Raw genomic sequence first — 57,671 nt, 5'->3', positions numbered from 1 at the left:
AACGCGACGTCTACCAACTCACCCTGGACTGAGTGACGTCGGGGTCGGGACCAGCCGTCGCTGGAGCAGACGTCACTCGGACGTCACTCGGACGTCACTTGAGGTGGTCAAGCGTCGGGGGTCACTGCTCGGGGCATGAGCGACAACTGGCGGGACTGCGCGACGAGCACGCCCCTCGAGTCCCAGATCTCGCCCTCTTCGTCGAGCAGTCCGTCGTGGATGAACCGACAGCGGAACGCCACACGAAGCGGGCCGGGCGCGGGATTCCCACGCACGTGCACGGTCAACTCAACCGTTGGCACCCAGGCCATCGGGATACTTGAGTTGAAGATCGGCGGCGGGAACGCGTCAGCCGCGAGCAGCAATCCAATCGCATCGATCGGTTCCTCTGCGGCCAAGGCAAACCAACCGCGCACCGTTGGGTCACCCGTTGGCTCACCACGCCGAAAACCATCGTCCTCCGGGTGCAGTCGGCACGCAAGCCGATCCATCAAACCCGGCCCACCACTCTCGGCGGCGGGCTGCATCGGCGCGCAGTCCTCGAACGGCGTGACTTCGACCGGCCCCTCACGCTGGTAGCTCGGCCCGTCATCGGGGGCCTGCTCCCCGAACGTCCCCAGCAACTCAAGTGTCGGCTTGCCCTCCACCGTCATCGTCGCCCGAGCAGTCGCCAAACGCCGGCCCGATCGCACGACCTCAACGTCGATCTCGCACGGACCAGCAGGTCCGGGGCGCAGAAAGTGCGCTGTCAGCGACACCGGCGGACGACCAACCGTTTCGGTCATGGCACGCCCAGCAATCGCCATGAGATAACCGCCGTTGGCATTGCCGCCGATGTCCCACCCAGGATGAATCTCCGCCGAGTACCGGCCCGCCCCATCGTCGCCGACCGGCAGCACGGCCGTGGCCTGGGCGAACGCGTTGATAATCCCTGCAGGTCCGCTCATCGCGCTGACGGTATCGTGCAGAGGTGTCCCGGTTCTATGTGACGACTCCCATCTACTACGTCAACGCCGAGCCACACCTCGGCCACGCGTACACGACAATCATCGGTGATGCGCTCGCCCGATGGCACCGACTGCTCGGCGACGACGTCACGTTCCTCACCGGCACCGACGAGCACGGCCTCAAGATCCAGCAGGCCGCCGAGGCATCGGGCATGACCCCCCAGGAATTCACCGACTCGATCGCGCCGAAGTTCTCCAACGCTTGGGAACGCCTCAACATCACCAACGACGACTTCATCCGCACGACCGAGCCCCGCCACAAGGTAGCCGTCGCCGAACTCCTCCAACGCTGCTACGACGCCGGCGACATCGAACTCGACACCTTCGCTGGCAAGTACTGCGTCGCGTGCGAGGAGTACTACCAGGATGAAGAACTGGTCAGTGGGCCCAACGGGGACGACCTCTGCCCGATTCACCAACGGCCGGTCGAGTACTTCGAGGAAGAGAACTACTTCTTCCGCCTCTCAAGATTCGAAGACCGTCTCCTCGACTGGTATGCCAAGCACCCGACGGCGATGAAGCCCGAACATCGCGGCAACGAAGCAATCGGTCTGATCAAGTCCGGCCTGCGCGACTTCTCGATCAGCCGCACCTCGCTCGACTGGGGCATCCCCCTCCCGTGGGACGACAAGCACGTCGCCTACGTCTGGTTCGACGCCCTGACCAACTACCTCGCTGCGGTCGGATTCGGAGACGAGTCACAGGACTACACCGAGCGGTGGCCCGCCGACTACCACCTCATCGGCAAAGACATCGTCCGCCAGCACTGCGTCTACTGGCCGGCGATGCTCCTGTCCGCCGGCGTGGAACCGCCCAAGGGCTGGGCAATCGGCGGCTGGCTCCTCAGCGGCGGCGAGAAGATGAGCAAAACCTCGGGCAACGTGGTCAACCCGCTCGACCTGATCGACGACATCGGGCTCGACGGATTCCGCTACTACGTACTCGCCGACACTGCCTACGGCAACGACGGCGACTTCACCTGGGAAGGCCTCGTCAGCAGATACAACTCCGACCTCGCCAACAATCTCGGCAACCTGGCAGCCCGCGTCGCCACGGTGGTCGCCAAGAAATGCGATGGCCTCGGCACCGCTCCCAACCCTGACAGCCCGCTCGGCGCGGTTGCCGCAACCGCCTTCGAGCAGACTGCCGCGCAGTGGGATGAAGTGCAGCCAAGCAAGGCCCTCGACGCCACCTGGTCACTCATCCGCGCCACCAACGGGCACCTCGAGACGAACGAGCCGTGGAAGGCCGAGCCCGGCCCCGAGGTCGACCTGGTGATGGGCGACGCGCTCGAAGCCCTGCGCATCGTGGCCATCTTGTGCTCACCCGCGATTCCCGACACCGCCCAGGCCGTCTGGGAACGCATCGGCATGCCCGGCAAGGTCATCGACCAACGCCTCCCTGACGCCGCCACCTGGGGCCAATACGCCCCCGGCGCCACCGTCACCAAGGGCGACGCCCTGTTCCCCCGCATCAAAACATGAGCGCGAACCAACTGGATTGGATCGACTCGCACTGCCACATCCACGACGAAGGCATCCCCGACGGACCCGACGGCGCGGTCGCAGCGGCTGTCGAGATGGGCGTCGGCACATTGGTCACCGTTGGGTGTGATCGCGAGACGTCGCTTGCTGCGATCGAGGTGGCCAGCCGTCACGCCAACGTGTTCGCCACGGTCGGTCTTCATCCGCACGACGCGGTGAACGGTGTCGACACGATTGTCGACCTCCTCGACACACCGGGCATCGTCGCCGTCGGTGAAGCCGGGCTCGACTACTACTACGAACACTCCGAGCGCGACATCCAAAAGATCGCGTTCGCGGCACAGATTCAGCTCGCGCACGAACGCAAGCTGCCGCTCGTCATTCACACTCGCGATGCCTGGGACGACACGTTCGAAATTCTTGACGCCGAGGGCATCCCCGAGCACACGATCTTCCACTGCTTCACCGGTGGAGCGGACGAAGCCCGCCAGTGCCTCAATCGCGGCGCCGTGCTGTCGTTCTCCGGCATCGTCACGTTCCCGAGCGCCGCCGACGTGCAAGAGGCTGCTCAGCTGTGCCCGCTCGACTCGATGCTCGTTGAGACCGACAGCCCATACCTCGCTCCGGTTCCCCAACGCGGCAAGAAGAATCGGCCCGCGTGGGTGCCCCATGTCGGCCAGTTCATCGCCGACCTGCGCGATGTCCCCGTCAGCAGCATCGCCACGCACACTGCGGCCAATACGCGCCGAGTGCTGCCCGACATCACCTGACCGCACCACCCAGATACGCTCGGCAACGACGTAGCGGGGTGGTAGGTCACCGACCGGTGGCCTCCGACTGCCGAACGATTGACGACTGACCTGTGGCCCTCGACGACACCGACCGACGACGCTTCCTCCTCGTAGTGGTCGCGAGCTTGCTGGTCCTCCCCGCGCTGTGGTGGTTCAATCGCGACGACCCCTCAACGGCCCCCAACTCGACGTCGGGCGACGCCGTCGCTCTCGATTCGGGGACTGGGCAATCAAACCTTCCGAGCGAGCCGACGGTGATCGAACAGACACCGATCTTTCTTGACGGCCCGATGTCTGCAGTCGGCGGCATCTCCGAAATCGCGATCCCCAACGCGGATCCGCTGGAGACGATCATCACTCGCGCCACCTTCGGCAACCTCTCCGGAGCCAACGTCTGCTTCGCTCAGAACATCACGACCGGGCAAGAGGTCACCGTGACCAACCTCGACAACAATCGGTCAATCACCTGCCGCGTCACGCTCGCGCCAGCAACGCAGATCGCCGGCATCATTCTCCAGACCGCACAATTCGAGACGCTCGCTGACCTCACCGATGCGCCCATCCCCGTCCAGATTCGTCTGTAGCGCGTTGTGACACACTCACGCCCGAGAATCAACGATCTCCTCGCGGAGCATTCGCTCGCACCGAGACGCGATCTGGGGCAGAACTTCGTTGCCGACCCGAACACCGTGCGCCGGATCGCCGACCTTGCCCGCGTCGGGCCCGGCGACCGGGTCGTCGAGATCGGCGCCGGGCTCGGCTCACTCACACTGGCCCTGGCCGACACCGGTGCCGCGGTGACCGCGCTTGAGGTCGATCGAGGGGTCGTGCCCGTCTTGCGCGAGATCGTCGCAGACCGACCAAACGTCGAGGTGATCGAAGGCGACGCCATGCGCCTCGACTGGAACTCCACGCTCGATCCGAATCATCGGTGGGTCCTCGTGGCCAACCTCCCGTACAACGTGGCAACGCCACTCGTGTGCGATCTCCTCGACGAGGTCCCTCAGGTGCAACGGATTCTGGTCATGGTGCAGCGCGAGGTTGCAGAACGCTTCGCCGCACCGGTTCGGACAAAGGGCTACGGCGCGGTCAGCGTCAAGGCCGCCTACTGGGGGTCGGCCCGAATCGTCGGCCTCGTGCCCGCAACGGTGTTTGTTCCCCGCCCCAACGTCGAGTCCGCACTCGTCGAGATCACCCGTCACGATCCGATGCCGGATCATCTCGCGGCAGCTGACCCCGAGCAGCTCTTCACGCTGGTGAAGACCGCATTCGGCCAACGGCGCAAGATGTTGCGCAAGTCGCTGAGCGGCGTGGTCCAGGCCGAACAATTCGAGGCTGCCGACGTGGTCGGCACCGCCCGACCCGAAGAACTCGACGTCGATGCGTGGGTTCGTTTGGCAGCGATTGTGCATGGCTGACATCGGCGCCCCCGGCTCATGGCGCGCACACGCCAAACTGACCTTGACACTGAAGATGACCGGACTCCGCGACGACGGTTTCCACCTCATCGACGCTGAGATGGTCAGCCTCGATCTGCACGATGTCCTCACGTTTGATCCATCTCGATCGGGACTCTCGGCGACAGGACCGTTCTCCAACGGCGTGCCGACCGATGACTCGAACCTCGTCGCTCGCGCGCTCGCCCTCGGCAACACCTCCGCACACGTCAACATCGACAAACACATTCCACACGGCGGCGGGCTCGGTGGCGGCTCCACCGACGCCGCCACTGCGCTCCATTGGGCCGGTTACCCCGTCGACGCTGAGTCGCTCGCACAAGCCGCAGATCTCGGAGCCGACATCAGCTTCTGCCTCATTGGGGGCCGAGCCCGAGTGACTGGCATCGGCGAAGTGATCGAACCACTCCCGCATATCGATCAGGCTGTGACGCTCATCATTCCCCCGCTGGCGGTCAGCACGCCAGCCGCGTACCGAGCATGGGACGACCTCGGCGGCCCAACCGTCGACGGACCCAACGACCTCGAACCCGCAGCCCTTGCGGTCGAACCACAGCTGACATGGTGGCGCGACGCGATCACTGATCGGACCGGCACAGCGCCGACACTCGCAGGGAGCGGTGCCACCTGGTTCACCGAGGGCAAACACAGCAACGCCCTCATCGACTTGGTCGACAAGGGCGCAACGGTTGTAGTGGCACACGTGGTGCCGTCAGATGTGGCCACGAATCAGGCGCACTGAGCGCCCGACCGCGGGATGAAACGAACTATTTACGACGCTGGTGGCGCGTGCGGCGCAGCATCTTCTTGTGCTTCTTCTTCCGCATACGCTTGCGACGCTTCTTAATCAACGAACCCATAAGGCAGACCACGCTACCGGTCCCATCTCGCAAGCGGTCACTCTGTGCTGGGCATCGAGCAACTCACATCTCAACGCACCCAATCGGTTGTGCGGACCGCCCACTCCGGTAGCTTGTCGGCTGATCCACTCCGGGGTCGTCTAACGGCAAGACAGCGGTTTTTGGTGCCGAGAATGGGGGTTCGATTCCTCCCCCCGGAACCATGAGTGTTTCCGCAATTGTCCTCGCTGCTGGGGAAGGCTCTCGCATGCGATCGAGTCGCCCGAAGCCCCTCCACCTCATTTGCGGGCGGGCGATGGTGGTTCATGTGATCCACGCGCTTGAGAAACTCCAGCCGACTCGCACCGCCGTCGTGGTCGGTCACCAGGCTGAGGCCGTCACGAAGAAGGTCACCGAGCGCGCTCCGGCCTGGGCCAACGTGGCGTTCGTCGAGCAGCTCGAACAAAACGGTACGGGCGATGCAGCAGCCATCGGCATGACGGCATTCGACGGCGACGATTACGACGACGACGCCACCATCGTCATCCTGCCCGGCGACACTCCCCTGCTCGAGGCTGACACGCTCGACGAGCTGGTCGCCACCCATGTCGCCAACCAAAACGCGTGCACTCTGCTGACCAGCGTGCTCGACGACCCGACCGGATATGGCCGGATCGTCCGCAAGAAAGACGGCCAGGTCGCTCGCATCGTCGAACAGCGCGATGCCTCGCCCGACGAACTCGACATCAAAGAGTGGAACACCGGCATCCTGTGTTTCCGCCGCGACTTGCTCGGGCCGGCGCTGCGCAATCTCACCACCGACAACGCCCAGGGCGAGTACTACCTCACCGATGTCGTCGCTGCTCTGGCCGGCATGGGCCATCGTGTCGGCGCGGTGCAGGCCGATGCTGCCGAGACGCAAGGCGTCAATGACCGGTGGCAGCTTGCGCTCGCCGAACGTGAGCTGCGCAACCGCACCAACCGCCACTGGCTCCTCAACGGCGTCACGATGCTCGACCCCCGCCAGACGTTCATCGATGTGAACGTCACGATCGGTCGTGACGTCACGCTGTACCCCGGCACGATGTTGCAAGGATCGACCGTCATTGGTGACGGCTGCGAGCTGGGCCCCGACACACGTCTCTCCGACTGCACAGTCGGCACCGGCGCCGTCGTTGAACACAGCGTCGGCCACAGCGCCGAGATCGGCAACGACGCCGTCGTTGGTCCGTATGTGCATCTGCCTGCGGGTTCCGCGGTCCTTTCGAACGCGACGACCGGCGCGTTCTACACTGCCCCCGTCGGGTAGTTCCCGACGCCACCCGACCACACAATCACCTGGGACTTCCACATGGAAAAGGTCACCACCAAGCGCCTCGCTCTCTACACGGGTCGTACCCATCCTGCACTCGCTCAGGAGGTGGCCCAGCATCTCGACATCGAAGTCGGCAGCGACAATCTCGTCGAGTTCGCCAACGGCGAAGTGCGTTGCAGCTTCGGTGAGTCCGTGCGCGGCACCGACGTGTTCATCATGCAGACCCACTACGGCGTCGACAATCGATCGGTCAACGACTCGATCATGGAACACCTGATCATGATCGATGCTGCCTCACGTGCATCGGCCAAGCGCATCACGGCGGTCGTCCCGTTCTACGGCTACGCCCGCCAGGACCGAAAGGCCGCCGGGCGAGAGCCGATCACCGCACGCCTCGTCGCTGACATGTTCAAGGCCGCTGGTGCCAAGCGAATGATCTCGATCGATCTTCACTCCGGTCAGATCCAGGGCTTCTTCGACGGTCCGGTCGACCACCTCACCGCCATGCCCGTGCTCGAGGCGTACGTCCGGGAGAACTCGACCGCACCGGTGATCGTGTCGCCCGATGCCGGCCGCATCAAAGTGGCCGAACGAATGGCACAGCACCTCGGCGACATCGGTGCTGACCTGGCCTTTATCTACAAGCGCCGCCCAAAGGGCACGACCAACGTGGCTGAGGCCGCCGAGGTGATGGGCGACGTCGAAGGGCGCACATGCGTGCTGACCGACGACATGATCGACACCGGCGGCACCATCGTGGCTGCCGCCGAGCTGCTGATGAAGCGCGGCGCCAAGAACGTGTGGGCCATGGCGACTCACGGTGTCTTGTCAGGTCCGGCGATCGATCGGCTCAAGAACAGCCCCCTCGAAAAGGTCGTCCTGACCAACACGCTGCCGCTCCCTCCCGAGAAGCAGCTCCCGAACATCGAAATCCTCTCGGTTGCGCCGCTGATCGCAGAAGCGCTCGGCGCGGTGTTCGACGACACCAGTGTCAGCGACATCTTCGACGGCGAAAACCTCTCGTAGCAGCCTCCCTGCCCCTGTCGCCCCAGGTGCCCCCGGCCCCAGCCGCCAGGTCTCGAGCGCCAGCCCCAGCGGACCGCACCCGTGTCCCGAAAAATGACAGTTGAGCGTCGCTGACCGACGCTGAGCCCACACATTTCGTGTCAATCGGCCGCTTCGCCAGAAATGTGCGGGAATAATGTGCGGCGAGCGACGCTGCGGCCACATTTTTCGAGCGGGGGTGGGGTGTGGAGCGGAGTGGGTGAGCGCGCGAGGGGATGGGAGAAGCGGGCGATAGCGTTGCTGCCTGCTGTACCGACGCGCACTCTGGGCGTCACCTGAGATCTCCACCTGAATCAAGGACCGAAAACCATGTCTGAGACTGTTCTTCTCGCCGAATCTGGCCGCACAACTGGGAGCGCCACGGCGCGCCGTCTGCGTGCCGATGATCGCATCCCCGGCGTCGTCTACGGACACGGCATGGACCCGGTCAGCGTGACCGTCGTTCGTCGCGACCTCCGTGTTGCACTGTCGGGCGCCGCTGGCCTCAACACCATCCTCGACCTCACCGTCGACGGCGAGGTGTACCCGACCCTCGTGAAGGACATCCAGCGCCACCCGGTGAAGCGCAACGTCCAGCACATCGACTTCATTCAGGTCAACCTGAACGAAGAAGTCACCGTTGCTGTGCCAGTGCGCCTCGAGGGCGAAGCCAAGGCCGTCGAGGCCGATGGCGGACTCGTCGACCTCACGATGACTGAACTCGAAGTGGTCACGACACCGCGCAATATTCCCGACGAAGTGGTCATCGATGTCTCCGACATGGACATGGACACCACCATCCGCGTCTCTGACATCCCGCTGCCCGCAGGCGTCACCGCCGCAGCTGACCCGGAGTTCCCGGTCGTCACCGTCCTCACGATGCGTACCCCGGTGCTCGACGCCGAGGAAGCCGCAGCCGAAGCCGCAGCCGAAGAGGGCGAAGAGGGCGACGCAGCCGGCGACTCCGCTGGCGACGACTCCGATTGAGCGAGCGAGCCACTCGGCTCGGCTCACCGCTCGTCCTCATCCGGATTGCACTGACGGATCACACTGACATGGGCCTCTTTGGACGCGTCGGTAAGGGTGATCCGTTTGACTGGCTCGTCGTCGGTCTCGGCAACCCTGGCCCGAAATATGTTGGCACGCGCCACAACGTCGGCGAAGATGCCATCAAGGTGCTCGCCGAACGCACGGGTTCGACACTCAAAGGCGGTCGCGACAACGCGCTGCTCGCCGAAACACGTCTCCGCGGGCCCGACGGTGACGAACGCGTCGTCCTCGCGTTTCCCATCACGTACATGAACCAGTCTGGCCAGGCAGTCGGGGCACTTGTCCGCCGATTCCGCATCGCCACCGCTGAGCAAATCATCGTGGTGCACGACGAACTCGACCTCTCGCCCGGCGAACTGAAGGTCAAGGTCGGTGGCGGACTTGCCGGGCACAACGGACTGCGCTCGATGAAGCAGCACCTGCACACGCAGGACTTCATCCGCGTCCGCATCGGCGTCGGCAAACCTCCATCGGGTGCCGGCAAGAACTACGTACTGTCGAAGGTTCCCAAACGCGAGCGAGAACTCCTCGACGTCACGATCGCCGATGCCGCCGACGCGGTGGAAATGATCGTGTCCGACGGGGTCGATGCCGCAATGCAGCGATACAACGTCAAGCGATGACGACGCCGCTTCCCGGTACACCTGGCACGGCTCCCACCGAGCACAGCCACGCCCCACTCGAATCACTGCCCGGACTGCTCCGCGACGAACCCGGCCTGACCCGTGCCCTCGGCGACCCCAGCGCACGGCTCGCGGTCGTTGAGGTCGCCCGTCCGATCTCCATCGCAGCGCTCGCTCACCTGTCGAGTCGGCGGCCCCTGGTCGTGGCATGCCCCACCGGGACAATGGCGGGCCAGCTCGTCGATGACCTTGCTCAGTTCGTACCTGCCGGCGACGTCGTCATGTTCCCCGGCTGGGAGACCCTCCCGTTCGAGCGAGTGAGCCCAAGCGTCGAGACCATGGGACAACGACTCGAGGTCTTGTGGCGGCTGCATCGTGGGGACCGAGCGCCGAAGATCATCGTCGCCGGAGTTCGCTCATTGCTCCAGAAGCTGGGACCGGGGGCGACCACGGTCGAGCCGATCGCGGTCCGGCCCGGTATCGAGATCGACCCGGAGGCACTGGCCAGACAACTCGTCGAGTTCGGCTACCGGCGTGAGGAACTGGTCGAACATCGCGGCGAGTTCGCGCGGCGGGGCGCCATCTTCGATGTGTACCCGTCAACGGCCAATGCACCGATCCGAATCGACCTGTGGGGGGACGAAGTCGACCGACTCACACGCTTCGGGGTCAACGACCAACGTTCGACCGACGACCTCGCCGAGGCGACGATCTTTCCAGCCCGCGAGCTCATGCCAACTGACGATGTGCGCGAACGAGCTGCCGGTCTGGTGGCCAGCGAGCCGTGGGGTCGCGAACAGTGGGAACGGTTGGCCGAAGGAGCCCACTTCGATGGCATGGAGAGCTGGCTGCCATGGCTGATCGACAGCGACCGTCTCCTCACCGACGTCTTGCCGGCCGACGCGAAGGTGCTCCTCGTTGAGCCCCGGCGCATGCTCGATCGAGCCAAAGACCTCATCGCCGAAGAAGACGACCTCGCTCGCACGCTCGCCGGAACCTGGGCACGCGACCCGGACAAGTCGTTCCCGCGGCTGCACGCCGATCCTGAAACGTTGCTGTCCAGCGACACAGCGAGCTTCTGGTCACTCGACTCCACGCCAGACTCTCCCGACACACCGGTCGTCGAAGCGTCGGGCTGGGGCCCTGTGGGCGGCGACGGGTCGGGTCTCACGGATCGTCTGACCCAGCTGATCAGCAACGGCTACCGCGTCGTGGTCGCTGCCGACGGCTCCGGTTCGGCCGACCGGCTTCACTCGCTCCTGCTCGACCAGGGTCTTGACTTCCCCGTCCGCAAGCAGCCAGCGGACCCTGACGACGTCCTGCGCCTCGGTCCCGGCGGACACATTGTCGTGGCGCCCCTGCACCGAGGCGCGACGTTGCCCAACGCGAAGATCTCGATCGTTGCCGAAAGCGACCTGACCGGCCGCCGGCGGGCCCACCGTAAGGCGCGCCGCCAACCCAAGCGCGATGCGGCATCAACGTTCGAAGACCTCAAGACCGGCAGCTACGTCGTGCACCACCAGCACGGCGTGGGCAAGTACGAAGGCATGGTCAAACGGGCCATCGGCGGTGTCGAACGCGACTATCTGCTCATTGGGTACAAGGGCGGCGACAAGCTGTATGTCCCGTCAGATCAGATCGACTCATTGCGCCAATACGTCGGCGGTGAGGCACCTGCCCTCCACAAACTCGGTGGGTCGGAATTCGCGAAGGCCAAGAGTCGCGTCAAGTCCGAGGTCCGCCAGATCGCGCAGGAACTGGTGCTGCTCTACCAGCAGCGTGTCACCGCTCAGGGTCACTCCTTCGCGCAAGACACGCCGTGGCAGGCCGAGATGGAAGATGCCTTCCCGTTCGTCGAGACACCGGATCAACGCAAGGCGATCGATGACATCAAAGGCGACATGGAACGCGAGTTCCCCATGGACCGCCTCGTCTGCGGCGACGTCGGCTTCGGCAAGACCGAAATCTCGATCCGCGCTGCGTTCAAAGCCATCCAAGATGGCAAACAGGTCGCCGTCCTCGCACCGACCACGCTGCTCGCAACCCAGCACGGCAACACCTTCGCCGACCGGTTCGCGGGCTATCCCATTCGAGTCGAGGTGCTGTCCCGATTCCTCACCGCCAGCCAGGCCAAGAAAGTCATCACCGAGGTCAAGTCGGGTGAGATCGACTGCGTCATCGGAACCCATCGCCTGCTCGCCGCGGACATCAACTTCAAGGACCTCGGTCTGCTCGTCGTCGATGAAGAGCAGCGGTTCGGAGTGCAGCACAAAGAGAAAATGAAGAAGATGAAGACAAACGTCGACGTCCTCACCCTCACCGCCACCCCGATTCCACGCACCCTCGAAATGAGCCTCGTCGGCATCCGCGACCTGTCGCTGCTCCAGACACCACCGGCGGAACGCCAACCGATTCTGACGTTCGTCGGCGAGTACGACGAACGCGTGGCGATCGAGGCGATTCGCCGCGAACTCTTGCGGGAGGGGCAGGTCTTCTGGGTCCACAACCGGGTCCGTTCCATCGACACTGCCGCGGCGCGGCTCCGCCAGCTCGTCCCCGAGGCCCGCATCGCCGTCGCGCACGGGCAGATGGACGAAGCAACACTCGAGACCGTCGTCCAAGACTTCTGGGACGGCCAATACGACGTGCTCGTCTGCACGACAATTATCGAGTCGGGCATCGACATGCCCTCGGTCAACACGCTCGTCGTCGAACGCTCGGACCTGCTTGGCCTTGGCCAGATGCACCAGCTGCGCGGCCGGGTCGGCCGATCAGGACAGCGTGCATACGCCTACCTGTTCCATCCGCGCGACAAGGTGCTGACCGAGGAGGCCTACGAGCGCCTCCGGACCATCGGCGAGTCGACCGAACTCGGGTCCGGCTTCAAGATCGCGATGCGCGACCTCGAGATCCGCGGAGCGGGCAGCCTGCTCGGCGAGTCGCAGTCCGGGCACATCGCGGCGGTCGGCTACGACCTCTATTGCCAAATGGTCACCGAAGCGGTCAGTGAAATGAAAGGCGAGCCGCCCAAGAACGCCCCCGCCGAGATCAAACTCGACGTGCCGACCGACTCGTTCCTCCCGCCGGACTACGTCACCAAGGAAGAGCTGCGGCTCGAGGCCTACCGCCGGCTGGCCGGCGTCGAGACCGACGCACAGGTCGACGACATTCGCACCGAATGGGAAGATCGCTACGGCCCACTCCCCGAGCCAGCCGAAGCCCTGCTGCAGGTCGGCTACCTGCGCGCCGAGTGTCACCGGCTCGGTCTGCGCGACATTCAGATCTCGGCGACTGATGCCAAGCTCAGCCCGCTCGAACTCAAGATGAGCGAGTCAATGCGGCTGCGACGCCTGTCGAAGGGCGCCAAGTTCAAAGAAGACCTTGGCCAACTGGTCGTGCCGATCCCCCGCCGGAATCCCGACGGCACGAAGGCTGATGCCGCCACCTTCCTCGTGAAGTTCTTGCGCGATCTCGTCGAAGCCCCCGATCAGGACGACTTGGTGCCAGGCACCAAGTCGTCCTGATCGACGGCATCATCGCTGAAAGAGGACGACTTGGTGCCTGGCACCAAGTCGTCCTTGTATCGTTCGGGTGGTGAAGCGCCGCTCTCCGATCACCCTGCTTGTTCTTGCTGCTACCACCCTCACCGCTGGCTGCACCACGTTCTCCGACAACGATCTTGCGGCGCGAGTCGACGACGCGGAGTACAGCCGCGACGAACTCATCACCGAGTTACAAGAACTCGGCGCGACCGATGAACAGCTTGCCAGCGCCGATATCGCCCGTAGCCAAGTCAGCGGCTGGATCGCCGAACGCGTGAGTGAGGCATCGGATCCCACTCTCGCCGCTGCCGCCTATGCCAACGGAGTCTTCGAAAGCGGGAGTATCTGTGTCGAGGCCGTCGGGATGTCCACCCCCGCCGATGCAGAGGCAGTCATCGCCGAGCTTAAGAGTGGCGCTGACTTTGCCGACCTCTTCGCCTCATTCAATGTGAATGACCAGCTCGCTCAGTCAGACGGTCGAATTGGGTGCTTAACCATCACCCAACTGCCGCTCGGCGTCGACGACCCACTCGCCGACTCCATCACCATGCTCAATGCGAATGAGCCGTATGCCACCGCCATCATTCCCGACGCCGCGCCGGACGGAGACCTCTACGTGGTCAGCCGGTTCATTCCATACAACGAACTCGGCCCCGACGACACGCCCATCGTTGCCGGAGCACTCGGCGCCGACTCCCTCGGCCTCGACGTCTACGTCGATCCGCAAATCGGCACCTACGACAACGCCACCGCCACAGTCATTCCGCTCGTCTGAGCCGGACATCGCTGATGCCCTCACCCCACACCGCGGCCCGCATCGTTGTTGTCGGTCTCGGTCCGGGCAGCACACAGCACATCACCGATGAGGCACGCGTCGCCATCGACCGCATCCCCCACAGGCATCTGCGCACCTCGGTGCATCCCTCGGCTCATCTTGTTCCCGACGCCACCGCACACGACGACCTCTACGAGACCGCTGATTCCTTCGACGACGTCTACGTCGAGATCACCAATCGCTTGATCGAGGCCGCGCGCGAACACGGCGAGATCCTCTACGCCGTCCCCGGTTCACCGCTGATACTTGAACGCACAGTGCGCTACCTACAGGAACGCGCATCGGACGATGAGGGCATCGAAGTCGACATCCTTCCGGCGATGTCGTTTCTCGATGTCGCGTGGGCCCGGCTTGGCATCGATCCGGTCGAGGCAAGCGTCCGGCTCGTCGACGGCCACGAGTTCGCAACCGCTGCGGCCGGCGAACGCGGCCCCCTCCTCGTCGCCCACACTCATGCCAACTGGGTACTGAGCGACATCAAGCTGGCGGTCGAAGGTGCCGACGGCGCCGACCCGGTCGTGATCTTGCACGCGCTTGGGACCGACGACGAACAGATCGTCCACACGACGTGGGCCGAACTCGACCAGACCATCGAGGCCAATCACCTCACCTCGATCTACATCCCGCAGCTCGCAGCGCCCGTCGGGCAGGAATACGTGCGCTTCCACGAACTGACCCGGACGCTGCGCGAGCAGTGTCCGTGGGACATCGAACAGACCCACGAGACCCTGATCCCCTTCTTGCTCGAAGAGACCTACGAGGTCGTCGACGCACTCCATGCTCTCGACCCCGACAACCCTGCAACCGACGACGACCTCATCGAGGAACTCGGCGACCTGCTGTTTCAGATCGAGTTCCACGCAACGATTGCTGAACAACAAGGTCGATTCACGATCGCCGACGTCACGCAGGGCGTGCACGACAAGCTCGTTCGCCGCCACCCGCACGTCTTCGGGCCCAAGGACGGCGACATGGCCAATGCGGGCGACACCGACACCGTGCTCAGCAACTGGGACGAGATCAAACGCGTCGAGAAGAACCGCACGTCGGTGTTCGACGGAATCCCACGATCACTGCCGTCGCTGGCGTATGCCCAAAAAGTTGGACGCAAGGCCTCAAAGGTCGGCTTCGACTGGCCCAACGTCGACGGAGCATTTCCGAAGATCGTCGAAGAGACCGGTGAACTGAGCGAAGCAGTCGGGCAGGGCGACAACGATGCTGCAACCGATGAGCTCGGTGACTTGTTGTTCGCCGTTGTCAACGTGGCGCGACACCTCGGCATTGACGCTGAGCTGGCACTCCGCGCAGCCAGCGACAAGTTCCGGTCACGTTTCGAATCGGTCGAGCAGTTGGCTGCGCAACGGTCGATTGACTTGCGCACGAGCAATCTCGAGATCCTCGATGGGCTCTGGGACGAAGCGAAACTCATCGTGAGCAACCCGCCGAACTGACCACGCTGGCCGTGTTCAACCCGAGCGCAACAGACCGGTTCGTATCGAAAACCTAGGCGTCGTGGACGTTGTCGATTTCGGGGGAATCCTCTGGACCCGGGACGGGCAGTGCAGCCAGGTCACCGAGCGTTTGCTCCCACTCGGCCCGCCAGCGACGCCACCGCAGGTCGATCACCTCATCGAAGACGGTGATCGCTCGCCAGGTCGAGAACACAAACACCGACATCGGCACGGCATACACGACACCGGTTTGCAGGAGTCGCTCAGACGTCTCGAGTCCATCCTCGGCGAGCAGACCACCGAGCCAGACCGACACCACGACGAGACCGCCGATACCGGACAGCAAGGGGGCGAAGAACCATCGGAGCATGACCCGGTGGGGCGCACCAACACGAGATGCCTGCCGCGAGTGGTATCCGAACGGCAGCCAGAGCAGCCCAAGACCAGCGAACACCGTCGCGACCAAGATCGTCACCGCAGCAAGGTCCTCGGAGTCGTTCAGCCGTTCATCGAGCCAACGCGCCACAGCGATCGCTCCGAACGGAGCGGCCGCAGCCAACAGCCACAGCGCAACCGCCATCGAGCCACTCGAGCGCCTTTGGTACCGCGATGCGGGAACGATTCGCCCCGCATTCCCCATCGCCAAGAAACTCCACAGGAGAAGCGGCACACCGGCGAGGCCATGGGCAGCCGATACCGCCGTTGAGAGTGCGCCATCACCCAGCGCACCCTGGTACTCAGTCCAGAGCGTGGCGCCCATTGCGACGCAGAGCGAGACAACCACAGCCGAGCGGAGCCACCAGGTGGGGACCAGCGCGGGCGGCGGGTCCGACCGGAGCGGCAAGAAGTCCGACGGATCGCCGCTCGTCTGCGATGCGGCCGACAACGTCAACGGGGCAATGGCTGCAGCAGTGGCAGCGGGGCGAGGTGCAGCATCAACGAAGTCGATCGGCGACGTCGTCTGAAGTGGCGGAATGAGGGGCGGTCCGGGCGAGACGGCGACGTTTGCGCCACCACTCAGGCGCGGCGGGAGCGGCTGCTGATCGACAGGCAACTGGTCAAACGGAGGCGTGAACGCCGACGGCTCTGCTTCAGACATGTTCGGATCATTCATGAGGCACCCGCTCCTCAGATCTCAGGTGAGCCCATCTGAGGCGCTGACGACATCGCAGATCGCGACGCCTCGGTCTGGCGACCCTCAGCGACAAGCGAATTGTGGCGCATCGCCACGTGAGTGGTCGCGTCGGTCAGTGCACGCATGGCACCGGCGGCGGCGAACATCGCGAGGAGCTGCAACATGGCGCCGATTGCCAGGTATCCGGCGAGCCGAGCGACCTGGGTTGACTCCACTGATGCATCAGCAGTTGACAGACCGCCGAGACCCTGCACCTGGACCAGCAGCACCACACCGATCGCCCACAAGATACGAAGCAGTTGGCGTCGCGCCCCGATCGAGCCGGCACCGCGGTAGAGCAGGAAGACGGGGATGGCCAAGAAGAACGCCTGGATTGCGAACCCCAAGATCACCTCGCCAACCGAACCGTCGGCAACCAAGCTGGCCCCGGCGATCGACACACCGACCGCAGCGATCGGCCACGCCGCGGCGGCCAGGATGGGATTGCGTCGGCGCATCGAGGCAAGACGGATATTGGTGATGGCCAGGAACGACCAGATCATCGCGAGCACGAGCAAGCCGAACGCAACGTTGCGCTCGAACATATGGAGCAGCGATACGACGTCCCATGCCCGGTCACTTTGTGCTGGCAGGAGAACCCCGTCCTGTGTCTCTTGCCAGAACAAGAACACTACGAACGCACCGATGAGACTGAGCAGGCTGAGGCCCGCGAGAACGGCAGTGATCGCGACACCGAGGACATGCGTGCCGGGCAGTTGATTGATGTAGCCGTGCTGACGCAGTGCCTTATGGTTCGGTCCGCCGCCGGCGGTCAGCGAGAGGGAACGGCTCCTCCGCTTCGACACCGCCGTCGGCACACCAAGCCGACGATCGAAGGCACGCTCGACATCTGCTTCGACAGCGGCAGCTGCGCGCCAGCCGAGCGCCACGACCACGACGGCCGGCACGATTGCTGCCACACCGATCACCCAGGCCGGGGCGAGCCCCTCAACATCGTCACCAAACGCTCCACCGACACGGAGGCCGGCAATCATCGCGACGCCAACGGCCGAGAGCACGACAGGCACCGAAATCCATTCGGCGAATCGAATTCCTCGGCCTCCGACCTTGCGCACGACCCCGCTCATGTAGGTGACCGGGGAGTACATCAGCGGAAGCGTCAGCACGATGGCGCCGAGAGCAAGCATCAACGGCAAGGACGACTCAGTTCCTTCGGACGGCGTGTTGAGCCGATCGGAGAGGTACGTCACCGCAGCGGCTGCGCCTGCAACGAAAGCCAGTGGAACCAACCAGGTCATGGCCGCGTAGCTCGGATCAGGGAGTTCCTGAGTGCGCGCTGGGTCAACGAGGCGTCGAGCATTCTCGGTCACCACCCATGTCCACACAACCACGCTTGCTGCGGCGATCGTCGCGAGGAGCATCGCCAGCATCGACAAAGATGCGAGGCGATCCTGCGCGGTCATCACGCGTGCTGACTGCCAGGCAAACAGCAGCATCGCGCCGGCTGTGCCACCGACTGCGAGCATGCGCAACGGCAGCATCGGCAAACGAGTGGGGAGTTCCGTTCCGACCGGAGCAGCCGAGACTGACGTCGTGCCTCGCTCGCCAGCTGGTCGTGGCTGCCCGGGAAGGCTCAGAGCAGCATCGGCCGGCAGATTGACGCGAATCTGAGGCTGCGCTGGCTGCGCCATCGTCGGAGTAACCCCGGCCGTGGGAGCAACCCTGGCCATCGGCGCGGGCAACGGATCAATGGTCGGCACCGCGATCGGAATGCTCGCGAATGGAGTGATGGGACTCGGCGGCGCGAGCGGGCGAACAGGCAGCGCGGCGGGTGCTGCAGCAGGCGTGGGTGCCGCGGCTGGAGCGACCGGAGCAGCAGCGGGGGGAGCCTGCACTGTCCGTGCAGCAGCATTGCCGAGTGCTGCTTCGAGCTGGGAGACCGGGCCGACCGACGGGTGAACAGCGGGCGATGTCAACGGCAACCCCGCCGACGGCTCGACGACGGGAACAACATCGAGGGGGAGCCCGCTCGGTGACGGCTGGGTCAGAACGTCGCTTCCTTCGAGGGGAACCATGTCGAAGACGACAGACTCTCCATTGTTCTGAGGCTCTGATTCCTGCAGGCGCGAATCAGTCGGTTCCATGACCGATCATCGGCACCGCACCCGATGACCTTGAGAATTTCTTTCCAGACTCTGATTCGAGACACGCGGCATGGCCACCCAGCGGGCAGACTCGACAGGTGCGGCTCCAACTCGCCAGTCCGTCAGACCACCCATTGATCAGCGGCCTGCCCTTCACCGAACGACTCACCGACTGGTCATTGCCGCGCATGCACGGCGTGCTCGGACTCCATCGCCATGTCGTGCGCTTGATCGAACTCGGCGATGTCAGCTACGTCATCAAAGAGCTTCCCAACCATCTGGTCGAGCGGGAATACCGACTCCTGCATCAGCTGGAAGACGACGGCCTCCCCACCGCCGAAGTCGTCGCTGCCGTCACCGGCAAGGCCGACAACGTCGACGGCATGCTGATCACTCGCCACCTCGACTACTCCATTCCGTACCGCACGCTGCTGTCCGGTCGAGGCCTCACCATCCCGTACCTCGGCGAACGCGTCCTCGATGCCATGGCCGGCCTGCTCGTACGCCTCCACCTCGCTGGCTACTTCTGGGGAGATTGCTCGCTCTCCAACACACTGTTTCGACGCGACGCTGGAGCCCTGTCGGCCTACGTGATCGATATCGAAACGGGCGAACACTACGACACGCTGAGCGACGGTCAACGCACGTTCGACCTCCAGATCGCCACCGAAAACTTCGCCGGCGGACTGCTCGACCTCCAGGCCGGTGGCCGCCTCGCTGCCGACATCGACCCGTGGGAAACGACACAGCTCCTTGAGGAGCGCTACTCAAATCTCTGGAACGAACTCACCGCCCCCGCCAACTTCGCGATCGGTGAGACATTCCGGATCGAGCAGCGACTCGAGCGCTTGCACGACCTGGGGTTCGATGTCGAAGAGATGGACATCGTCGGCAACCCGACCGAGGGTCAGATGCGTTACATTCCGCGTGTCGTCGAACACGGCTACCACAGCCAACGCCTCAAGAATCTGACTGGGCTTGAGACGACCGAAAACCAGGCTCGCCGCCTCCTCGGCGACATCCGCGCGTTTGGAGCGGAACTCCATCATCGCCGCGCAGTCGAAATGGCCAGCACCGGTGTTGCGCTGCGATCACTTCCGGAGAACGTCGTGGCCGTGCGCTGGCTCGACCAGCAGTTCGAGCCACTGATCGCCAGCGTTCCCCCATCCATGTTCGCCAAGCTCGAGCCAGCCGAGTTGTATCACCAGCTCCTCGAGCACCGCTGGTTCCTGTCAGAGCAGCGCGGCGCCGACGTGTCACTCCAAGCTGCACTCGACTCCTACATCCCCGACGTCCTCGTCGACGCGCCCGACGAAATCGTGAGCGTCACCGACGTTGAGGCCAGCGCAGAGCAGCAGAGCATCAGCCTGCTCGACGACGCCTGAACCCCAAACCGCCTCTCCTCTCCCCCGGGCACCAGCGATCGAACACTTCCCAACAGGGCCAGCACCACTCGTCCCAGCGCTCTACGCTTGGCAGAAGTATGAGTGAAATTCAGAACATCGTCGGCCGCGAGATCCTTGATTCACGGGGCAACCCGACAGTCGAAGTCGAAGTCGAACTCGACTCGGGTGCAATCGGTCGCGCTGCGGTCCCGTCCGGCGCCTCGACCGGCGAACACGAAGCCGTCGAGCTGCGCGACGGAGGAGACCGCTACATGGGCAAGGGTGTCTCCAACGCGGTCGGCTTCGTCAACACCGAAATCGCTGATGCACTCGACGGATTCGACGCGCTCGACCAACGGATCATCGACCAGGTCATGCTCGACCTCGATGGGACCGACAACAAAGCCCGATTCGGCGCCAACGCCATTCTCGGCACCAGCCTCGCCGTGGCCAAGGCCGCAGCAATCGAGCTCAACATGCCGCTCTACGCCTACGTCGGCGGCCCGAACGCACACGTCCTGCCGGTGCCCATGATGAACGTCATCAACGGTGGCAGCCACGCCGACAACTCGATCGACTTCCAGGAATTCATGGTGATGCCCGTCGGCGCGCCGAGCTTCTCCGAAGCCCTGCGGTGGGGCACCGAGACATATCACGTGCTCAAGCAGGTGCTCCACGATCGCGGTCTGTCGACCGCAGTCGGCGACGAAGGCGGGTTCGCCCCCAACCTGTCGTCCAACGAAGAAGCGATCACCACCCTGCTGGAAGCCATCGAGAAGGCTGGCTTCACGCCCGGCGAGGACATCTCGATCGCACTCGATCCGGCCGTGTCGGAGATCTTCGAAGACGGCGCCTACCACCTCACCCACGAGGGCAAGGTCCTCTCCCCCGACGAGATGGCCGGCTACTGGACCGAAATGGTCGACAAGTACCCGATCGTCTCGCTCGAAGACGCCATGGACGAAAACGATTGGGACGGTTGGGCCAAGCTCACCGCCTCGGTCGGTCACAAGACCCAACTCGTCGGCGACGACCTCTTCGTCACCAACTCGATTCGCTTGCAACGCGGCATCGACTCCGACGTGGCCAACTCGATCCTGATCAAGGTCAACCAGATCGGTTCGCTCACCGAGACGCTCAATACCGTCGGCCTTGCCACTCGCCACGGCTACACCTCGGTGATGAGCCACCGGTCGGGCGAAACCGAAGACGCAACAATCGCCGACCTCGCCGTCGCCACCAACTGCGGCCAGATCAAGACCGGCGCACCCTGCCGCTCGGATCGAGTCGCGAAGTACAACCAGCTGCTCCGCATCGAAGCACAACTCGGCGAAGCTGCCGCGTACCGCGGCAAGAGCGCCCTGGCGCCTCTGCGCTGAACCGCCACGTTGTGCCATGCACAGCGTGACCGCATACCCTCACTCGCCATGGCAAGGTTCGAAGACATCGGTGAGCAAGACAGTTGGCGCTGCTGGATCTGCGATGAACCTGTCGATGCCACGATGTCGGTCAACGACGATCGCGGCCCCAGCGTCGACGCCCGAATGACCGACCGAAAAGCCAAGAAAAAGGGCAAGGGGAAGTCGAGCGGCTCGGCCGACCTGCCCGAACGGCTTGCGCACCGTGGATGCAACACCGGCAAGGGCAACGTCGAGGCCGTCGTCCCCTGGAACGCTGATCTGTTTGTGATCGACCCGGTCCCGATCGTTCAAACCGTCGATCGGCTTGCGAACAAGGGTGGACGCGAAATTTTCTGCCGCTGCCCGAGTCCACAGGACGCCGACGACACAGCGGCCTGGCTGATCGACCGAATCAGCCGCCTCGAACCGGGGCTCACACTGTCGAGTGACATTCAAGAAGGCGGCGGGCAATACCTCGTCGCCCTGCGCACCTGAGCCTGCTGGCAGTTCGCCCCGCACTTCGACCTAAGTTCGGGTGATGGACTACGCCGACGCCGTTGCTTCGTTCGCACACCCGCTGCCTACACCGCTCCCCGTACCGGCGCCGACCGTCGACGCATCTGCTGCGCGCCGTCTGCGCGACGCGATCGAACCGATTGCGATGCACTCGATCTGGTCGAAAAGAACAAACGAACGGCTCGCCGGACTGGGCCTGGACTTCATCACGAGCTACGTCTGGGGTCGCGCTGCGTCGCTCGGCGAACCCGCAGCCGGCGTCGTGGTCGCTTCGTTCGCCGTGTTCCAGCCCGACATGATTACCGGCGCGTACGAACGTGGCCGCTCCACGGTCGCCCGCGATGTCATGTTGGCCGCGCGGGCCGAAAGCACCATCGAGAGCTTGACCGAAACGTTGGGAGACGCCGATGTTTCGGGCGTCGCGGCCATGCTCCAGACCGCCGTCGGCTCAATCAGCGGCATGGGCCGTCCACTCTTCTCCGGCCTGCGCGATCAGCCCTGGCCGAGCAGTCCGATCGGTGTCCTGTGGCGGAGCTGCGAACTCGCCCGCGAGCATCGGGGCGACGGTCACATCGCGGTGTGCCTGTCGGAAGGACTCGACCCGATCAAGATGAACGTGCTCACCGAACTCTTCGTCGGCATGCCGCTCGGTTCGTACAGCGCAAGCCGTGCCTGGTCAGCCGAACAGATCGCCGATGCCGCCGACGACCTCCGCACCGCCGGATTGATCCATGCTGCTGATCAGGACCATGCATTGACCGATGTCGGCCTCGACTACCGCCGCGAGATCGAGGCGCGCACCGATGCACTCGATCAGCCACTCATCGACGCCATCGGTGACCTCGATGCCATCATCGACCCGCTGCAGACATGGTCCACCAGCTGCGTCGAGGCCGGATCGTTCCCGCCCGACCCATTCAAGCGCGCCGCCGGCTGACCCTCGCCCGCCGCACAACAGCAACATGGCGCATCGCCGTCGCTGCGAAACTTTCTCGCGCTCCACCCCTGATGACGGAACAGAACGGTTGGGGATCGTTACCGTGGAAACTCATGCGGACGCAACGACTCACGATCGCGCTGGTATGCCTCGCACTTGCCGGCAGCGCGTGCAGCGCATCCGTCGACAGCGGCACCGAAGTCGCCCGCGAACGCCAGACCGATGGAGCAGCTGACACGACCGCAACCCCGGACACGGGCCCGCCGTCGACGCATCCTGCGGTCTCAGAAATCACAACGACCATCGCCACGACAACGACCACCCTGGCACCGACCACCACCACCACCGAGCCGCCACCCGAGTACTACGACCCGGCGTGTGTCGTCGAGGTCGAACCATTTGACTCGTTGCGTCTGATCGCCGACCAGTTCGATGACGAGACCGTCAACGTGGTCGCGCTCCGCGCCGAAAACGACCTGCCAACAGCCGACCTCGATGCCGGCCAGGCACTCGACGTGTGCGTCGGCAACGGACTCAATGACCTCACCGGCGAGCAGCGCACCGATCCGGATGCCGAGATCGTCAGCGCCGCGGTCAGGCAGAACGTCGAACTGCAGCAGCTCAAGCTGAACAAGCTCTTCGAAGGGTTCGGCACACCAGCTCTGCTCATCGACGGCGTGTCCGGACCCGTCACACGACAGCGACTCTGCGCCCTCCGACTCTCGCTCGGGCTTCCCGCAAGTACGGCTGACATGGCAGCGGGCAGCGCTGAAGAGAAGATGCTGCTCGAGGCAACCGAGCTGCTCGTGCCACAGACCTCGGCCACCGCATCAACTCGCTGGATCCTCATCGACCGAACTTGCCAGATCATGTTCGCTGGCTCCGGCGGTGGAGAGCTTGCCTACGTGTTCCCGACCTCCACCGGTTCCGAAGGGTACGAAACTCGGCTGCAAGAGCGTTCGAGCGCGTTCCGGTTCGACCCGGCGGTCGCAAGCGGCGGGTGGCACAACAGCACCGACTTCCCGGTTGCCATCGACAACCCGCTGAACGGCAACATGTACCGGCCGCTCTACTTCGACGGCGGGCAGGCCATTCACGGAGCCAACAACGTACCGACATCGCCCCAGAGCAAAGGCTGCGCCCGTCTCCGCGTTGAACACCAGGATGCACTCGTCAATTGGCTGAACCTCGGCGAGGCCCAGGTACCGATCTGGAGCGAGAAGCAGATTGCCGTCACGGTCAACGTTCAAGGCGAATACCAGGGCTGACTCCCAATGCACCAAGCCACCAGACACCTCGTCGATGGAATCGCGGATCGCGCCACCAACTACGTCCTCAACCCACCACGTGACGCCGACCCAGTCATCAGTTTCGCGTCACCCTCGGAGCTGATCGACACATTCGAATCGGCGGTCGGCCTGGCATTCGCTGACGATGCTCCTGCGGAAGACAACGCCGACGTCCTGGCGGCGATCGATCTGGTGATCACCCACTCGATGCACACCAGTCACCCGCGATTCGTCAATCAGAATTTTGCCGGACCCGACCCCATCGCGGTCGCCGGCGACTGGCTCGGCGCTGCGCTCAATACAACGGGCGCGACCTTTGAAGTCGCACCGGTCTTCACGCTGATGGAGAGCGCCGTGCTCCACAAACTCGGTCGACTTGCGGGATACGTCGACGCCGACTCGAACCCCATGCCATCCCTGCCACCCGGCATGTTTTGCCCCGGCGGAAGTATCGGCACCCTGTTCGCGCTGCAGCTCGCTCGGCACCGACATCAGCCCGACATCGCCCAACGCGGGAGCAATGGCGACCGTCTGGCCATCTTTGTCTCCGCGTCCGGGCACTATGCCGCCACGAAGTCGGCCGCGTTGCTCGGCATCGGCAGCGACCAGGTCACGAAGGTGGCGACCGACCACGAGGGCCGCATTGACCCCACGGCGCTCTCCGTTGCCGTTGAGACCGCCCGTCGTCACGGCGCCGTTCCGCTCGCTGTCATCGGCACAGCGGGCACGACGGTGACGTCGGCATTCGATGACTTGCATGCCATCGCCGACATCTGCGAGGCACATGGCATGTGGTTCCACGTCGACGGCTGCTACGGCGGCTCCGCCCTCTTTTCCAGCGGCCAGGCACACCGACTCGCAGGCGTCGAGCGATCTGACTCCTTCGTGTGGAACCTCCACAAGATGATGGGCATGACCCAGCAGTGCACCGCACTCCTGATCAAGCGACCCGAGCAACTCGCGGCGTGCTTCGCCGGCGGAGCCGACTATCTCTTCCAGCCAGACAAACAGTTCGCTGAATTCGACTCAGGTGACCGAACGTTCCAGTGTGCACGGCGCATCGACGTGCTCAAGCTGTGGGTGGCGTGGAAGGCTCACGGTGACGCCGGGTTCGCCGCACGCATCGACCACGCAATGGCAATCGCCGACTACACCCGCCAACGAATCGCGGCCAGCGACGGCGCATTCGTTTCGATCGTGTCCGGCTCGTTCACCAACGTCGTGTTTGCCTGGGTCCCACCTGAACTGCGGCCACTCGCCGCTCTTCACCCAGCAGATCTCGATGACCAAGTCCGCACACAGCTGCACCACCTGCCGCCACAGATCAAAGCCCGAATGCAAGCCGAAGGCACCGGCATGATCGGCTTTCAACCCGTCCATGGCATGAACACGTTCCGCATGATCTGCATGTCGACGACGCTGCAGACCACCGACATCGATGCCCTCCTGGATGCGATCGATCAGTACGGCAACGAAATCTGATCGAGCTCAGACTCCACCGCTGCAGCCACGCACATCAGCGACGGATCGACGAGGCCAGCCCACTCAGGCGACGAGCGAAGGCCCGAGGCGTGATGTCGCTCGTGACGACGAGACCCTTATAGAGCGCTCCGGGCACGACAATCGTCTTGTTCTTGGCAACGCCGTCGAGCCCCGCCGCTGCCACGGACTCCGCTGAGGTCCAGGCAAAATCAGGAAACGTTGCTTCGTACTCGGTCGTGTTGCTGTGTTCCTGGAATTCGGTCTTCGTCAAGCCCGGGCACAATGCGGTGACGTGGACACCGGTCCCGCGCAGTTCCTCGTGCAACGCCTCGGTGAGGCTCGTGACATAGGCCTTCGTCGCGGCATACACCGCCAGGCCAGGCGCAGCCTGAAAGCTCGCCACGCTCGACACGTTCAACAGGTATCCCGAACCCCTGGCCGCCATTGCCCGAGCAGCTGCGTTGCTGATTCGAGTCAGCGCCTTCACGTTGAGTTCGACCTCATCGCCAAGCCGGTCCGCGTCAAGCTCGGCAAACTGACCACTGGTTCCGAATCCGGCGTTGTTCACGACCAGGTCGATCGGGTCCTCAGTGTTGCCGACCGCCTCCATCACGGCGTCTTGGCCAGCTGCCGTTCCCAGATCAGCTTCCAGCACGCTGAACCCGTCGAACTGCTCGGCGATCTCCCGGAGCTTGTCGCCCCGTCGAGCCACGAGCACCGTCGGTACCCCGGCCCGCCCGAGTTGCCGCGCCATCTCGGCGCCAATGCCAGAAGACGCGCCGGTGACGAGTGCGGTCGTGAACGGGAAGGAAGGCATCCGTTCACCGTACCGACGCGGACCCGCCTTGTCGGCATGGTCCGCGTCGATGGCGCTGTAGCGCAGCCGATTCTGCGCTCAGGCTGCCGACGGGTCGTGTCCGATGACGACGTCTTCGTTGTCGCCGAGCACGTAGCGGTGCAGTCCCGCGCCGATGGCCGCACCGATGAGCGGCGCCACCCAGAACAGCCACAGTTGTCCGAGCTGGTCACTGCCGGCAAAAAGCGCCTGCGACGTCGACCGAGCAGGGTTGACACTGGTGTTCGTGACCGGGATGGAGATGAGGTGAATCAGGGTGAGCGCGAGGCCAATGGCCAGACCACCCATTGCTGGGGCCGCCTTCTTCGCAGTTGCGCCAAGGATGACCACCAGGAAGACCGCGGTCAACACGATCTCCGCGATCAAAGCTGCGGCGAGGCTGTACCCGCCAGGCGAGAACTCGCCGTACCCGTTCGAGGCGAAAACACCAGCGCCCTCTCCGATCTCGAAGCCTGCTTGACCGTTGGCAATGCCCAACAGGACAGCGGCACCGATGATGCCCCCGATGACCTGTGCGCCGACGTACCCGGCTGCGTGCTTCGGATCAAAACGCCCGGCAACGACCATGCCCAACGTCACGGCCGGATTGAAGTGCCCACCCGAGATGTGCCCAAGCGCGTATGCCCCGGTCAGCACGGTGAGACCGAACGCGAGGCTGACGCCGACGAAGCCAATACCGAGGCTGGTTCCGTTTCCGCCGACTCCGAAGTCGGCGGCGAGTACTGCAGCGCCGCAGCCACCGAGTACCAGCCAGAAGGTTCCCACGAGTTCCGCAACCAGCGGCTTGACCTTGAATTCCATTGTTCTGCTCCTTCGACGCAATCGAGGCTCGACTGCCGCCGACGACGATAAAGCATCAAGGAAGTGCGAACGCTGATCGGAGCCGCCTCAGGGCGTCAGCATCCGGGAAGAATCCACTGACTCGCGCTCGTGAACCAGCTCACGCGACGAGGTTCCCCTCAACCGCCTGCTGGCGAAGTGCGGCTACGCCGTGAAGCCGGTGGCGGTGAGGCGCGCCTGGGCGCGGGCCTTACCGGCAACAGCGTCGGCGATCGCGTCGGCGACGGTCTCGGCGCGCAGCGTTTGCTGGTGGCGCTCGAGTGAAGCCTTGGCGCGGTCGACGTCGATATCGCCCGCCAGTTCCGCGGTGTCAGACAGCAGCGAGATCTTCGTGGGGTTGCCACTGACTTCGACGAAGCCACGGTGAACGGCAATGTCTTGCACCTTGCCGTCGGTCTGAAAGACCCGCGTGTGGTTCTCGACGAGAACACCGAGGAACGCAGCGTGGCCTGCCTGGAAAGCGATCTCGCCTCCGCCCGCAGTACGCGTGATGACCATGTCGGCTTCGCCCGAGTAGAGCACCTTCTCCGGTGAAACGACTTCGACGATGATGGGATCAGCCATGATCAGGCTCCTTCCACAGGGTGGTTCGACAACAGGTTGCTGCCGGCGTGCTCGAACAACATGTGTTTGATCAGCTCTCCGAGAGCTGCTTGGCCTTGGCCTGCACCTGGTCGATGTTGCCGACGTTGAGGAACGCTTGCTCGGGCAGATCGTCGAGGCCACCATCGATGATGGCTTCAAAGGACTCAACCGTTTCGGCGACCGGCACGTACTCGCCTTCAAGGCCGGTGAAGACCTTCGCGACGAAGAACGGCTGGGACAGGAAGCGCTCGACCTTGCGGGCACGAGACACTGTGAGTCGGTCCTCTTCGGACAGCTCATCCAGACCAAGGATGGCGATGATGTCCTGCAGTTCCTTGTAGCGCTGGAGAGTCTCCTGCACACGCCGGGCCACTCCGTAGTGGTGGTCACCGACGACCTCGGGGCTCAGGATGGTCGACGTCGACGACAGCGGATCCACTGCCGGGTAGATGCCGAGCGAGGCAACGGTACGGCTGAGCTCGGTCGTGGCATCAAGGTGGGTGAAGGTGGTGAACGGCGCCGGGTCCGTGTAGTCATCGGCAGGCACGTACACGGCCTGCAGCGACGTGATCGAGCGACCCTTTGTGGAGGTGATGCGTTCCTGCAGCTGGCCCATCTCGTCGGCCAGTGTGGGCTGGTAACCCACTGCCGAGGGCATACGACCGAGGAGGGTCGACACTTCTGAACCGGCCTGCACAAAGCGGAAGATGTTGTCAACGAACAACAGCACGTCCTGGCCAGCGACGTCGCGGAAGTACTCCGCCATCGTCAGCGCCGACAGGGCGACACGCAGGCGCACGCCCGGCGGCTCGTCCATCTGACCGAAGACCAGGGCGGCCTTCTCATAGACACCCGACTCCATCATCTCAAGGCGGAGGTCGGTTCCTTCACGGGTCCGCTCGCCCACACCGGCGAACACAGACACACCACCGTGCTGCGAGGCCACACGGTTGATCATCTCGGTGATGAGCACGGTCTTGCCCACGCCAGCGCCGCCGAACAGGCCGATCTTGCCGCCGGCGACGTACGGGGTGAGCAGGTCGACGACCTTGATGCCCGTTTCGAACATACGAGCGGACGGCTCGAGCGAATCGAAGGTCGGAGCGGGACGGTGAATGTCCCAGCGCTCGACTTCGTCGATGCCCTCGGGCTGTGTGTCGAGTGCTTCGCCCCACACGTTCCAGACGTTGCCGAGCACCTTGTCACCGACCGGCACCTGAATACCGTGGCCGGTGTTGCGCACCGGGGCGCCACGCACCAGACCGTCAGTCGGCTTCATGCAGATCGCACGCACGCGACCGTCACCGAGCTGCTGTGCAACCTCGGCAAGGACCGTGGTCTCTTCACCTTCAAGGGTGATCGTGAACTCGATGGCCGAGTTCAGCTCGGGCAACGCGCCGCGCGGGAACTCGACGTCGATGACGGGGCCAGCGATGGCGACGACCCGGCCGTCTTGCAGTTCATTCTCTGTCATGGTCATGACTTTGGTTTCTCCTGGTGTGTGGTCTTCACAGCGATCCAATGAATGGATCGATCAGATCTGGTCGTCGGAATTTTCGTGAGGGAAGGACCTAGGCGGTCGAACCGCTCGAGGCTTTTTCGGCTTCGTCAAGTCGCCGACCGAAGTAGTCGTCGCCCATGTCGACGTAGCCCTGGGTGGCATCGCCGCCGTCAAGCGCTGCTGCGCCGCCGACGATCTCCATGATCTCGGAGGTGATCGAGGCCTGACGTGCACGGTTCATCACGATGCTGAGGCTGCCGATCAGTTCTTCGGCGTTGTCGGTCGCGGACTTCATCGCCCGCTGACGGAAGGCATGCTCGGATGCCGCAGCGTTGAGCAGCGCGGCATAGATGCGAGCTTCGACATAGCGCGGCAGCAACGAATCGAGAATCTCAGTCGGGTCGGGTTCGAATTCGTAGTCGCCGCCCGAACCGTCAGAGCTGCCGGCCTTGCCATCGCCGCCGGCGACCGTATCGGCCGACAGCGGAACGAGTGGACGCAACACGACTTCCTGGTTACCAGCGGTGATGAAGCGGGTGTAGACAAGCTCGACCTTGTCGACCTTGCCTGTGACAAACAGGTCCACAACGTATTCGCCAATACGGCGGGCATCTTCGTAGCTCGGCTGATCGCTGAAGCCCATGAAGGACTGGCTCAGCTGGTAGTCCCGGAAGCGGAAGTAGCCCTCGGCCTTTTTACCGACTGGGACAATGGTGTAGTCCTTGCCGGCGAGCACATCGGCCTTGACTTCACCTTCGGTTGCACGTTGCACGCCGGCGTTGTACCCGCCGCACAGACCACGATCGGCGGTGATCGCCACGTAGCAGGTGGTCTTGACCTCGTCACGACCAGCAAGCATCGGCACATCGTTCGATGCTCCGGCAGCTGCGAGATCCTTGACCACCTCGGTGATCTGCTCGGAATACGGGACGGCGGCCTGCACTCGCTGCTGAGCCTTCACGATGCGCGAGCCAGCAATCAGCTCCATGGCGCGCGTGATCTTCTTCGTGGACTGCATTGCCTTAATGCGGCCACGCAAGATCCGTTCTGTTCCACCTGCCATTATGAATTCCTCCGGCTCAGACCACGCTGCTGCGACCAAATCTGGTCGCCAAAGGTGGCAGCTTCATCGCTGGCTCTTCCCTCAGCGCCCAGTGCGCAAATCGTGTACATGGTCATCTTTCGATCGTCGTCGGTGTGGATAGGGCTGCGGAGTTATTCCGTGGCCAGCGTCTTGTTCGACTCGGCGGCACCCAGTTCATCGGCATCCACCGATGTCGGGTCGATCGGGTTGCCCGAAGCATCGCCAGAGACGGCGAACTGTGCCTTGAAGGCGTCGACGGCAGGAGCGAGCGAGTCAGGAATCTTTTGAGTCTTGAGCTCGTCCATCAGGCCGCCGTGGTTGGACCGCATGAAGTCGAGCAGCTCGGACTCGAAGCGCTGCACGTCGGAAACGGGCAGATCGTCGAGGTAGCCCTTGGTGCCGGCAAACAGCGAGACAACTTGGTCTTGGACAGCCATCGGGCTGTTCAACGGCTGCTTGAGCAGCTCAACGAGGCGGTACCCGCGCTCGAGCTGGGCCTTGGAGATCGCGTCAAGTTCGGAACCGAACGTGGCGAATGCTTCGAGCTCACGGAACTGCGCGAGGTCGAGCTTCAGCGTTCCGGCAACGCCCTTCATCGCCTTGGTCTGAGCAGCCGAGCCGACACGCGACACCGAGATGCCCACGTCGACTGCGGGGCGCACACCCGACTTGAAGAGGTTGTCCTGCAAGAAGACCTGGCCGTCGGTGATCGAAATCACGTTGGTCGGAATGAAGGCTGACACGTCGCCGGCCTTGGTCTCGATGATCGGCAGCGCAGTCAGCGAACCGGCACCGTTCTCGTCGGAGAGCTTGGCGGCACGTTCGAGCAGACGGCTGTGCAAGTAGAACACGTCGCCCGGGTACGCCTCACGGCCCGGCGGGCGGCGCAGCAGCAGTGAGATCTGACGGTAAGCGTCAGCCTGCTTCGAGAGGTCGTCATAGACGATGAGGGCATGCTCGCCGTTGTCCATCCAGTGCTGGCCAATGGCTGCTCCGGCATATGGGGCGAGGTACTTGAAGGGAGCCGGGTCGCCCGCAGGTGCGGTGACAACGACGGTGTACTCCATGGCGCCGGCCTGGCGGAGGGTGTCGACCGTCTGCGCGACGGTCGAGCCCTTCTGACCGATGGCCACGTAGATGCACTTCACGCCAAGACCCTTTTGATTCAGGATCGTGTCGATGGCAACAGCGGTCTTGCCGGTCTTGCGGTCACCGATGATCAGCTCGCGCTGGCCGCGACCGATCGGGGTCATGGCATCAATCGACTTGATGCCAGTCTGCAGCGGCTCGTGCACGGGCTGGCGGCCGAGGATGCCCGGTGCCTGGATTTCCATGCGGCGCTGCTGTGTGCCAGTGAGTTCACCGGCACCGTCGACGGGTTCGCCGAGGGCATTGACGACACGACCGAGGACGCCGTCGCCGACCGGCATCGACAGGATGCTGCCGGTGGCCTTGACGGTCTGGCCTTCTTCGATCTTGTCGACGTCGCCGAGCACAACGGCGCCGATCGACGATTCGTCAAGGTTGAGGGCGAGGCCGACAGAGCCGTCTTCGAACTCGAGGAGCTCGTTGACGGCGGCGTCGGGAAGACCGGACACGCGGGCGATGCCGTCGCCGACTTCGGCGACGCGTCCGACGGTGCGGGCCTCGAGTGAGGGCTCGAAGCCTTCGAGGTTCTTCTTGAGCGCCGATGCGATGTCGGCGGCGGAGATAGTGAGTTCAGCCATTCTGATAATCCCTAACAGTCAGCAAATGAGTAGTCGTGCGGCATCCGGGTCGGCTCTTAGAGCCGGCTCTTCAGCTGGTCGATGCGAGTACGAACGGTGTCATCGATGACGGTGTCACCGATGGTGGCCACGACACCCCCGATGACGGAGGGGTCAACGACGGCCTTGAGGCTGATGCTCATGCCCGAGGCGTTTTCGAGCGCCGCTTTGAGTCGGGCCTGCTGGTCGTCGGAAAGCGCGACAGCAGTACGGACTTCGGCGACAGTGAGAAACTTCGAGCCAGCAGCGCGCTCGACGAGCTGATCGACGATGGCCGGAAGCTCACGGCCACGACCGGAGCCGACCACCATCGACACCAGCTGTGTCGTGGTGCTGGTGGCCTTACCGCCGAGCAGATCTTCGACGATGGCCTGGCGCTTCTCAGCGGGCACCTGATCGTCGGTCAGTGCGTTGCGGAGTTCGTCGCTCGACTCATATGAGCGAGCGAAACGGAACAACTCGTCTTCGACTTCGTCGAGAGTGCCCTCAGCGCGGGCGATCTCGAACAGTGCTCGGGCGTAACCCTGAATACGTGCGTCGCTCATGATGAAGCCCCCACTCGTGCGATGAATCCTTCGATCAGATCCTGCTGTGCGGCGTCGTCGAGGGTGCCGTTGACGACACTGTCGATGGCGCTCGATGAATACCGTGCGATCTCGGCACGGAGCTCGTCACCACTGCGACCAGCTGCAGAAACCAGTTCGGCCTCGGCACGAGCCTCGATATCGGCCATTTCGGCTCCGAGCCGTTCCCGGCCGTCAGCGAGGAGCGCTTCAGCCTGGGCGTCGGCGTCGGCATAGAGCCGGCTGCGCTCGGCATCAATATCGCCCTTTGCGGAGCGGATGCGCACCGCTTCGGCCTCAGCGGCAGCCGCTGCAGCAGCGGAGTCGTCGAGTTCTTTCTGGATTCTCGCGGTGCGGTCCGAGAAACTCTTCTTGATCGTCGGTCCGGCGAACTTGAAGAGCGCACTGAACACGATGATCGACGCCAGCGAACCGATGATCATTTCGCCCGTGGGCGGCAGAATCGGATGCAGTGACGTTGAGCCAACACCGTCGTTCGGGACGGACTCGGCTGCGATGAATGCGTTGACTGCGGCGATCAGGCTCATGCGTTTGCTCCCATTGCCGCGTCGACTGCGGCGGTCACGACGTCAGCACTGGGTGCTTTGCCTGCAGCGAGTTCTCCCGCTCGGGCAGCAACGTCAGAGACCGCTGAGGCGACCTGCGAACTCGCTGCCTGGCGAGCAGCTTCGACCTCGGCCGCTGCTGCTGCACGCTTCTCGGCGATGCGGGCATTGACGGCTGTGAGCTGTTCGTTGCGCTCACCTTCGAGCGTGGCCCGAGCAGCGTCCACACGACCCTGGGCGTCGGCGCGAACCGAAGCAACCTGTGCGTCGTACTCAGCAACTTCGGCCCGGGCGGACGCGGTGAGCGTCTCGGCCTTCTCGAAGTCGCCTTGGATGCTGTCGTAGCGCGCGGTCATGCCGGCCCGAACCTTCGGGAACAGGACGTAGCGCAACACGATGGCGAGCACGACGAACGAACCGAATCCCCAGACGATCTCTTTGACCTCGGGGGCGATCGGGATGAGTTCGGGACACCCAGCCGACGAAGTATCGCTCGTCGGAAACTCGGGGTTGCCCTCGAGATCGGTGCGCTCACACGTGTCGGCTTCGATCAGATTGACCTGAACGACGCTTCCAGTGTGCGAAGTTGTGACGACTGCTGTCAGCACGTCGACTCCTTGCGTTGATGAATGAATTGGACCAAGTGTCTGGGGAGTTCGCTCAGGCGAACTTCACCAGGATGAAGACCACGAACCCGATGAGGGCGAGGGCTTCGGTGAAGGCGATGCCGAGGAACATGGTGGTACGCACCATGCCCGCTGCTTCGGGCTGACGGGCCATTGCCTCGACGGACTTGCCGACGAGGTAGCCGATGCCGATGCCAGGACCGATGGCGGCGAGGCCGTAGGCCAGACCGGCATTGGTTGCTGCCGCGATGTTCTTTGCCTCGGGGTCAAATGCGCCGGCTTCTTCGGCTGCGACGAGTGCGCTGAGTGCTTCCATGATGGTGATTTCTCCTGTGTGCTTTCTGAGATGAGTGGGAGATCGGTTGATCCGGACGGATCAGTGTTCTTCGCCGTGACCGGCAGTTGAGTTGCTGAAGTAGACGGCGGCGAGGATCGTGAAGATGTAGGCCTGCAGGAATGCAACGAGAATCTCGAAGCCCGTCAGGAAGATCAACATGAAGAACGGCAGGATGCTCGTCGGGACCAGCAGGAGCTGCTGGGTTTCCGCGGTCACCAGGGCTTCGGTCAACAGACCGAAGGTGACCAGCAGAATATGGCCGGCCATCATGTTCGCCATCAATCGGACGGTGAGGCTGAACGGCGTGATGAAGATCGTCGACACGAACTCGATGCCACCAACAAGCGGCTTGAGCGGCGTGGGAACCCCGGGAGGCCACAAAAGGTGGCCGAAGTACTTGGCGCCCTGATGCTTCAGGCCAGTGCCGATGAACAGCACCCAGACCAGCAGCGACAGCGCCAGCGGGATCGCCATACGAGCAGTGGCGGGCATCTGCAGAATCGGGATCACGCCCGGGATGTTGCAGAGGAAGATGAAGATGAAGAGGCTGAGCAAGAACGGCGTCCAGCCGAGACCCTGCTTGCCGAGGGTCTGCATCACGATGCCCTCTTCGATGAATTCGACCGTGGTCTCAGCGAGGTTGCGAGCGCCGGTCGGCGCCTTCTTGGCGTCAGCTCGCGCTGCGAGCGTGAACAATGCCATGCCAATCAATGCCGAGGCAACGGCAATGAGGGCAACTTTGTTGAAGGACGGGAAGATGTCCTGCCATCGAAGAATTTCGTTGATGGGAGGGAAGACGAGGCCACGTTCAGCGAGCACGTTGATTTCCGTTTCAGTCGTGGGGGTTCAGCGGATGGGTGATCAGCGGGAGGGAGGATAGGTCAGATTGTGTGGTCGCGACTCACTTGCGGGACATCTGATTTCAGACCCGGTTGTGAAAGCGAGAGTGCGACGTACTTCATCTCCCAGAAGAGGAGACCAAGGTGCGTCACGATGATGGTCGATCCGAGTGCCGGAAGTGAAATCCAAGACGCGTCTTTCACGATCCACACGGCGAGAAAGATCAAGGCGAGACGAATCAGGTACCCGAACATCGTCGCGCCCATCATCAATCCGACCGAGATTCGGGCAGCGCCGGCAATCAACGCGGCGGCGAGAGCGAAGTTCACCAACACGATGGCGACGCCGTACGCACTCGAGAAGGCCCCGTTGACACCCCAGATGACACCGCAGATCGCAATGATGATCGGCGCAACGATGAGCCCACGCTTGATCATGTCGTTCGACACGGCCACTTCGGGGGCGGGCCCCTCGAATCGTGTCGTGAATGCGTCGCCCGCGGTGGCGCTCATCCGGCAGCCTCCGGATCGACAGCCGCTGCTTGCGCAGCAGCATTTCGTGCCGCAGGTCCGCGACGCTGCTCGTCAAGTTCGTCCATGCGCGCTTCGTAGCGGTACTTGAACTTCAAGAAGAGGCCGACCGAGCCGATCACGGTCATCACGATCATGAAGAGCGGCATGGTGCCAAAGAGGCGATCGAGTCCAAAGCCGGCGAGCAAGAAAAGCACCAACATGATCACGGCGTCCATGCCATGGCCGAGGGAATCCTCGGTGTTCACGCGCTTCTGCGTGTTGATGGGGAGCAGCTTCATGGGTCTGTGCGAGTCGAAGAATGTGGTTCAGGGCAGAGCAACGAATTCAGTACGAATCGGAGCTTGTGAACGCATGCACAACCTAGTGGTCGCGCTCCCCCGACGGCAACTGTGTGCGAAAGTTCTCGCCTGACACGTCGAGTTGAAGCTGCTCGTGCTCGACCGTCTGCTGAATGTCCGGCCGATCGAGACCGTCTGGCGGCGTGCCGTTCTCTCGGCGTCGAGCTCGCACACTGGGGTGCAGCACCGTGTAGAGGACAATCCCAATCACCGCGATACCGAACGGCAAGTACGTCGGGTTCTGATCGGTCAGCGTCGGGTACAGAACAAAGGCACTGAGCAGGGCGGTCCACGTCCAGAGAATGACGACGCTCCGTCGGTGGCCGTGGCCCATCTCCATGAGGCGATGATGCAGGTGACCCTTGTCAGCCGAAGCAAGACCCTGTCCGCTCGTGGCCCGGCGGACGATCGCGAAGAGCGTGTCGAAGATCGGCACGCCCAGGATCAGGAGCGGGATCGCCAGCGGCGCGAGGAAGAAGTACGTCGTGCCGACCGACTCCTCGCCCACCTCGACACGGCCACCGACCACGCTGGTCGATACCGCCATCAGGAGCCCGAGCAGCAGCGCCCCTCCGTCGCCCATGAAGATGCGTGCCGGATTGAAGTTGTGCGGCAGAAATCCGAAGCAGATACCGGCGGCAACGACGGCGAACAGCGGTCCAACGTTGGCGGTGTCGAGCAATTCGAGCGTTGCGAGGCGCTCGCTGTAGAGGAAGAACGCAACCGCTCCGATGCCGACAATGCCCGCCGCGAGTCCATCGAGACCGTCAACCAGATTGATTGCCTGACTCATGCCGACCAGCCACAGCACGGTGACCAGCGGGCTGAGCGACTCATCGAGGAAGATCGCGCCTTCGTAGAACGGCAGGCGGAACGCAAACATCTCGACACCGAAATAGACGAGCACGACACCGGCGAGCACCGTGCCGAACACCTTGGCAGGTGCCGAGATATCCCGGACGTCGTCGATCAGTCCGACGACGAAGATGATCGTCGCTGCGATGAGCACACCCCACGGTTCGGAGTTGCTCTCGAACAACACGTCGAGAGATCCGGTGAACCAAGCCGTCACGAAGGCGGCGACGAAGCCGACATACATTGCCAGGCCGCCGATGTCGGGCAGCGCCGTGTCATGCACCGTGCGATCGTTCGGGAGGTACACCCAGCCAAGCCGTCGGGCCAGCATTCCGACGAGTGGTGTGACACAGAAAGTCGCAACCGCCGCCACCGCTCCCACCAGGAGGTAAGACCCAAGCGTCGGCACGAGCCCCGATACTACGCGCCCCTCCCCCCACACTCCCCCGTTTGCGTACCCGGGGGGGTCGGATACGACACCGGATGGGTACGCAAACGGTTTTGTTTGCCGGACCGGGCGTCGCCGAGCCCACTGCAGAGGTGTGCGGAACGATCTCGCCCAGCTGGCGGAACAGCAGGACGGCGTCGTCAGCCGTCGCAACATGTTCGACCTTGGGCTGACGAAGGACATGATCAGCGGGTTGGTCCGGCGCGGCGTGCTGCGGCGCGTCGCGCCGCAGGTCTTTGTCATCTGCGGCGCTCCGACGACACGCCGCCAGCAGCTTCGGATCGGCCTCCTTGCGCTCGGTGACGAAAGCTGGATCAGCTTCGAGGCGGCCGCCGTCCTGCGCGGCTTCGACCGCTCGCCCGATCACGCGGTCGAATTCTCCGTGCTGCGATCAAATCGATCCCGACACATCCACGACTCGGTCCACACAACAAAGTGGATGCCGATGGGCGACCGCGTGCGCGTGGATGGGTTGCGAGTCACATCGGCCACCCGCACCATTCTCGATCTGGCCCTCGCCAGGTCGCCCCGAAGCCGCCTCGAGGCAGCCATCGACTCAGCCGTTCGCCTGCAACTCTCCGCTCCGACTGTCATTGCTCGCCGACTTGAGACGCTGCGTGGTTCGGGACGATGGGGCGTTCGGACGATTGATGCGCTGCTTCCCGACTCGGGTGGACACTCAATGCTCGAACGGCGATTCCTCGAACTTGTCCGCGAGGCCGGGCTTCCACGCCCGCGGACCCAGGTCGTTCACCGCAAGGGCAACCGACACATCGCTCGTGTCGACTTCCTGTTCGAGGACCACGGCATCGTCATCGAAGTCAACGGCCGCCGCGGTCACGCCTCAGACGCCGAGCGAGAGCGCGATGGGCAGCGGCGAGGGGAACTCACCGACCTCGGTCTCCTCGTCTATGAGTACACCTGGAATGAGATCACCAAGGATCCATACGGAGTCGCGCGCACCCTCCGCGAACGGCTCGCCGCCCATGACCGTTTGCGTACCCAAGGTGTGTCGCCGGCGCCACATACCGGGTACGCAAACGGGTAGGAGAGTTAGTAGGCGGGGAACTTGGCGCAGAGAGCAGCGACGTCGAACTTGACCTCGGCGAGCGCGGCCGCGTCATCGACGTTGCGGAGCGCACGCGCAATCAACGCGGCGATCAGCGGCATCTCCGCTTCAGTCATCCCCTGCGTGGTGACCGACGGCGTACCGATACGCACGCCACTGGTGACGAACGGGCTGCGCGGGTCGTCGGGGATGGTGTTCTTGTTGAGCGTGATTCCGGCCTCGTCGAGGGTGGCTTGCGCAACCTTGCCGGTCAATTCCGCATCGAACGGCGTGAGGTCGACCACCATCAAGTGATTGTCGGTGCCGCCAGAGACGAGTCGAAAACCCTCGCTCGCCAATGCCGCAGCAAGCGTCGAGGCGTTCTTGACCACCTGGTGTGCGTACTCCGTGAACGACGGGTCAGCTGCCTCGCGGAAGGCAATTGCTTTGCCGGCGATGGCGTGTTCGAGCGGGCCGCCCTGCCAGCCAGGGAACACGGCCTTGTCAATCGCCTTGGCGTGCTCGGCCTTGCTCAGGATGCAACCACCACGCGGTCCACGCAGGGTCTTGTGGGTGGTGAACGTGACCACGTCGGCGAACGGCACTGGGTTCGGGTGCGATCCCCCGGCGACAAGCCCGGCGAGGTGCGCGATGTCGAACATCAGCAGCGCACCAACCTCGTCGGCAATCGCCTTGAACGGCTCGGGGTCGAGGCGACGCGGGTACGACGTCGTACCGGCCACGATCATCTTCGGACGATGTTCGAGCGCAAGTTCGCGGACATTGTCCATGTCAATGCGGTCCTCGGCACCGGTGCCGTACGCGACGAAGTTGTACAGCAGCCCGGATGCGTTGACCGGAGATCCGTGCGTGAGGTGGCCACCGTGGTCGAGACTGAGGCCAAGAACGGTGTCACCAGGTGTGAGCAGTGCTTGGTACACACACATGTTGGCATTGGCACCCGAGTGCGGTTGCACGTTCGCATGCTCCGCGCCGAACAGTTCCTTGACCCGATCGATGGCGAGCTGTTCGATGTCGTCGACGATCGCGTTGCCGCCGTAGTACCTCTTGCCGGGGTACCCCTCGGAATATTTGTTTGTGAGCACCGAGCCCGTGGCAGCCATCACTGCGGGCGACGTGAAGTTCTCGCTGGCGATCAACTGCAGGCCGGTGGTCTGGCGCTCGACTTCACGCGCGAGGAGCGACTGCACCTCGGTATCGGGATCGGTATCAGAAGGGAAGGGCATCGGAGATCCTTGTTTGAGAAACGTCGCAAGCGGGGCCTGACCCCATGTGTGACTCTATTTGCGACTCTTTAAAAGTTGGCTTCGAGTTCGGTGATCTGATCGACGCGGCGCTGGTGGCGGCCGCCTTCGAACGCTTGGGTCAAAAAGATCTGCACAACCTCTTCAGCGACGCCGGTGCCGACAACACGCGCACCCATCGACAGCACATTGGCATCGTTGTGTTCACGCGCCATGCGCGCCGTGTAGAGACAGTTGCAGAGTGCTGCTCGAACACCTCGCACCTTGTTTGCCGCCAATTGCTCGCCCTGGCCACTGCCCCCGAGGACGATGCCAAAGTCGGCGTCGCCGTCGCGAACAGTTCGTCCGACGCCAGCGCAGATTTCGGGGTAGTCGACCGACTCAGTCGAGTGGGTCCCTTGGTCGTCGACGGAATGCCCGGCGGCCTCCATGAAGCCGATGAGGTGCTGTTTGAGTTCGTAGCCCGCGTGGTCGGAGCCGATTGCGATTCGTGCCATCGGTGGCGAGTGTAGGAGTCGTGCGCAGAGCGGCGCGCACCTCTTGACGAAACGTCCGGCTTGCAGCCGGAGGCGACGTGATTCATAGAGTCACGATGTGACTCTCGACCCCCGTACCCCCGTCATCATCGGCGTCGGCCAATACAACCAACGCTCCGCCGGCATCGAGGACGCGCTCAACCCCATCGAGTTGATGGAACAAGCCGTCTTGGCCGCATCCGATGATGCCGGCCTCGACGGCCCGCCGGCCGCCGACTCGGTGCGCGTTGTCAACATCATCGGGTGGCGGTTCCGGAACGCCCCGCGGTTCCTGGCGCAGCGGCTCGGGCTTGGCGGACCGGATCAGTCGGGTATTGAACTCGCCGAGTCGACGGCGGGCGGCAACAGCCCCCAGTCGCTGGTCAACGCGACCGCTGCTGAGATGCTCGCCGGCAAGGTCGATGTTGCAATCCTCGCTGGCGCTGAAGCGTTCAAGACCTTCATGCGGGCCCGCAAGCAAGACATCACGCTCGATTGGCCGAAGGCGGCCGACGACGACCTGCCGCGATACATCGGCAAGGAACTCAACATGAACCTGCCGGAGGAGCGCGACCGCGGCATCTTCATGCCGGTTCAGATCTACCCCATGTTCGAAACGGCGCTGCGGGCGCAGTCTGGGCGGACCGTTGCGGAACATCAGCAATTCCTCGGCGCGCTCTACGCCGGATTGAGCGACGTGGCCGCCGCGAATCCGAACGCCTGGATCCAACAGTCCAAGACCGCCGACGAGATCACCACGGTCACCGACACCAACCGGATGATCGGCTTCCCGTACCCGAAGCTCATGAACTCGAACAACGACGTCGACATGGGCGCGGCCATCATCATGTGCACGGTCGAAGCCGCCGAACGGATGGGCGTCAGTCGCGACAAGTGGGTGTTTCCCCACGCCGGTACCGACTCCCACGAGCATCCGTTCGTCTCGCATCGCGACACCTTCGCTCGGACACCTGCGGTCGAACTCGGAGGCGCAATGGCCCTCGATCTCGCAGGCATCGACATCGACGACGTGTCGGTGCTCGATTTGTATTCGTGCTTCCCGTCGGCGGTGCAACTCGGGGCCCAGTCCCTTGGCGTCGACATCACGCCTGGCAGCGGTCGTCAATGGTCGCGGACGGGTGGACTGACCTTCTGCGGAGGCCCCTGGAACAACTACGTGATGCATGCCATCGCGAGCGTCGTCGAAGACCTTCGGGAGCGACCCGGCGAGTACGGCCTCACGTGGGCCAACGGCGGGTACGCCACCAAGCACGCCTTCGGCATCTACAGCACCACTCCCCCCACCAACGCGTTCCGGCACGGCTCACCGCAGGCCGAGGTCGATGCGCTCCCGAAACGCGAGCTGGCATCCCCTGCCGACGCTGCGGGCGAGGCGACCATCGAGGCCTACTCCGTGATGTTCTCTCGCGACGGCGCACCTGAGACAGCCTTGGCGTCATGCCTCCTCGCAGACGGACGTCGCGCCTGGGGTACGTCCTCAGATTCGTCAATCGCCTCCGCGATGTGCGACGGCGAATGGGTCGGCGTCGGCTGCCATCTCGACCCTGACGGAGCGCTCTTGATCTAGACGACGAGTCAGTCGCCAATGTCGTCGTTGCCCGAAAGAATCCCTCCGTCAGGGCAGACGTTGGCCAGGTAGGCCTCGGTCAATGGGATCCTGGCGTCGGTGATCAAGGCCGGATCCTCGACGATCCCCAGTTGCGCATTCGAGAACGACGCGACCGCTGCGTCGAGCGCGGTTCCATCGATCGATGCAGGCACGACAACCTGCAGTTCCGGATCATCGACGCCCGCCTCAGTCAGCGCAGCGAGCCACACAGCGCGGAGCACCGTCGGTTCGATACCAGCGCCGATCAGGTCGGCTTCGGCCAATGTCGCACGGCCGAAGAACGGCCCGGCGAGGTCAGTCACCAGCGCAACGCGCTCTGGCTCGAGTTCAGGCGGGAGGTTCGCCTCCATCGTGTCCACCGCGGCCGTCACGGTGCTCGCGGCAATCACTTCAAATCGATACGCCTCATCGCGGTCACCAATCGCCGACACCAGGCCGAGCGCCTGGAAGCTGCCGGCAAACTCGCTCCACGCTCGACAGAACACATCGCCGCTGTCGATGCCGGGCACCCCCGTCTCGGGAACCGGTTCGATCGCGGGTGTACTCGGCTGCGCCGACAAATCGAACTCGGTGGTCGACGGGGCGGTCTCGGCGTCACCGCCGGTCTGACCGTCACCTTCCTCACCAGCGTCGGGCGTCGGGACGAGGGCCTCGCTGCTGTCACTGGTCACCGACTCGCCACTCACCGGTGCAATGGGCTCGCCGGCGTCATCGTCGCCCCCGCTGCACGCCGCAAGCACGAGTACTGCGACGAGGGCACCAGCACGCAGCCGAGTGGCCTGTCGATCGGTGACCAACGCGACCGAGCGCGAGCGTTTCTCCATGCCGACAGTGTGGCCCGTCAGCTGGCATGCTCGGCGTCATGTCGGCTGCAACTGATCCATCACTCCGCCCCAGAGTGCTCCTCGACTGCGACCCAGGCCATGACGACGCAATCGCCATCGTGGTGGCCGCCCGCAACACGGACTTGGTCGGCATCACCACCGTCGCAGGGAATGCCCCTCTCACCAGCACGACCCACAACGCGCTGGTCATGCGCGACCTGCTGGGCATCGACGTCGAGGTGCACTCGGGTTCCAGTCGACCGCTCGTGGGCGAACCCAAACATGCCGGACATGTGCACGGCGAGAGTGGCCTCGATGGCGCTGACCTCCCCGAATCAACCACTCCCCTCGACGGAACCGATGCCGTGCAGTTCATCGTCGATGCCTGCCATCAACACGACAACCTGTGGCTTGTCCCGGTTGGCCCCCAGACCAACATTGCCCTCGCCTTGCAGAAGGACCCGACCATCGCGCAACGCATCGCCGGGATCTCACTGATGGGCGGCGGCTCATTCGGCAACCGCAGCACGATGGGTGAGTTCAATATTTGGGCCGACCCCGAAGCAGCACAGATCGTGTTCGCCAGTGGTGCGCCCATGATCATGGCGGGCCTCGACGTCACGCACCAGTTCCAGGCAACGCCGACCCGTATCGAACGGCTCCGCGCAATCGACGGGACGCTGGCAACCACACTCGCCGACCTGCTCGTGTTCTTCTCGATGATGTACCAGCGCAACCACGACGAGGGCCACCTGCAGGGCGGAGCGATGCACGACCCACTCGCCGTGCTCGCGCTCACGCACCCCACGCTGTTCGAACGAGTCAATCGACACGTGGTGGTCGAAACCCAGGGCGAATACACCCGCGGCATGACCGTCATCGACGAGCGTCGTCTGATCGAACGCAAGGCGGCCAATGTCGCCGTGCTGACCCATGTCGACGCTGACGCTGCCTTTGACCTCGTTGCCGAGGCGGTTGCTCACTTCACTCCCTGATCGAAGGTCAGAGGCCGGAGGCGCCCACTCCGTAGTGTGGGCGCCGTGACCACGACGCTTCCCGACGGCACGATCGACGCCGACGACACCTTCCCTCGCCAACACGCCAGGACGCAGCGATTCACGCTCGGCGCTCCTCGCGACATCACCGTGTCAGCCGATGGTGAACGCGTGATCTTTCTGCGCAGCGCCAGTGGTTCGGACTCGGTGAATGCGCTGTGGGTACTCGATGTTGCATCGGGGATGGAACGATTGGTCGGCGATCCGCGGATGCTGCTGGCAACCGACGACGGCGGTGACCTTCCCCCTGAGGAACGTGCCCGGCGAGAGCGAACGCGAGAGAGCGGCGGCGGCATCACCGCGTACGCGACTGACCATGCCGGCAAGGTCGCTGCATTCGCACTGAGTGGACGATTGTTCGCGGCCGGCCTGCTGAGCGGGTTTGCTCGCCCGATCGACGTCGCCGGGCCGGTGTTCGACCCTCGACCCGATCCGACCGCCCGGAGAATCGCCTATTCGAGCGGACGGCTGTTGTGTCTTGCCGAACTCGACGGAACATGGCGCGTCCTCGCCGGAGGCGACCCAAAGGAAGCCGACACCGTGACATGGGGCAGCGCCGATTTCATCGCTGCCGAAGAGATGCACCGCTTCCGCGGTTATTGGTGGAGTCCCGACGGCAACACGATCGCCACCTGCCGCGTCGACACCGCGCCTGTCTCGGAGTGGAACATTGCCGACCCGGCCAACCCGGCCACACCCTCCCGCACCGTGCGATATCCCGCAGCGGGTACGGACAACGCCACCGTCTCGCTCCACCTCCTCGGCTTGAACGGATCGCGCACCGACGTCGACTGGGATCACGAGTTCTTCCCGTACATCGCTTCGGTCAACTGGACCACGGCGGGTCTCGTCATGCACGTCCAGTCGCGTGACCAGCGCGGCACCATGACCTTGCAGGTGGACGAGATCACCGGCGAAACCGAGGTCCTCGACCACGACTACGACGACGCGTGGGTCGAATTGGTGCCAGGGACGCCACGCCTCCTCAACGACGGAACGCTCGTCGCCGCAGCGGATCGCGACGGAGCGCGACGGTTGTTGGTCTCCGGCGAACCGGTGACTCCAACAGACCTCCAAGTGCGGTCGGTGCTCTCGGCGACACCGAACGCGATCACGTTCACGGCCAACGCCATCGGTGACGCCACGTCACTCCACGTTTGGCGTCGCCACGCTGACGGGCGGCTTGTGGCACTCACCGATGAACCCGGGGTGCACTGGATGACCGAGGGCGGCTCGACGACCGTGGTGCGATCGGCATCGATGGATGAACCCGGAGCCACCGTCACGGTCAGCAGCGCCAACGACACCACGCCGGCGCACACCATCGAATCGTTCGCCGAATCCCCACTCGTTGCACCCAACATCCAGTTCTTCCGGACGGACGAGACCGGACTCAGCGTTGCACTCCTGCTCCCTCACGATCATGCGACGACGTATGGCGGCGGCCGGTTGCCAGTTCTTCTCGATCCGTACGGCGGCCCTCACGCGTTGCGCGTCCAGTGCGCCAACAATGCCTTCGTCGCCTCGCAGTGGTTTGCCGACCAAGGCTTCGCCGTGGTGGTGACGGACGGGCGCGGCACACCGGGCCGGGGTTCGGAGTGGGAACGCGCAGTGAGCGGCGACCTGGCGACTGTGCCCCTCAATGACCAGATCGAGGCGTTGCAGTTCGTCGCGAGAGAGACATCTCACCTCGATCTCCGGCGCGTGGCGATCCGCGGCTGGAGTTTCGGCGGCTATCTCGCGGCCCTCGCCGTGCTCCGCCGACCGGACGTGTTCCACACAGCAATCGCTGGCGCGCCGGTCACCGAATGGCGGCTGTATGACACGCACTACACCGAGCGGTATCTCGGAGACCCCAACACGCAGAGCGAGCAGTACGACGCAAGTTCGTTACTTCCGCTCGCCAGCGATCTCCAACGTCCACTCCTACTGATCCACGGACTGGCCGACGACAACGTTGTCGCTGCGCACACATTGCAGCTCTCGTCAGCGCTCCTCGCCGCCGGACGGACCCATGAGGTGTTGCCGCTCGTCGGCGTCACCCACATGACGCCCCAGGAACAGGTGGCAGAAAACCTGCTGCTCCATCAGCTCGACTTCCTGCGTAGATCACTTCCATCTCCGACGTGACTGTGCACACCTCAGCCGAAGCCGTCACCATCCCAAGATGAATCCAAGATGAAATCGAGGATGAAACGGCGGATGAAGGATGAAAGCGAAACGGACGGCGACGGGCGTGTGGTCTAACGTCGCCCCGGTATGAATGATCGCCTCCTCGAGCTGTACCGCGGCGTCGCCGTCCACGCCACCGCCAACCTGGAGCACCAGGCCGCCCTGGAACTGCTGGTGCTGGTGATGCTTGCCGATCAGGACATCGCCGACGAGGAGGTCGAACTCGTCCGCGAGATCAGCACCGAGTGGCGAGACGACGAATTTGCGTTCGAGGAGTACCTCCGGCCTGCGATCGAAGAGGCACGTCAAGCCATTGAGCACGATCGAGTCGAAGAATTCCTCGACTCGATCGACGGGCGGATCAGTAGCCGCGTATTGCGATCTGCCCTCTTCTCAGCGGCTCGCGAGGTCGCGGGCGTCGATGACGAGGTGAGCCCGGAAGAAGGTTCCCTGCTCTCCCAAATTGCCGTCCGCTTCGTCTGACCGGAACGGGAAACTAATGGCCTGGGCTCAGGGTCGTTGAGCGAGCGCGATTCGATCAAGACCACTGAGATCCTTTCGGATCTCCGCCTCTGCATAACCATGCGCGGCAAGCAGCTGCTGAACGGCAGGGCCCTGGTCGTGGCCGATCTCGAGGATGAGCCATCCGCCTGAACGGAGTCGGCTGAACGCACCGTCGATGATGATCCGGATGTCGTCGAGCCCATCGGGTCCTGCGAACAGCGCCGAAGCAGGTTCCCACTCCCCCACGATCCGCTCGAGGTCTGGCGACGCGTCGGCGACGTAGGGAGGATTCGACACGATCACATCGGCAACCACGTCGAGAGGGAGCGCGTCGAACCATGAGCCGTGCGCGATCTGCACGTTCGGTGCGGCCCGACCGATGCCGGCAAGGTTTGCGCGAGCCACGTCGAGCGCATCGCTGCTCGTATCCGTCAGCCAGACGGTGGTGCCGTTCAATGGCAGCTCATCGGCCAGCGCGAGACCGATCGCGCCTGACCCGGTTCCCAGGTCGATGATCGTCCGTTCGGCATCGAAGCCACGGGCAATCACCAGCGCTACTTCGGCAACGATTTCGGTTTCGGGCCGCGGGATGAGCACTCGCTGATCGACTGCAAGGTCGAGTCGACGGAACGCCCAACGCCCCAGCACGTACTGCAATGGTTCGCCCGTGCGGTAGCGAGCGATCATGGCATCGAGGTGACTGACCATGCGCACCGTCGGCGCTTCGTCGAGCGATTGGAGGAACTCGTCCGGCTCGGTCGACGAGGCGACTTCGCAGATCCACCGCGCGTGCTGGCGGTCGTCGATCGCCTCGCTGGTCTCGGCCCAGAGCGCCCGCCATGTCGTGGCCAGGTCCTCGTCGCCGACCGTGCTCGTCGGGTCGGTCGGGCCCGTCGGGTCGGATTGAGGCGACTCTGTCACTGCCCGCTCTCGCCACCCTCGGCCAGGAGCCGGGACCGCTCATCGGCCGCGAGCGCATCGACGACGGGTTGCAGGTCGCCTGCCAGGGTGTCGGCCAGTCGGTAAATCGTGAACCCGATGCGATGATCGGTGACCCGATTCTCCTTGAAGTTGTAGGTGCGAATCTTCTCGCTGCGCCCACCTCCGCCGGTCTGGGACCGACGTGCATCCGACTGCTCTTCACGTCGTTCAAGCTCAGCCAGTTCGAAGAGCCGGGTCCGCAGCACCGTCATCGCGCGCAGCCTGTTCTGCAACTGCGATCGTTCGTCTTGCATCGACACGACCAACCCGGTGGGACGGTGCGTGATGCGGACGGCCGAGTCGGTGGTGTTGACGCTCTGACCGCCCGGACCACTCGCCCGGAACACGTCGATGTCAAGGTCGCGTTCGTCGACCGACACGTCGACCTCATCAGCTTCGGGAAGCGCAGTGACCGTGGCCGAGGAGGTATGGATCCGCCCCTGCGATTCTGTCACCGGCACACGCTGCACCCGGTGCGGACCACCTTCGAACTTCAGATTGCGCCAGGCGGTTGCGCCCTTCACGACGAAGGTGATCTCGTTGAACCCACCCATGTCGCTGAGCGTCGACGACAGGAGCTCGGTTTTCCACCCACTGCTGGCTGCGTAGGCGTCATACATCTCGTAGAGATCTCGAGCAAAGAGGTTGGCTTCCTCGCCGCCCTCAGCGCCACGGATCTCCATCACCACGTTCTTGCCGTCGTACGGATCCTTCGGCAGCATCATCTCGCGGAGCTCGTCTTCAAGCCCGGGGAGCTGGGCCTCGGCCTCATCGATTTCGGCCTGCATCAGCTCGCGCTCGTCGCCGGTCGCCTCGGGCAACATCTCCCGAGCCGCGTCTCGATCAGACGAGCGCAATTGGTGGAGCCGGAACTTCTCGATGACCGGTCCGAGGTCGTTGTAGCGCTTGGACAGTGTGCGGAGTTGGGTTGGGTCGGCGAGCACCTCGGGGTCGGACAACTGGTGTTCCAGCGTCTCGTACTCATCCGCGACCTGACGGAGACGGTCGAACATGTCGAGGTGAGCCATGGTGATCTGAGGCTACTGGCCGGCCAGCACTCCCAGCCCGGAGCGCGGGCGCGTCGTGATCAGGCGGAGGCCGATGTCAGTCCGACGACCGTGACGGGACGTTCGAGCAAGCCGGCGACCTCAGACACGATCGGAAGCAGGTCGCGCGCGGGCAGCACCAGGACGACAGGCTCGTCACCCATTGCCTGCACATCGGCCACGTAGGGCAACGCGTCGAGGTCGACACCGCTGGAGAAGACAACCCTTGCGGGCGAGCCATCGGGGCGCACCCCGCGGGCAACGCACGGAACCGGATCCTTCAGGTTCGGACGGGGCACCGGGGGTTCCGCCGGGGTCAGTTCCGTGCATCCGACGAGGACAGGTGTTTCCTCGGCCTGCCAGCGCAGGAACCGTTCAATGCCCAGTCGGTTCAGTGGGTGCTGCGGCGAACCGGTGGATCGGTGCGCCTGCACGGTTGAGACAATGTCGGCCAACGCTGCGACGGTGGGGATCTCGCCATGGAGCATCTGAAATGCTTCGCGGTCCGCGGCGCCCACGCCGACTTCGAGACGCACCCCGTCGTCGTCCGCTCTGGCCAACTCGCTCACCTCACCCAAGAAACCGGTGGTCGGGCTTGCAACGACCCGACACACTTCGAGGCCCCGAACTTCCCCGAACAAAACGCCATGTTCGGCATTCGGAGTCGCTCCAGCTTCCACGATCATGCTCCGGAGCGCTTCGTGTTCCTCGGGCACCGCGCGACGCGTCGGCAGCGGCTCAGCGATGGCGGGGAGCAGTGCCCGGCCGTCGGCAAACCACACCGTGATCGGCAAGGAAAAAGCGGTGGCGCGCCGGGCAAGCAGGCCCGTGTCGTGCTCGGCGATGACATGCAGGTGGGTTGCCGATCGCCGAACAGCCCAGACCAGTGCCGCACCCAGCGACCGATCCGCGCGCCCGTCGATGAGCACCCATGCCGCGCCGTCGCGTAGCAGCGCAGCACCGGTCGCAAAGGTCTCAGCGTCAGCACCAGTCGCGCCACTCTGGCGAGGCCCAAAATGCTCGTCGACGAGGGCCCCGAGCTTGATCGCAAGCAGCTGCGAACGCCGGGAAGTGTCGGCGGGGATCCTCGAAGCGTCAGTCACGACGCCGACGCTATCGAAGGCCGGTGTTCAGCGGTGAGACAGCGACGAGACCAACCAGCCGTCTGATTCGGCTACGACTCGGCACGCAGACGAACAGCCGGTCGGTACCCATTCGAGCCGGCCACCAAGGAAACACCGGGCGGGCGAGTCGGCCCATTCGGAGCGGTGCCTCCCGGTGCCGACGCGAAGAGGCCGAGATCCTCGATCGATCGGTTCAGAACCTCGGACGATCCGCCACCGAGCCAGCCGTCGATCACACTGCCGTAGTAGTCACGGAAGTCGACGTGATGGGCCATGCGACCCCACCGGCCGAGGCCAGCGAGCGTCGGTCGTTCGCCGTAGAGGCCACCCTGAACATTCGAACCGAAGACGAAGTGCGGTGCCGTCGTGCCGTGGTCAGTACCAGCACCATCGTTGGCTTGGCTTGTGCGACCGAACTCAGAAAACGTCATGAATGTGACGCGAGTTGCCCATGCCGGATCGAGTACTTCGTAGAACCGACGAATCGCTGCGTTCAATTCCTGCATTCGCAGTGGATGTTGGTCCGGTTGGCCCGCATGGCTGTCGAAGTCACCCCATCCAGCGCTCAGCACACGAAAACCGAGGTTCGCGTTGATCAGCCGGGCCTGGACCTCAAGTCGAGCGACCAGGTCGACGCTGGGGAGTTCCTCGGGGATCGCCGGAGCAATCTCACTTGCGACCTCGAGTTGGTCGACGAACGCCTGGCCGATCTGACGGTTCCAGAAGTCGGTGCTGGACGCGCTGAGGTTGCGAACCGTTTGGTACTGCCGCTGATAGCGCTCCTCCGAACGGGCCCCAAACGACGGTCGGCTGGCAGGAATCGCCGTTGCCCGGCTCGATTCACCCAGCATGTGCAACGGCAGCGAGTGTCCGACTTCGGCCGCGGCGAAAAGGTCCTTCGACCCGCTCAGGTAGCCGTCAAGCCACCGGCCGAGCCACCCGGATGTGGGGATCCCGGACGTCTGGCCTGCCATCCACTTGGCCATCGAGTTGAAGTGGCTGAGATCCGGATCCGGATATCCAATGCCTTCGACAATCGCAAGTTGGTCGTTGTCCCAGAACTCTTTGAGCACGGTGAGCTCGGGGTGCAGACCCGTACTGCGGTTGATCGGCAAGGTCTGTCCCGCGGGAATCGCCAGGCTGCCGTGTTGTGCGTAGTACTCACCATCGCTGATCGGGACCACGGTGTTCAGTCCGTCATTGCCGCCGAACATGCCGAGCACAATCAAGATGCCATCGCCGGCTCCGATCGGACCCGCGGCCCGCGAGGTGTCACCGTTGCCGAACGCCGTGTCGAGCAGCGACGAGCCGGGCCCCGCGACGAGGCCTGCGCCGAGACCCATGCCAACGAGTTGCAGAAATCGGCGGCGGTCAAGTGCGTGGGCGTCAGCACCTGTGGCGAATGCTGCCTCCGGAACACTGAGGTGGTTCAGGGCGCTGGCGGTGGAGATGTCGTTGTCGAGCATGTTGGTTCTCCGGTCAGGCCACGTGCAGTTCGGGGGCGAGCAGGATGAGGAAGACCAGGTCGGAGCGCTCCCAGCGGCCGGCGGCGGCCAGGTGATCGATCAGCCGTTCGCGTGTCGGAGCGGCAAGCGTCACCTCCATCAGGTCGGACATGTTGTCCACCACCTCTTCGTCGGACATCGTCGGGATGTAGTCCGGCCACGGGCCGGCGGCAATCAACTCGTCGCGCGTCAGGCGACCGTGTCGGAACTGGAGGTATCCACTGTCGTCCCAGTAGGTGCGGCCAGCGGTCCATGCAAAGCCCTGCGCGATACGGGCGCGGGCCTCCATTGCGCTGGCATTGACGTAGTACCCATTGATCTTCCAGCCACTGACGTTGGGCGGATGCAGGATCAGCTGGCCGGTGTTGCCCATCAGCCACATCGGCGTGGCATCTTTCGAACGCAGGTCGAGCGCATAGAGCAGCGATGCGATCCAGTCGATGGGTGAGCGGACGAGCCCGGTCAACACCTCCTCCGCGTAGAACTCGTCTCGGAGCAGCATCGTGCGGACCCAGGGAAGGATGTCGAAGTCAGCAGCGACGAACGCATCACGCATCGCGTCGATGACCGCCGCCGGCGGTGCCTGGTTGGCGAAGTCAACCCACAACTTCCGTGACAGGAACTCGGCCGCCACAAGCCGCGTCGGCCTGCCACGATTGTGCACCTTGTCCGCTCCGGATGGCACCACGCCATTGCCGAGGATCACCTCGATGGTCTCGTCACCGTGACGGCGAGGATCGCCACCGTTGTTGATTGTCTGGCCCAGGAATTGCTTGACCGAACTGTCATGAAAGATCGGCGTCCAACGCTCCTTTGGCAGGTCATCGAGCCAGACATACTCGCCGGTCTGCCAGTTGTCGCTGTGCCCAGTCCAAGCTGCCGTGGCTGCCTCGACGTCAGCTTCGGTGTAGTTCCCGACTTCGAGCAGGAAGAGCTCCATCAGCTCACGCGCGAAGTTCTGGTTGGGCGAGTCGGCCTCGTTGCGGTTGTTGTCGAGGTAGCGCAGCATTGCGACCTGCGTCGACATCTCGGTGACCATGTCGCGAAAGTTGTCGAGGCCGTCCCTGCGATACAGATCGATCTGCTCGCGCATCAACTCGGCGCTGCCAACTTTGCCGATCTCGCTGACCAGATGGCCGTGCCAGAACAGTGCCATCTTCTCCTGCATCGGCCTCGGCGAGTCGTTCGCCATGCGATCGAACCAGAAGTGGGCGAGCTCTTGACCCCGCCGCCAATTGTCGTCCTCACCCGTGTTTTGGAAGACCACCGATGGCGGAGCCGGCAGACGATGTGCCGCGGTGCCGAGAATGTTGTCGACGATGTCAGCGAACGTCGTCAACCCCATCAGTTCGTCGACTCGCGACTGTCGGTCGATGAACTCAGTGCGGCGGAGGAGATGGCGAACGTTGCGCTCTTTCTTCACTGGCACGGTGGGGTGTTCCTCGTCGTTCGGATGCGGGCGGATCGTCTAAAATCCATGCGTTTCCGACTGTTTGCTGTATCGACATTCGTCCCACCTTCTTAAATGCCGCGATGTCGTCAATTGCACTATCGGCGGGGAGGTTCCCGAGGAGCAACCCCACACGCAGGGAAAACGCGAAGAGCCGCCCCAACGGGGCGGCTCTTCGGTGGATCGATCTTGTCGATCTCTTGATCGGTGAAACCGCTGTCAGTAGCAGCGGCGCAGCATCACTCCTCGATGTTCGAGGGAGCGTTCTTCCGAGCGCCGTAGCGACGGTTGAAGCGCTCAACACGACCACCGGAGTCAACGAGCTTCTGCTTGCCCGTGAAGAACGGGTGGCATTCGTTGCAGAGTTCGACGGTCAGGTCACCCTCAACGGTCGACTTGGTGGTGAACGTGTTTCCGCAGGAACACCGCACGCCGGTGTCGCTGTATGTGGGATGGATGTCAGTCTTCATGATGATTCCTTTGTGATCTTCCTGGTGCCGGCTGAACGAGTTCGTCGGCGACAGATCGGGCGGGACGAGTGTAACCACGCCCGATTGGGTTTTGTTCCGTGCTGGAGACCTGAGTTGCCCGAGCGGCCAGGCTCACATTCCAGGTTGTTTGGCAATCTCGCTGAGGAACTCGGCGTTGGTGCGGAACGTCTTGAGGCGGTCGATCAACAGCTCGAGGCCGGGAGCAGCATTGCCGTCCGCAGCAAGGCCGCTGAGGACCCTGCGGAGCTTCCAGACCATCTGCAGTTGCTTGCGGTCGAAGAGCAGTTCTTCGTGGCGAGTCGAGGACGCGTCCACGTCGATCGCCGGGTAGATACGGCGCTCGGCGACCTTACGATCGAGGCGCAGCTCCATGTTGCCCGTGCCCTTGAACTCTTCGAAGATCGCTTCGTCCATCCGGCTGTTTGTGTCGACCAACGCCGTGGCGAGAATCGTCAGCGATCCACCCTCTTCGACATTGCGGGCCGACCCGAAGAACTTCTTGGGCGGGTACAACGCACCAGCATCGATACCACCGGACAAGATCTTGCCGCTGGACGGAGCCGCGAGGTTGTAGGCCCGGCTGAGGCGGGTGATGCCATCGAGAATGATCACGACGTCCTTGCCTTCCTCGACCTTGCGGCGCGCCTTGGCAATGGTCATCTCAGCGACGTGAGTGTGCTCGTCGCTGGGCCGGTCGAAGGTCGATGAAATCACTTCGCCCTTGACCGAGCGCCGCATGTCGGTGACCTCTTCCGGTCGCTCATCGATGAGCAGCACAAGCAGTTCGACCTCTGGGTTGTTCAGCTCGATCGACTGAGCGATCGTCTTCATCACCGTGGTCTTGCCGGCCTTGGGCGGCGAGACGATGATGCCGCGCTGACCCTTGCCGATCGGCGACAGCAGGTCGACGATGCGGGCGGTCATGTTGGCCGGGTCGGCTGGGTTCTCGAGCCGCAACTGCTGATCCGGGAACAGCGCCGTCAACTTCTCGAAATGCGGTCGCGTCTTTGCGGCTTCCGGATCGCCGCCGTTGACGGTCTTGACATCGATGAGCTGCGGATTCTTTTCGTTGCGCTGTGCTGGACGCACGGTGCCGGTGATCTCATCGCCCTTACGCAGACCGAACTGGCGGGCGATCTTGACCGTGATGTACGCGTCCTCCTTCGTTGGGAGGTAGCCATCCGTGCGCAAGAAGCCGTAGCCCTCATCGCGCACGTCGAGGAAACCGGTGACCTCGATCGGCTCAGTGCCCTGCGGCTGACCGTCGCCGTCGAGCATCTCGGCGTCTTCGCCTTGGGGACCCTCATTGCCGCGACCGCCACCCTTGCGACGGCGCCGACGACGCTTGTTGCCGCCTTCTCCGCTCTCATCGTTCCGGTTGCGTTGCTGGCCGCCCTGATTTCCGCCTTGATTTCCGCCTTGATTGCCAGATTGGCCACCGCCCTGGTTCCGGTTGCGGTTGCCGCCCTGGCTGTTTCCGCCCTGGCCACCGCCATCGCGGTTGCCCCCACCGTCGCGGTTGCCGCCGCCATCGTTGGCGCGACCTTCACCGGCAGCTCGTTGGCCGTCGCCGCGGTTCGCGTCTCGGTTCCCATCGGACTGGTTGCGATTCCGGTTGCGATTGCCACCGTCATTGCGGTTCTCACCAGCTTGCTTCGGCTCGTCACCTGACGAGCCGACGTCGCTGACGTTCGTGTCGACACCTTGCTCGCGCAGGGCAATCTCCCAATCGGCAAGCGGCTCACCATCGTCACCGAGGACCACACCATCTGCGGCCGGTTCGGACGCAGACTTCTGCGGTGCGGGCGAAACGGTGCGCTCCCGGCGCGGCGCGCGATCTTCTTGCTCCGCTGCAGCCTCAGGCCGCTTCGCCGGAGCATCGCTCGACGCGGGGCCGCTCGACGGGCCCGTCGTGTCGAGGATCTTGTCGATGATGTCGGACTTCTTCAGTCGCGAGTTGGCCTTGACGCCGAGCGCCTTGGCCATTTCCAGCAGGGTGTCTTTGTCCTTGGATTCCAGGACGGACTGTTCGAGAGCGGCAGCGGCCACGTTGTTCCTCTCCTCCCGCAGTCAGCCCGGTGGACTGGAACACGGAAAGTGATCAGGTCTCAGGGAAGGCGATGAGGGGTCGAACTCGCGCCCGACAGAATCCCCTGAGCAGACATGCGCACACAACCGAGAGTTCGGGGTGCGACTTAGCAAGCTAAGTGGACCTGACGATAGCCCGCTGGCCAGCAGGAATGCAACGCCCGACCACGTGTTGCTCACATCGCTGTCATTTCGTGTTCAACGCGTCAGTTGCTCAACCAGACGTTGCACGGTGGCCAAGTCGTTCGCCACGGTCTGGGTTCGTTCGTCCCGTTCGAAGAGGTCAGCCAAGTGCGCAGGGAGTTCTGGGCGGAAACCGATGGCCTCTTCAACGGCGTCTGGGAATTTGGCGGGATGCGCCGTCGCAAGCGTGATGACGGGACCACCGTCGCCAGCCGCTGACAACATCCGTGCCGCCGCCGTGCCCGTCGCCGAATGCGGATCGAGGACGTAGCCCGAGGCGTCGTACACCCGCCGAATCTCGCTGAGCGTCGACACATCGTCGAACGCTGCTGCACGGAACGAGCCCGCCATGAAACGGTCGCGCTGGTCACCTTCGATGTCGAGTCGCCCGGTCGAACGAAACCGCGTCAGCTGCTCGGCGGTCATCCCGCCGTCGCGGCCGTTCATCTCAAACAGCAGCCGCTCAAAGTTCGACGACACCTGAATGTCCATCGACGGACTCAACGTCGGGACCACACCGCGAGCGGTCATGTCGTGGTCGTTGACAAACCGAGTGAGGATGTCGTTGGTATTCGACGAGATGATGAAGTCACGAATCGGCGCACCCATCTCGCGTGCAATCCACCCCGCAAGCACGTTGCCAAAGTTGCCGGTGGGAACACTGAACGTGGGAGCCGTGGCAAATGCTTCAGAGGCGGTGACGTAGTAGACGGTCTGGGCCATGACCCGAGCCCAGTTGATCGAGTTGACGGCCGACAGCTGGTTCCGAGTCCGGAAGTCGACATCGTTGAACATGGCCTTCACCAGGTCTTGGCAGTCATCGAAGGTGCCCTCGACTGCGACGGTGTGGACGTTGGGCGCATCAACCGTGGTCATCTGCTTGCGCTGCACATCACTGGTCCGACCCAACGGATACAGAATCACGATGTCGACGTTGGCGCAGCCCGACACGCCGTCAATGGCGGCCGAACCGGTATCGCCACTCGTTGCCCCGACGATGGTGACCCGCTCGCCTCGAGCCGACAGGACGTGATCGAACAGCTTGCCGACCAACTGCAACGCCACATCCTTGAACGCAAGGGTCGGACCGTGGAACAGCTCCTGCACCCAGTGACGATGATCGATCTGCACCAGCGGTGTGATTGCCGGGTGCCGAAAGGTCGAATAGGCCTCGGTACACAGGTGGGTCAGGGTGATCTCGTCGATGTCAGGGGTGACGAACGGCAACATCACCTCGACCGCACGCTCGACGTACGTTCTGGCGCCTCGGGATGGTTGCAGGGCCGGCCACGACTCAGGCATGTACAGGCCGCCATCCGTGGCGAGGCCTGCCAGCAACACGTCGTTGAAGCCGAGATCGGGAGCCGATCCGCGAGTCGAGACGTAACGCACGCTCAGTCGCCAATCACGCGCAGCAGGCCACCGACCTTGAGCACGACATCGAGTTCGTTGAGCTCGCGCACCGTGGCTTGCACATGCTTCTCCAGCGCATCGTGGGTGATGAAAACCAGCCGCGCATCGGGCCCGTTGCCTTCCTGCTCGGCAACCCGAATGCTCACCCCGTGCTTGGCGAAGACGCCAGTGACCGCGTGGAGTACGCCAGGCTGGTCCGCCACGTCGAGGCCGAGCAGGTACTCAGCCGACGTCTCGTCGATCGGGCGAATCGTCGCCTTGCCGAGCTCGCCGAGCGAACCATGCGTGCCCGCTCGCAGGTTGATGGCTGCATCGACCACATCGCCGAACACCGCACTGGCGGTCGGGGCGCCGCCCGCACCTCGGCCGTAAAACATCAGGCTGTCGACGTAGTCGCCTTCAACAAAGACGGCGTTGAAGCTGTCCCGGACGGTGGCGAGTGGATGATGGTCAGGAACCATCGTGGGGTGCACACGCACGCTGATCTCACCACTGGCGCTGTCGCGCTCGACGATGCCGAGCAACTTGACCACGTAGCCCAGGCGTCGAGCGATTGCGATTTCGGAGGCGGTGATCTCGCTGATGCCTTGGTGGTAGACGTCGCCTGCCACGACCTTCTTACCGAACGCGACGGTGGCGATGATGGCTGCCTTGGCGCCGGCGTCATAGCCCTCGACGTCTGCTGTGGGGTCGCGTTCGGCGTAGCCGAGGCTCTGCGCATCCTTCAACGCTGCGCCGTAGTCAGCGTCTCCGCCGCTCTCCACCGCGTCGGTCATCTTGGTGAGGATGTAGTTAGTCGTGCCGTTGATGATGCCGAGCACGCGGGTGATCGGCTCACCGTGCAAACTTTCGCGCAACGCCCGCATCACCGGAATGCCGCCAGCGACCGCTGCTTCGAACAGCAGGTCACGAC

At 63.8% G+C, this 57,671-nt stretch carries 54 protein-coding genes and 1 tRNA gene (2 of these 55 running past the window's edge); 25 read left to right on the top strand and 30 right to left on the bottom strand.

The annotated features are described in order from the left end of the window. Window positions 1–32 carry the 3' portion of a 16S rRNA (cytidine(1402)-2'-O)-methyltransferase gene (gene rsmI / locus ACH2DW_RS02645; RefSeq protein WP_394928159.1) on the top strand. Its footprint begins 784 nt before the window's first position, so only the last 32 of its 816 coding nucleotides appear in the window; its start codon lies off the left edge, out of view; the stop codon is at window positions 30–32. Between the two features lie 75 nt (window positions 33–107). Here the strand turns inward: rsmI and ACH2DW_RS02640 are convergent, their stop codons facing one another. Next, the gene (locus tag ACH2DW_RS02640) at window positions 108–947 is read right to left on the bottom strand and encodes an acyl-CoA thioesterase (RefSeq protein WP_394928158.1); all 840 of its coding nucleotides are present in this window, start codon (window positions 945–947) and stop codon (window positions 108–110) included. A gap of 23 nt (window positions 948–970) precedes the next feature. Between ACH2DW_RS02640 and metG the strand changes: the two genes are divergently transcribed. The 5 genes from metG (at window position 971) to ACH2DW_RS02615 (ending at window position 5,481) form a co-directional block, all read left to right on the top strand. Then, a complete protein-coding gene (gene metG, locus ACH2DW_RS02635; protein WP_394928157.1) occupies window positions 971–2,491 on the top strand; it encodes a methionine--tRNA ligase in 1,521 nt (506 codons plus the stop codon). Further along, window positions 2,488–3,261 carry a TatD family hydrolase gene (locus ACH2DW_RS02630; RefSeq protein WP_394928156.1) on the top strand — a complete coding sequence of 258 codons (774 nt, stop codon included), beginning with the start codon at window positions 2,488–2,490 and terminating at the stop codon, window positions 3,259–3,261. Before metG ends, ACH2DW_RS02630 begins: the two co-directional genes overlap by 4 nt. Before the next feature lie 92 nt (window positions 3,262–3,353). Next, on the top strand, window positions 3,354–3,866 hold the full coding sequence (locus tag ACH2DW_RS02625; protein WP_394928155.1) for a hypothetical protein: 513 nt from the start codon (window positions 3,354–3,356) through the stop codon (window positions 3,864–3,866). A gap of 6 nt (window positions 3,867–3,872) precedes the next feature. After that, on the top strand, window positions 3,873–4,700 hold the full coding sequence (gene rsmA / locus ACH2DW_RS02620; protein ID WP_394928154.1) for a 16S rRNA (adenine(1518)-N(6)/adenine(1519)-N(6))-dimethyltransferase RsmA: 828 nt from the start codon (window positions 3,873–3,875) through the stop codon (window positions 4,698–4,700). Beyond that, window positions 4,693–5,481 carry a 4-(cytidine 5'-diphospho)-2-C-methyl-D-erythritol kinase gene (locus tag ACH2DW_RS02615; protein ID WP_394928153.1) on the top strand — a complete coding sequence of 263 codons (789 nt, stop codon included), beginning with the start codon at window positions 4,693–4,695 and terminating at the stop codon, window positions 5,479–5,481. Before rsmA ends, ACH2DW_RS02615 begins: the two co-directional genes overlap by 8 nt. A 25-nt stretch (window positions 5,482–5,506) precedes the next feature. On the opposite strand, the gene ACH2DW_RS02610 is transcribed toward ACH2DW_RS02615, so the two are convergent. Beyond that, complete coding sequence (locus tag ACH2DW_RS02610) at window positions 5,507–5,599, bottom strand: 30S ribosomal protein bS22 (protein WP_015442868.1); 93 nt, start codon at window positions 5,597–5,599, stop codon at window positions 5,507–5,509. A gap of 129 nt (window positions 5,600–5,728) precedes the next feature. Here ACH2DW_RS02610 and ACH2DW_RS02605 point away from each other — a divergent pair. The 8 genes from ACH2DW_RS02605 (at window position 5,729) to mazG (ending at window position 15,438) form a co-directional block, all read left to right on the top strand. Next, window positions 5,729–5,802 (top strand) — tRNA-Gln (locus tag ACH2DW_RS02605). Continuing rightward, window positions 5,802–6,887 carry a bifunctional N-acetylglucosamine-1-phosphate uridyltransferase/glucosamine-1-phosphate acetyltransferase gene (locus tag ACH2DW_RS02600; protein ID WP_394928152.1) on the top strand — a complete coding sequence of 362 codons (1,086 nt, stop codon included), beginning with the start codon at window positions 5,802–5,804 and terminating at the stop codon, window positions 6,885–6,887. Before ACH2DW_RS02605 ends, ACH2DW_RS02600 begins: the two co-directional genes overlap by 1 nt. A gap of 42 nt (window positions 6,888–6,929) precedes the next feature. Further along, window positions 6,930–7,919 (top strand): ribose-phosphate diphosphokinase, encoded by a 990-nt coding sequence (locus ACH2DW_RS02595; protein WP_394928151.1) that lies wholly within the window; start codon window positions 6,930–6,932, stop codon window positions 7,917–7,919. Between the two features lie 348 nt (window positions 7,920–8,267). Beyond that, entirely contained in the window at window positions 8,268–8,924 is a 657-nt protein-coding gene (locus ACH2DW_RS02590) for a 50S ribosomal protein L25 (protein WP_394928150.1), read from the top strand. A 68-nt stretch (window positions 8,925–8,992) separates the two neighbouring features. Further along, window positions 8,993–9,610, top strand: a complete 618-nt coding sequence (pth, locus tag ACH2DW_RS02585; protein ID WP_394928169.1) for an aminoacyl-tRNA hydrolase — start codon at window positions 8,993–8,995, stop codon at window positions 9,608–9,610. Beyond that, the gene (gene mfd / locus ACH2DW_RS02580; RefSeq protein WP_394928149.1) at window positions 9,607–13,134 is read left to right on the top strand and encodes a transcription-repair coupling factor; all 3,528 of its coding nucleotides are present in this window, start codon (window positions 9,607–9,609) and stop codon (window positions 13,132–13,134) included. Before pth ends, mfd begins: the two co-directional genes overlap by 4 nt. Before the next feature lie 70 nt (window positions 13,135–13,204). After that, window positions 13,205–13,927 (top strand): hypothetical protein, encoded by a 723-nt coding sequence (locus tag ACH2DW_RS02575; RefSeq protein ID WP_394928148.1) that lies wholly within the window; start codon window positions 13,205–13,207, stop codon window positions 13,925–13,927. A gap of 14 nt (window positions 13,928–13,941) precedes the next feature. Next, on the top strand, window positions 13,942–15,438 hold the full coding sequence (gene mazG, locus ACH2DW_RS02570; protein ID WP_394928147.1) for a nucleoside triphosphate pyrophosphohydrolase: 1,497 nt from the start codon (window positions 13,942–13,944) through the stop codon (window positions 15,436–15,438). Window positions 15,439–15,490: 52 nt separating this feature from the next. Here the strand turns inward: mazG and ACH2DW_RS02565 are convergent, their stop codons facing one another. Both ACH2DW_RS02565 and ACH2DW_RS02560 read right to left on the bottom strand, forming a co-directional pair. Beyond that, a complete protein-coding gene (locus ACH2DW_RS02565; RefSeq protein ID WP_394928146.1) occupies window positions 15,491–16,537 on the bottom strand; it encodes a hypothetical protein in 1,047 nt (348 codons plus the stop codon). A gap of 29 nt (window positions 16,538–16,566) precedes the next feature. Beyond that, complete coding sequence (locus ACH2DW_RS02560) at window positions 16,567–18,648, bottom strand: hypothetical protein (protein WP_394928145.1); 2,082 nt, start codon at window positions 18,646–18,648, stop codon at window positions 16,567–16,569. Window positions 18,649–18,815: 167 nt separating this feature from the next. Between ACH2DW_RS02560 and ACH2DW_RS02555 the strand changes: the two genes are divergently transcribed. The 6 genes from ACH2DW_RS02555 to ACH2DW_RS02530 all read left to right on the top strand — a co-directional run bounded on the left by ACH2DW_RS02555 (window position 18,816) and on the right by ACH2DW_RS02530 (window position 25,726). Further along, on the top strand, window positions 18,816–20,102 hold the full coding sequence (locus tag ACH2DW_RS02555) for a DUF4032 domain-containing protein (RefSeq protein WP_394928144.1): 1,287 nt from the start codon (window positions 18,816–18,818) through the stop codon (window positions 20,100–20,102). A gap of 98 nt (window positions 20,103–20,200) precedes the next feature. Further along, entirely contained in the window at window positions 20,201–21,481 is a 1,281-nt protein-coding gene (gene eno / locus ACH2DW_RS02550) for a phosphopyruvate hydratase (protein ID WP_394928143.1), read from the top strand. A 48-nt stretch (window positions 21,482–21,529) separates the two neighbouring features. Beyond that, on the top strand, window positions 21,530–21,997 hold the full coding sequence (locus ACH2DW_RS02545; protein ID WP_394928142.1) for a hypothetical protein: 468 nt from the start codon (window positions 21,530–21,532) through the stop codon (window positions 21,995–21,997). Between the two features lie 43 nt (window positions 21,998–22,040). Further along, window positions 22,041–22,955: a hypothetical protein gene (locus ACH2DW_RS02540; RefSeq protein ID WP_394928141.1), complete on the top strand. Its 915-nt coding sequence runs from the start codon at window positions 22,041–22,043 to the stop codon at window positions 22,953–22,955. A gap of 113 nt (window positions 22,956–23,068) precedes the next feature. Then, the gene (locus ACH2DW_RS02535; RefSeq protein WP_394928140.1) at window positions 23,069–24,223 is read left to right on the top strand and encodes a L,D-transpeptidase; all 1,155 of its coding nucleotides are present in this window, start codon (window positions 23,069–23,071) and stop codon (window positions 24,221–24,223) included. A 6-nt stretch (window positions 24,224–24,229) separates the two neighbouring features. Next, a complete protein-coding gene (locus ACH2DW_RS02530) occupies window positions 24,230–25,726 on the top strand; it encodes a pyridoxal phosphate-dependent decarboxylase family protein (protein ID WP_394928139.1) in 1,497 nt (498 codons plus the stop codon). 34 nt (window positions 25,727–25,760) lie between these two features. On the opposite strand, the gene ACH2DW_RS02525 is transcribed toward ACH2DW_RS02530, so the two are convergent. The 14 genes from ACH2DW_RS02525 to ACH2DW_RS02460 form a co-directional block, all read right to left on the bottom strand. After that, on the bottom strand, window positions 25,761–26,543 hold the full coding sequence (locus ACH2DW_RS02525; RefSeq protein WP_394928138.1) for an SDR family NAD(P)-dependent oxidoreductase: 783 nt from the start codon (window positions 26,541–26,543) through the stop codon (window positions 25,761–25,763). A gap of 78 nt (window positions 26,544–26,621) precedes the next feature. Next, window positions 26,622–27,383, bottom strand: a complete 762-nt coding sequence (gene aqpZ, locus ACH2DW_RS02520; RefSeq protein ID WP_394928137.1) for an aquaporin Z — start codon at window positions 27,381–27,383, stop codon at window positions 26,622–26,624. A gap of 183 nt (window positions 27,384–27,566) precedes the next feature. After that, window positions 27,567–27,986, bottom strand: a complete 420-nt coding sequence (atpC, locus tag ACH2DW_RS02515; RefSeq protein WP_394928136.1) for an ATP synthase F1 subunit epsilon — start codon at window positions 27,984–27,986, stop codon at window positions 27,567–27,569. Between the two features lie 70 nt (window positions 27,987–28,056). After that, the gene (atpD, locus tag ACH2DW_RS02510) at window positions 28,057–29,487 is read right to left on the bottom strand and encodes a F0F1 ATP synthase subunit beta (RefSeq protein WP_394928135.1); all 1,431 of its coding nucleotides are present in this window, start codon (window positions 29,485–29,487) and stop codon (window positions 28,057–28,059) included. A gap of 91 nt (window positions 29,488–29,578) precedes the next feature. Further along, window positions 29,579–30,571 carry a F0F1 ATP synthase subunit gamma gene (locus ACH2DW_RS02505; protein ID WP_394928134.1) on the bottom strand — a complete coding sequence of 331 codons (993 nt, stop codon included), beginning with the start codon at window positions 30,569–30,571 and terminating at the stop codon, window positions 29,579–29,581. Window positions 30,572–30,723: 152 nt separating this feature from the next. Further along, a complete protein-coding gene (gene atpA / locus ACH2DW_RS02500) occupies window positions 30,724–32,319 on the bottom strand; it encodes a F0F1 ATP synthase subunit alpha (protein WP_394928133.1) in 1,596 nt (531 codons plus the stop codon). Between the two features lie 56 nt (window positions 32,320–32,375). Continuing rightward, window positions 32,376–32,903 carry an ATP synthase F1 subunit delta gene (atpH, locus tag ACH2DW_RS02495; protein WP_394928132.1) on the bottom strand — a complete coding sequence of 176 codons (528 nt, stop codon included), beginning with the start codon at window positions 32,901–32,903 and terminating at the stop codon, window positions 32,376–32,378. After that, window positions 32,900–33,469 carry a hypothetical protein gene (locus tag ACH2DW_RS02490; protein ID WP_394928131.1) on the bottom strand — a complete coding sequence of 190 codons (570 nt, stop codon included), beginning with the start codon at window positions 33,467–33,469 and terminating at the stop codon, window positions 32,900–32,902. The genes atpH and ACH2DW_RS02490 overlap by 4 nt, the downstream gene beginning before the upstream one ends. Further along, window positions 33,466–34,095, bottom strand: a complete 630-nt coding sequence (locus ACH2DW_RS02485) for a hypothetical protein (RefSeq protein WP_394928130.1) — start codon at window positions 34,093–34,095, stop codon at window positions 33,466–33,468. Before ACH2DW_RS02485 ends, ACH2DW_RS02490 begins: the two co-directional genes overlap by 4 nt. A 52-nt stretch (window positions 34,096–34,147) precedes the next feature. Then, window positions 34,148–34,429: an ATP synthase F0 subunit C gene (atpE, locus tag ACH2DW_RS02480; RefSeq protein ID WP_394928129.1), complete on the bottom strand. Its 282-nt coding sequence runs from the start codon at window positions 34,427–34,429 to the stop codon at window positions 34,148–34,150. Between the two features lie 60 nt (window positions 34,430–34,489). Next, window positions 34,490–35,269, bottom strand: a complete 780-nt coding sequence (gene atpB, locus ACH2DW_RS02475) for a F0F1 ATP synthase subunit A (protein WP_394928128.1) — start codon at window positions 35,267–35,269, stop codon at window positions 34,490–34,492. Between the two features lie 62 nt (window positions 35,270–35,331). Further along, on the bottom strand, window positions 35,332–35,802 hold the full coding sequence (locus ACH2DW_RS02470; protein ID WP_394928127.1) for an ATP synthase subunit I: 471 nt from the start codon (window positions 35,800–35,802) through the stop codon (window positions 35,332–35,334). Next, entirely contained in the window at window positions 35,799–36,101 is a 303-nt protein-coding gene (locus ACH2DW_RS02465; protein WP_394928126.1) for a hypothetical protein, read from the bottom strand. The genes ACH2DW_RS02470 and ACH2DW_RS02465 overlap by 4 nt, the downstream gene beginning before the upstream one ends. 82 nt (window positions 36,102–36,183) lie before the next feature. Continuing rightward, window positions 36,184–37,425, bottom strand: a complete 1,242-nt coding sequence (locus ACH2DW_RS02460; RefSeq protein ID WP_394928125.1) for a glycosyltransferase family 4 protein — start codon at window positions 37,423–37,425, stop codon at window positions 36,184–36,186. Between the two features lie 133 nt (window positions 37,426–37,558). Between ACH2DW_RS02460 and ACH2DW_RS02455 the strand changes: the two genes are divergently transcribed. Continuing rightward, window positions 37,559–38,512: a DUF559 domain-containing protein gene (locus ACH2DW_RS02455; protein ID WP_394928124.1), complete on the top strand. Its 954-nt coding sequence runs from the start codon at window positions 37,559–37,561 to the stop codon at window positions 38,510–38,512. 5 nt (window positions 38,513–38,517) lie between these two features. Here ACH2DW_RS02455 and glyA read toward each other — a convergent pair whose 3' ends face one another. Together glyA and rpiB are read right to left on the bottom strand one after the other, a co-directional pair. After that, a complete protein-coding gene (gene glyA, locus ACH2DW_RS02450) occupies window positions 38,518–39,759 on the bottom strand; it encodes a serine hydroxymethyltransferase (protein ID WP_394928123.1) in 1,242 nt (413 codons plus the stop codon). 68 nt (window positions 39,760–39,827) lie between these two features. Further along, entirely contained in the window at window positions 39,828–40,274 is a 447-nt protein-coding gene (gene rpiB, locus ACH2DW_RS02445) for a ribose 5-phosphate isomerase B (protein ID WP_394928122.1), read from the bottom strand. A 97-nt stretch (window positions 40,275–40,371) separates the two neighbouring features. Between rpiB and ACH2DW_RS02440 the strand changes: the two genes are divergently transcribed. Next, window positions 40,372–41,880: an acetyl-CoA acetyltransferase gene (locus ACH2DW_RS02440; protein WP_394928121.1), complete on the top strand. Its 1,509-nt coding sequence runs from the start codon at window positions 40,372–40,374 to the stop codon at window positions 41,878–41,880. Window positions 41,881–41,888: 8 nt separating this feature from the next. Here the strand turns inward: ACH2DW_RS02440 and ACH2DW_RS02435 are convergent, their stop codons facing one another. Beyond that, entirely contained in the window at window positions 41,889–42,746 is an 858-nt protein-coding gene (locus ACH2DW_RS02435; protein ID WP_394928120.1) for a hypothetical protein, read from the bottom strand. A 38-nt stretch (window positions 42,747–42,784) separates the two neighbouring features. Here ACH2DW_RS02435 and ACH2DW_RS02430 point away from each other — a divergent pair, with 38 nt between their 5' ends. The 3 genes from ACH2DW_RS02430 to ACH2DW_RS02420 all read left to right on the top strand — a co-directional run bounded on the left by ACH2DW_RS02430 (window position 42,785) and on the right by ACH2DW_RS02420 (window position 46,456). Next, window positions 42,785–43,741 (top strand): nucleoside hydrolase, encoded by a 957-nt coding sequence (locus ACH2DW_RS02430; RefSeq protein WP_394928119.1) that lies wholly within the window; start codon window positions 42,785–42,787, stop codon window positions 43,739–43,741. Window positions 43,742–43,786: 45 nt separating this feature from the next. Next, entirely contained in the window at window positions 43,787–45,931 is a 2,145-nt protein-coding gene (locus tag ACH2DW_RS02425; RefSeq protein WP_394928118.1) for a prolyl oligopeptidase family serine peptidase, read from the top strand. A 129-nt stretch (window positions 45,932–46,060) separates the two neighbouring features. Continuing rightward, window positions 46,061–46,456 carry a TerB family tellurite resistance protein gene (locus ACH2DW_RS02420; RefSeq protein WP_394928117.1) on the top strand — a complete coding sequence of 132 codons (396 nt, stop codon included), beginning with the start codon at window positions 46,061–46,063 and terminating at the stop codon, window positions 46,454–46,456. A gap of 27 nt (window positions 46,457–46,483) precedes the next feature. On the opposite strand, the gene prmC is transcribed toward ACH2DW_RS02420, so the two are convergent. From prmC to ACH2DW_RS02375, 9 genes are all read right to left on the bottom strand, one after another. Beyond that, window positions 46,484–47,398 (bottom strand): peptide chain release factor N(5)-glutamine methyltransferase, encoded by a 915-nt coding sequence (gene prmC / locus ACH2DW_RS02415; RefSeq protein ID WP_394928116.1) that lies wholly within the window; start codon window positions 47,396–47,398, stop codon window positions 46,484–46,486. After that, window positions 47,395–48,486: a peptide chain release factor 1 gene (gene prfA, locus ACH2DW_RS02410; RefSeq protein ID WP_394928115.1), complete on the bottom strand. Its 1,092-nt coding sequence runs from the start codon at window positions 48,484–48,486 to the stop codon at window positions 47,395–47,397. Before prfA ends, prmC begins: the two co-directional genes overlap by 4 nt. A gap of 59 nt (window positions 48,487–48,545) precedes the next feature. Continuing rightward, window positions 48,546–49,607, bottom strand: a complete 1,062-nt coding sequence (locus tag ACH2DW_RS02405; protein WP_394928114.1) for a hypothetical protein — start codon at window positions 49,605–49,607, stop codon at window positions 48,546–48,548. A gap of 71 nt (window positions 49,608–49,678) precedes the next feature. Continuing rightward, window positions 49,679–51,094 (bottom strand): DUF1501 domain-containing protein, encoded by a 1,416-nt coding sequence (locus tag ACH2DW_RS02400; protein WP_394928113.1) that lies wholly within the window; start codon window positions 51,092–51,094, stop codon window positions 49,679–49,681. Window positions 51,095–51,107: 13 nt separating this feature from the next. Then, window positions 51,108–52,562 carry a DUF1800 family protein gene (locus ACH2DW_RS02395; RefSeq protein WP_394928112.1) on the bottom strand — a complete coding sequence of 485 codons (1,455 nt, stop codon included), beginning with the start codon at window positions 52,560–52,562 and terminating at the stop codon, window positions 51,108–51,110. 260 nt (window positions 52,563–52,822) lie between these two features. Next, the gene (rpmE, locus tag ACH2DW_RS02390) at window positions 52,823–53,053 is read right to left on the bottom strand and encodes a 50S ribosomal protein L31 (protein ID WP_394928111.1); all 231 of its coding nucleotides are present in this window, start codon (window positions 53,051–53,053) and stop codon (window positions 52,823–52,825) included. Between the two features lie 132 nt (window positions 53,054–53,185). Beyond that, entirely contained in the window at window positions 53,186–55,123 is a 1,938-nt protein-coding gene (rho, locus tag ACH2DW_RS02385) for a transcription termination factor Rho (protein ID WP_394928110.1), read from the bottom strand. Between the two features lie 237 nt (window positions 55,124–55,360). Beyond that, window positions 55,361–56,737, bottom strand: coding sequence for a threonine synthase (gene thrC, locus ACH2DW_RS02380; protein WP_394928109.1), 1,377 nt, complete (start codon window positions 56,735–56,737; stop codon window positions 55,361–55,363). A gap of 2 nt (window positions 56,738–56,739) precedes the next feature. After that, window positions 56,740–57,671: the 3' portion of a homoserine dehydrogenase gene (locus ACH2DW_RS02375; protein WP_394928108.1), read on the bottom strand. It continues 541 nt past the right edge of the window; 932 of the gene's 1,473 nt are visible here — the last part of the coding sequence; the start codon falls outside the window, past its right edge; its stop codon occupies window positions 56,740–56,742.

The sequence above is a fragment of the uncultured Ilumatobacter sp. genome (assembly GCF_963980585.1).
Classification (GTDB): Bacteria; Actinomycetota; Acidimicrobiia; order Acidimicrobiales; family Ilumatobacteraceae; genus Ilumatobacter_A.
The sequence above is the reverse complement of the archived record's forward strand: the minus strand, read 5'-3'. Positions and strand labels throughout refer to the sequence as shown.

Bases quoted from the DNA above. Each gene is read 5' to 3' on its own strand.
- pth (WP_394928169.1), top strand. From the start codon at position 8,993: ATGGGCCTCTTTGGACGCGTCGGTAAGGGTGATCCGTTTGACTGGCTC.
- atpA (WP_394928133.1), bottom strand. From the start codon at position 32,319: ATGGCTGAACTCACTATCTCCGCCGCCGACATCGCATCGGCGCTCAAG.
- ACH2DW_RS02560 (WP_394928145.1), bottom strand. From the start codon at position 18,648: ATGGTTCCCCTCGAAGGAAGCGACGTTCTGACCCAGCCGTCACCGAGC.
- ACH2DW_RS02565 (WP_394928146.1), bottom strand. From the start codon at position 16,537: ATGTCTGAAGCAGAGCCGTCGGCGTTCACGCCTCCGTTTGACCAGTTG.
- atpC (WP_394928136.1), bottom strand. From the start codon at position 27,986: ATGGCTGATCCCATCATCGTCGAAGTCGTTTCACCGGAGAAGGTGCTC.
- ACH2DW_RS02615 (WP_394928153.1), top strand. From the start codon at position 4,693: ATGGCTGACATCGGCGCCCCCGGCTCATGGCGCGCACACGCCAAACTG.
- ACH2DW_RS02545 (WP_394928142.1), top strand. From the start codon at position 21,530: ATGGCAAGGTTCGAAGACATCGGTGAGCAAGACAGTTGGCGCTGCTGG.
- ACH2DW_RS02430 (WP_394928119.1), top strand. From the start codon at position 42,785: ATGTCGGCTGCAACTGATCCATCACTCCGCCCCAGAGTGCTCCTCGAC.
- glyA (WP_394928123.1), bottom strand. From the start codon at position 39,759: ATGCCCTTCCCTTCTGATACCGATCCCGATACCGAGGTGCAGTCGCTC.
- rpiB (WP_394928122.1), bottom strand. From the start codon at position 40,274: ATGGCACGAATCGCAATCGGCTCCGACCACGCGGGCTACGAACTCAAA.
- ACH2DW_RS02590 (WP_394928150.1), top strand. From the start codon at position 8,268: ATGTCTGAGACTGTTCTTCTCGCCGAATCTGGCCGCACAACTGGGAGC.
- atpD (WP_394928135.1), bottom strand. From the start codon at position 29,487: ATGACCATGACAGAGAATGAACTGCAAGACGGCCGGGTCGTCGCCATC.
- rpmE (WP_394928111.1), bottom strand. From the start codon at position 53,053: ATGAAGACTGACATCCATCCCACATACAGCGACACCGGCGTGCGGTGT.
- ACH2DW_RS02470 (WP_394928127.1), bottom strand. From the start codon at position 35,802: ATGAGCGCCACCGCGGGCGACGCATTCACGACACGATTCGAGGGGCCC.
- ACH2DW_RS02630 (WP_394928156.1), top strand. From the start codon at position 2,488: ATGAGCGCGAACCAACTGGATTGGATCGACTCGCACTGCCACATCCAC.
- ACH2DW_RS02640 (WP_394928158.1), bottom strand. From the start codon at position 947: ATGAGCGGACCTGCAGGGATTATCAACGCGTTCGCCCAGGCCACGGCC.
- prfA (WP_394928115.1), bottom strand. From the start codon at position 48,486: ATGGCTCACCTCGACATGTTCGACCGTCTCCGTCAGGTCGCGGATGAG.
- ACH2DW_RS02530 (WP_394928139.1), top strand. From the start codon at position 24,230: ATGCACCAAGCCACCAGACACCTCGTCGATGGAATCGCGGATCGCGCC.
- ACH2DW_RS02525 (WP_394928138.1), bottom strand. From the start codon at position 26,543: ATGCCTTCCTTCCCGTTCACGACCGCACTCGTCACCGGCGCGTCTTCT.
- ACH2DW_RS02435 (WP_394928120.1), bottom strand. From the start codon at position 42,746: ATGGAGAAACGCTCGCGCTCGGTCGCGTTGGTCACCGATCGACAGGCC.
- ACH2DW_RS02465 (WP_394928126.1), bottom strand. From the start codon at position 36,101: ATGAAGCTGCTCCCCATCAACACGCAGAAGCGCGTGAACACCGAGGAT.
- ACH2DW_RS02505 (WP_394928134.1), bottom strand. From the start codon at position 30,571: ATGGCAGGTGGAACAGAACGGATCTTGCGTGGCCGCATTAAGGCAATG.
- ACH2DW_RS02540 (WP_394928141.1), top strand. From the start codon at position 22,041: ATGGACTACGCCGACGCCGTTGCTTCGTTCGCACACCCGCTGCCTACA.
- ACH2DW_RS02490 (WP_394928131.1), bottom strand. From the start codon at position 33,469: ATGAGCCTGATCGCCGCAGTCAACGCATTCATCGCAGCCGAGTCCGTC.
- ACH2DW_RS02420 (WP_394928117.1), top strand. From the start codon at position 46,061: ATGAATGATCGCCTCCTCGAGCTGTACCGCGGCGTCGCCGTCCACGCC.
- ACH2DW_RS02400 (WP_394928113.1), bottom strand. From the start codon at position 51,094: ATGCTCGACAACGACATCTCCACCGCCAGCGCCCTGAACCACCTCAGT.
- mfd (WP_394928149.1), top strand. From the start codon at position 9,607: ATGACGACGCCGCTTCCCGGTACACCTGGCACGGCTCCCACCGAGCAC.
- mazG (WP_394928147.1), top strand. From the start codon at position 13,942: ATGCCCTCACCCCACACCGCGGCCCGCATCGTTGTTGTCGGTCTCGGT.
- eno (WP_394928143.1), top strand. From the start codon at position 20,201: ATGAGTGAAATTCAGAACATCGTCGGCCGCGAGATCCTTGATTCACGG.
- aqpZ (WP_394928137.1), bottom strand. From the start codon at position 27,383: ATGGAATTCAAGGTCAAGCCGCTGGTTGCGGAACTCGTGGGAACCTTC.
- ACH2DW_RS02610 (WP_015442868.1), bottom strand. From the start codon at position 5,599: ATGGGTTCGTTGATTAAGAAGCGTCGCAAGCGTATGCGGAAGAAGAAG.
- atpH (WP_394928132.1), bottom strand. From the start codon at position 32,903: ATGAGCGACGCACGTATTCAGGGTTACGCCCGAGCACTGTTCGAGATC.
- ACH2DW_RS02595 (WP_394928151.1), top strand. From the start codon at position 6,930: ATGGAAAAGGTCACCACCAAGCGCCTCGCTCTCTACACGGGTCGTACC.
- atpE (WP_394928129.1), bottom strand. From the start codon at position 34,429: ATGGAAGCACTCAGCGCACTCGTCGCAGCCGAAGAAGCCGGCGCATTT.
- ACH2DW_RS02535 (WP_394928140.1), top strand. From the start codon at position 23,069: ATGCGGACGCAACGACTCACGATCGCGCTGGTATGCCTCGCACTTGCC.
- ACH2DW_RS02600 (WP_394928152.1), top strand. From the start codon at position 5,802: ATGAGTGTTTCCGCAATTGTCCTCGCTGCTGGGGAAGGCTCTCGCATG.